The sequence below is a fragment of the Streptomyces sp. NPDC054872 genome (genome assembly GCF_053610705.1).
The window spans coordinates 1-55,101 of the sequence record NZ_JBSGYY010000027.1 but is presented as its reverse complement, the minus strand read 5'-3'; the positions used below and the strand labels follow the sequence as shown (position 1 = coordinate 55,101).

Annotated in this window: 58 protein-coding genes, 1 rRNA gene and 1 riboswitch (1 of these 60 only partly in view); of the genes, 23 read left to right on the top strand and 36 right to left on the bottom strand. The window is 70.3% G+C overall.

Annotated features, from left to right (window positions below; all coding sequences use genetic code 11):
• Positions 1–968, top strand: partial view of a hypothetical protein gene (locus ACWGIH_RS28660; protein ID WP_453450947.1) — the 3' portion only. It extends 73 nt beyond the left edge of the window; only the last 968 of its 1,041 coding nucleotides appear in the window; its start codon lies off the left edge, out of view; it ends in the stop codon at positions 966–968.
• A gap of 77 nt (positions 969–1,045) precedes the next feature.
• Positions 1,046–2,377 carry an MFS transporter gene (locus ACWGIH_RS28655; protein ID WP_453450997.1) on the top strand — a complete coding sequence of 444 codons (1,332 nt, stop codon included), beginning with the start codon at positions 1,046–1,048 and terminating at the stop codon, positions 2,375–2,377.
• Here ACWGIH_RS28655 and ACWGIH_RS28650 read toward each other — a convergent pair.
• The 3 genes from ACWGIH_RS28650 to ACWGIH_RS28640 form a co-directional block, all read right to left on the bottom strand.
• On the bottom strand, positions 2,339–3,130 hold the full coding sequence (locus ACWGIH_RS28650; protein WP_453450998.1) for a spermidine synthase: 792 nt from the start codon (positions 3,128–3,130) through the stop codon (positions 2,339–2,341). The two genes, ACWGIH_RS28655 and ACWGIH_RS28650, sit on opposite strands and share 39 nt — an antisense overlap.
• Before the next feature lie 134 nt (positions 3,131–3,264).
• Positions 3,265–4,434 carry an elongation factor Tu gene (gene tuf, locus ACWGIH_RS28645; protein WP_453450948.1) on the bottom strand — a complete coding sequence of 390 codons (1,170 nt, stop codon included), beginning with the start codon at positions 4,432–4,434 and terminating at the stop codon, positions 3,265–3,267.
• A 320-nt stretch (positions 4,435–4,754) separates the two neighbouring features.
• Positions 4,755–5,453: a DNA alkylation repair protein gene (locus ACWGIH_RS28640; RefSeq protein WP_453450949.1), complete on the bottom strand. Its 699-nt coding sequence runs from the start codon at positions 5,451–5,453 to the stop codon at positions 4,755–4,757.
• 77 nt (positions 5,454–5,530) lie between these two features.
• Between ACWGIH_RS28640 and ACWGIH_RS28635 the strand changes: the two genes are divergently transcribed.
• The 4 genes from ACWGIH_RS28635 to ACWGIH_RS28620 all read left to right on the top strand — a co-directional run bounded on the left by ACWGIH_RS28635 (position 5,531) and on the right by ACWGIH_RS28620 (position 8,314).
• On the top strand, positions 5,531–6,235 hold the full coding sequence (locus ACWGIH_RS28635; RefSeq protein WP_453450950.1) for a TVP38/TMEM64 family protein: 705 nt from the start codon (positions 5,531–5,533) through the stop codon (positions 6,233–6,235).
• Between the two features lie 210 nt (positions 6,236–6,445).
• Entirely contained in the window at positions 6,446–7,321 is an 876-nt protein-coding gene (locus tag ACWGIH_RS28630; protein WP_453450951.1) for an undecaprenyl-diphosphate phosphatase, read from the top strand.
• A gap of 45 nt (positions 7,322–7,366) precedes the next feature.
• Entirely contained in the window at positions 7,367–7,942 is a 576-nt protein-coding gene (locus tag ACWGIH_RS28625; protein WP_453450952.1) for a DoxX family protein, read from the top strand.
• Positions 7,943–7,999: 57 nt separating this feature from the next.
• On the top strand, positions 8,000–8,314 hold the full coding sequence (locus ACWGIH_RS28620; RefSeq protein ID WP_453450953.1) for a DUF6401 family natural product biosynthesis protein: 315 nt from the start codon (positions 8,000–8,002) through the stop codon (positions 8,312–8,314).
• Positions 8,315–8,331: 17 nt separating this feature from the next.
• Here the strand turns inward: ACWGIH_RS28620 and ACWGIH_RS28615 are convergent, their stop codons facing one another.
• On the bottom strand, positions 8,332–9,102 hold the full coding sequence (locus ACWGIH_RS28615; protein ID WP_453450954.1) for a membrane protein: 771 nt from the start codon (positions 9,100–9,102) through the stop codon (positions 8,332–8,334).
• 247 nt (positions 9,103–9,349) lie between these two features.
• Here ACWGIH_RS28615 and ACWGIH_RS28610 point away from each other — a divergent pair, with 247 nt between their 5' ends.
• A complete protein-coding gene (locus tag ACWGIH_RS28610; protein ID WP_453450955.1) occupies positions 9,350–9,529 on the top strand; it encodes a hypothetical protein in 180 nt (59 codons plus the stop codon).
• A gap of 43 nt (positions 9,530–9,572) precedes the next feature.
• On the opposite strand, the gene ACWGIH_RS28605 is transcribed toward ACWGIH_RS28610, so the two are convergent.
• A complete protein-coding gene (locus tag ACWGIH_RS28605; protein WP_453450956.1) occupies positions 9,573–10,184 on the bottom strand; it encodes an HAD-IA family hydrolase in 612 nt (203 codons plus the stop codon).
• A gap of 355 nt (positions 10,185–10,539) precedes the next feature.
• Between ACWGIH_RS28605 and ACWGIH_RS28600 the strand changes: the two genes are divergently transcribed.
• Together ACWGIH_RS28600 and lnt are read left to right on the top strand one after the other, a co-directional pair.
• Complete coding sequence (locus tag ACWGIH_RS28600; protein WP_453450957.1) at positions 10,540–11,067, top strand: nuclear transport factor 2 family protein; 528 nt, start codon at positions 10,540–10,542, stop codon at positions 11,065–11,067.
• Between the two features lie 143 nt (positions 11,068–11,210).
• Positions 11,211–12,923, top strand: coding sequence for an apolipoprotein N-acyltransferase (gene lnt / locus ACWGIH_RS28595; RefSeq protein ID WP_453450958.1), 1,713 nt, complete (start codon positions 11,211–11,213; stop codon positions 12,921–12,923).
• Here lnt and ACWGIH_RS28590 read toward each other — a convergent pair.
• Positions 12,847–13,752, bottom strand: a complete 906-nt coding sequence (locus ACWGIH_RS28590; protein ID WP_453450959.1) for a Gfo/Idh/MocA family protein — start codon at positions 13,750–13,752, stop codon at positions 12,847–12,849. The genes lnt and ACWGIH_RS28590 overlap by 77 nt on opposite strands.
• A gap of 291 nt (positions 13,753–14,043) precedes the next feature.
• On the opposite strand from ACWGIH_RS28590, the gene ACWGIH_RS28585 reads away from it, so the two are divergent.
• Positions 14,044–14,499 carry a hypothetical protein gene (locus ACWGIH_RS28585; protein ID WP_453450960.1) on the top strand — a complete coding sequence of 152 codons (456 nt, stop codon included), beginning with the start codon at positions 14,044–14,046 and terminating at the stop codon, positions 14,497–14,499.
• Between the two features lie 45 nt (positions 14,500–14,544).
• Here ACWGIH_RS28585 and ACWGIH_RS28580 read toward each other — a convergent pair whose 3' ends face one another.
• The 7 genes from ACWGIH_RS28580 to ACWGIH_RS28550 all read right to left on the bottom strand — a co-directional run bounded on the left by ACWGIH_RS28580 (position 14,545) and on the right by ACWGIH_RS28550 (position 20,677).
• A complete protein-coding gene (locus ACWGIH_RS28580) occupies positions 14,545–15,033 on the bottom strand; it encodes a hypothetical protein (protein WP_453450961.1) in 489 nt (162 codons plus the stop codon).
• Positions 15,034–15,227: 194 nt separating this feature from the next.
• Entirely contained in the window at positions 15,228–15,911 is a 684-nt protein-coding gene (gene ung, locus ACWGIH_RS28575) for a uracil-DNA glycosylase (RefSeq protein WP_453450962.1), read from the bottom strand.
• Between the two features lie 108 nt (positions 15,912–16,019).
• Positions 16,020–17,630 (bottom strand): ABC transporter substrate-binding protein, encoded by a 1,611-nt coding sequence (locus ACWGIH_RS28570; RefSeq protein WP_453450999.1) that lies wholly within the window; start codon positions 17,628–17,630, stop codon positions 16,020–16,022.
• 164 nt (positions 17,631–17,794) lie between these two features.
• Positions 17,795–18,550 (bottom strand): SDR family oxidoreductase, encoded by a 756-nt coding sequence (locus ACWGIH_RS28565; protein WP_453450963.1) that lies wholly within the window; start codon positions 18,548–18,550, stop codon positions 17,795–17,797.
• Positions 18,551–18,572: 22 nt separating this feature from the next.
• Positions 18,573–19,334 carry a 3-oxoacyl-ACP reductase FabG gene (gene fabG, locus ACWGIH_RS28560; protein ID WP_363213489.1) on the bottom strand — a complete coding sequence of 254 codons (762 nt, stop codon included), beginning with the start codon at positions 19,332–19,334 and terminating at the stop codon, positions 18,573–18,575.
• Positions 19,335–19,469: 135 nt separating this feature from the next.
• Positions 19,470–19,889 (bottom strand): DUF3037 domain-containing protein, encoded by a 420-nt coding sequence (locus ACWGIH_RS28555; RefSeq protein ID WP_453450964.1) that lies wholly within the window; start codon positions 19,887–19,889, stop codon positions 19,470–19,472.
• Positions 19,886–20,677, bottom strand: coding sequence for a HipA family kinase (locus tag ACWGIH_RS28550; protein WP_453450965.1), 792 nt, complete (start codon positions 20,675–20,677; stop codon positions 19,886–19,888). The genes ACWGIH_RS28555 and ACWGIH_RS28550 overlap by 4 nt, the downstream gene beginning before the upstream one ends.
• Positions 20,678–20,768: 91 nt before the next feature.
• Between ACWGIH_RS28550 and ACWGIH_RS28545 the strand changes: the two genes are divergently transcribed.
• A complete protein-coding gene (locus tag ACWGIH_RS28545) occupies positions 20,769–21,236 on the top strand; it encodes a Rieske (2Fe-2S) protein (RefSeq protein WP_453450966.1) in 468 nt (155 codons plus the stop codon).
• Positions 21,237–21,246: 10 nt separating this feature from the next.
• On the opposite strand, the gene ACWGIH_RS28540 is transcribed toward ACWGIH_RS28545, so the two are convergent.
• Positions 21,247–21,888, bottom strand: a complete 642-nt coding sequence (locus ACWGIH_RS28540) for a cysteine hydrolase (RefSeq protein WP_453450967.1) — start codon at positions 21,886–21,888, stop codon at positions 21,247–21,249.
• Positions 21,889–22,063: 175 nt separating this feature from the next.
• Here ACWGIH_RS28540 and ACWGIH_RS28535 point away from each other — a divergent pair, with 175 nt between their 5' ends.
• Positions 22,064–22,543 (top strand): pyridoxamine 5'-phosphate oxidase family protein, encoded by a 480-nt coding sequence (locus ACWGIH_RS28535; protein WP_453450968.1) that lies wholly within the window; start codon positions 22,064–22,066, stop codon positions 22,541–22,543.
• Positions 22,544–22,567: 24 nt separating this feature from the next.
• On the opposite strand, the gene ACWGIH_RS28530 is transcribed toward ACWGIH_RS28535, so the two are convergent.
• Positions 22,568–23,470 (bottom strand): LysR family transcriptional regulator, encoded by a 903-nt coding sequence (locus tag ACWGIH_RS28530; protein WP_453450969.1) that lies wholly within the window; start codon positions 23,468–23,470, stop codon positions 22,568–22,570.
• 38 nt (positions 23,471–23,508) lie between these two features.
• On the opposite strand from ACWGIH_RS28530, the gene ACWGIH_RS28525 reads away from it, so the two are divergent.
• Positions 23,509–24,579: a DMT family transporter gene (locus tag ACWGIH_RS28525; RefSeq protein WP_453450970.1), complete on the top strand. Its 1,071-nt coding sequence runs from the start codon at positions 23,509–23,511 to the stop codon at positions 24,577–24,579.
• Here ACWGIH_RS28525 and ACWGIH_RS28520 read toward each other — a convergent pair.
• On the bottom strand, positions 24,570–25,901 hold the full coding sequence (locus ACWGIH_RS28520; RefSeq protein ID WP_453691712.1) for an aminotransferase class I/II-fold pyridoxal phosphate-dependent enzyme: 1,332 nt from the start codon (positions 25,899–25,901) through the stop codon (positions 24,570–24,572). The genes ACWGIH_RS28525 and ACWGIH_RS28520 overlap by 10 nt on opposite strands.
• A gap of 35 nt (positions 25,902–25,936) precedes the next feature.
• Between ACWGIH_RS28520 and ACWGIH_RS28515 the strand changes: the two genes are divergently transcribed.
• Positions 25,937–26,641 (top strand): pyridoxamine 5'-phosphate oxidase family protein, encoded by a 705-nt coding sequence (locus ACWGIH_RS28515; protein ID WP_453450972.1) that lies wholly within the window; start codon positions 25,937–25,939, stop codon positions 26,639–26,641.
• A complete protein-coding gene (locus tag ACWGIH_RS28510; protein ID WP_453450973.1) occupies positions 26,641–27,282 on the top strand; it encodes an FMN-binding negative transcriptional regulator in 642 nt (213 codons plus the stop codon). The genes ACWGIH_RS28515 and ACWGIH_RS28510 overlap by 1 nt, the downstream gene beginning before the upstream one ends.
• Before the next feature lie 75 nt (positions 27,283–27,357).
• Here ACWGIH_RS28510 and ACWGIH_RS28505 read toward each other — a convergent pair whose 3' ends face one another.
• The 3 genes from ACWGIH_RS28505 to ACWGIH_RS28495 all read right to left on the bottom strand — a co-directional run bounded on the left by ACWGIH_RS28505 (position 27,358) and on the right by ACWGIH_RS28495 (position 30,224).
• Positions 27,358–28,368 carry a DMT family transporter gene (locus ACWGIH_RS28505; protein ID WP_453450974.1) on the bottom strand — a complete coding sequence of 337 codons (1,011 nt, stop codon included), beginning with the start codon at positions 28,366–28,368 and terminating at the stop codon, positions 27,358–27,360.
• A 172-nt stretch (positions 28,369–28,540) separates the two neighbouring features.
• Positions 28,541–29,563: an EamA family transporter gene (locus tag ACWGIH_RS28500; protein WP_453450975.1), complete on the bottom strand. Its 1,023-nt coding sequence runs from the start codon at positions 29,561–29,563 to the stop codon at positions 28,541–28,543.
• A 46-nt stretch (positions 29,564–29,609) separates the two neighbouring features.
• The gene (locus ACWGIH_RS28495) at positions 29,610–30,224 is read right to left on the bottom strand and encodes a Clp protease N-terminal domain-containing protein (protein ID WP_453450977.1); all 615 of its coding nucleotides are present in this window, start codon (positions 30,222–30,224) and stop codon (positions 29,610–29,612) included.
• Between the two features lie 198 nt (positions 30,225–30,422).
• Between ACWGIH_RS28495 and ACWGIH_RS28490 the strand changes: the two genes are divergently transcribed.
• Positions 30,423–30,611, top strand: a complete 189-nt coding sequence (locus ACWGIH_RS28490) for a hypothetical protein (protein WP_453451000.1) — start codon at positions 30,423–30,425, stop codon at positions 30,609–30,611.
• Positions 30,612–30,692: 81 nt separating this feature from the next.
• Here ACWGIH_RS28490 and ACWGIH_RS28485 read toward each other — a convergent pair whose 3' ends face one another.
• Complete coding sequence (locus ACWGIH_RS28485; protein ID WP_453450978.1) at positions 30,693–31,472, bottom strand: putative protein N(5)-glutamine methyltransferase; 780 nt, start codon at positions 31,470–31,472, stop codon at positions 30,693–30,695.
• A gap of 384 nt (positions 31,473–31,856) precedes the next feature.
• Between ACWGIH_RS28485 and ACWGIH_RS28480 the strand changes: the two genes are divergently transcribed.
• Positions 31,857–32,285 carry a type II toxin-antitoxin system Rv0910 family toxin gene (locus tag ACWGIH_RS28480; RefSeq protein ID WP_453450979.1) on the top strand — a complete coding sequence of 143 codons (429 nt, stop codon included), beginning with the start codon at positions 31,857–31,859 and terminating at the stop codon, positions 32,283–32,285.
• A gap of 93 nt (positions 32,286–32,378) precedes the next feature.
• Here ACWGIH_RS28480 and ACWGIH_RS28475 read toward each other — a convergent pair whose 3' ends face one another.
• Complete coding sequence (locus tag ACWGIH_RS28475; protein WP_453450980.1) at positions 32,379–32,999, bottom strand: PadR family transcriptional regulator; 621 nt, start codon at positions 32,997–32,999, stop codon at positions 32,379–32,381.
• Between the two features lie 188 nt (positions 33,000–33,187).
• Here ACWGIH_RS28475 and ACWGIH_RS28470 point away from each other — a divergent pair, with 188 nt between their 5' ends.
• On the top strand, positions 33,188–33,592 hold the full coding sequence (locus tag ACWGIH_RS28470; protein WP_453450981.1) for a hypothetical protein: 405 nt from the start codon (positions 33,188–33,190) through the stop codon (positions 33,590–33,592).
• Between the two features lie 29 nt (positions 33,593–33,621).
• On the opposite strand, the gene ACWGIH_RS28465 is transcribed toward ACWGIH_RS28470, so the two are convergent.
• Complete coding sequence (locus ACWGIH_RS28465; RefSeq protein WP_453450982.1) at positions 33,622–33,987, bottom strand: hypothetical protein; 366 nt, start codon at positions 33,985–33,987, stop codon at positions 33,622–33,624.
• Between the two features lie 189 nt (positions 33,988–34,176).
• Here ACWGIH_RS28465 and ACWGIH_RS28460 point away from each other — a divergent pair, with 189 nt between their 5' ends.
• Positions 34,177–35,007, top strand: a complete 831-nt coding sequence (locus ACWGIH_RS28460; RefSeq protein ID WP_453450983.1) for a PhzF family phenazine biosynthesis protein — start codon at positions 34,177–34,179, stop codon at positions 35,005–35,007.
• Between the two features lie 93 nt (positions 35,008–35,100).
• Here the strand turns inward: ACWGIH_RS28460 and ACWGIH_RS28455 are convergent, their stop codons facing one another.
• The gene (locus ACWGIH_RS28455; RefSeq protein WP_453450984.1) at positions 35,101–35,901 is read right to left on the bottom strand and encodes a CPBP family intramembrane glutamic endopeptidase; all 801 of its coding nucleotides are present in this window, start codon (positions 35,899–35,901) and stop codon (positions 35,101–35,103) included.
• A 166-nt stretch (positions 35,902–36,067) separates the two neighbouring features.
• On the opposite strand from ACWGIH_RS28455, the gene ACWGIH_RS28450 reads away from it, so the two are divergent.
• On the top strand, positions 36,068–37,840 hold the full coding sequence (locus ACWGIH_RS28450; protein ID WP_453450985.1) for a substrate-binding and VWA domain-containing protein: 1,773 nt from the start codon (positions 36,068–36,070) through the stop codon (positions 37,838–37,840).
• Between the two features lie 17 nt (positions 37,841–37,857).
• Here ACWGIH_RS28450 and ACWGIH_RS28445 read toward each other — a convergent pair whose 3' ends face one another.
• The gene (locus ACWGIH_RS28445) at positions 37,858–39,375 is read right to left on the bottom strand and encodes a glutamate--cysteine ligase (protein WP_453450986.1); all 1,518 of its coding nucleotides are present in this window, start codon (positions 39,373–39,375) and stop codon (positions 37,858–37,860) included.
• A 483-nt stretch (positions 39,376–39,858) separates the two neighbouring features.
• Between ACWGIH_RS28445 and ACWGIH_RS28440 the strand changes: the two genes are divergently transcribed.
• Both ACWGIH_RS28440 and ACWGIH_RS28435 read left to right on the top strand, forming a co-directional pair.
• On the top strand, positions 39,859–40,443 hold the full coding sequence (locus tag ACWGIH_RS28440) for a hypothetical protein (protein ID WP_453450987.1): 585 nt from the start codon (positions 39,859–39,861) through the stop codon (positions 40,441–40,443).
• A 304-nt stretch (positions 40,444–40,747) separates the two neighbouring features.
• On the top strand, positions 40,748–40,954 hold the full coding sequence (locus tag ACWGIH_RS28435; RefSeq protein WP_361843540.1) for a DUF5999 family protein: 207 nt from the start codon (positions 40,748–40,750) through the stop codon (positions 40,952–40,954).
• Between the two features lie 88 nt (positions 40,955–41,042).
• Here the strand turns inward: ACWGIH_RS28435 and gcvP are convergent, their stop codons facing one another.
• Positions 41,043–43,928 carry an aminomethyl-transferring glycine dehydrogenase gene (gene gcvP, locus ACWGIH_RS28430; RefSeq protein WP_453450988.1) on the bottom strand — a complete coding sequence of 962 codons (2,886 nt, stop codon included), beginning with the start codon at positions 43,926–43,928 and terminating at the stop codon, positions 41,043–41,045.
• Positions 43,929–44,125: 197 nt separating this feature from the next.
• Positions 44,126–44,225: riboswitch (glycine riboswitch) on the bottom strand.
• Positions 44,226–44,369: 144 nt separating this feature from the next.
• On the opposite strand from gcvP, the gene ACWGIH_RS28425 reads away from it, so the two are divergent.
• The gene (locus tag ACWGIH_RS28425) at positions 44,370–44,750 is read left to right on the top strand and encodes a PRC-barrel domain-containing protein (RefSeq protein ID WP_453450989.1); all 381 of its coding nucleotides are present in this window, start codon (positions 44,370–44,372) and stop codon (positions 44,748–44,750) included.
• Positions 44,751–44,798: 48 nt separating this feature from the next.
• Here the strand turns inward: ACWGIH_RS28425 and ACWGIH_RS28420 are convergent, their stop codons facing one another.
• The 11 genes from ACWGIH_RS28420 to rrf form a co-directional block, all read right to left on the bottom strand.
• Positions 44,799–46,220 carry a DNA polymerase IV gene (locus ACWGIH_RS28420; RefSeq protein WP_453450990.1) on the bottom strand — a complete coding sequence of 474 codons (1,422 nt, stop codon included), beginning with the start codon at positions 46,218–46,220 and terminating at the stop codon, positions 44,799–44,801.
• A 37-nt stretch (positions 46,221–46,257) separates the two neighbouring features.
• Complete coding sequence (locus ACWGIH_RS28415) at positions 46,258–46,893, bottom strand: MerR family transcriptional regulator (protein WP_453450991.1); 636 nt, start codon at positions 46,891–46,893, stop codon at positions 46,258–46,260.
• A gap of 169 nt (positions 46,894–47,062) precedes the next feature.
• Positions 47,063–47,536 carry a bifunctional nuclease family protein gene (locus ACWGIH_RS28410; protein ID WP_006123076.1) on the bottom strand — a complete coding sequence of 158 codons (474 nt, stop codon included), beginning with the start codon at positions 47,534–47,536 and terminating at the stop codon, positions 47,063–47,065.
• Positions 47,537–47,589: 53 nt separating this feature from the next.
• Complete coding sequence (gene ftsR, locus ACWGIH_RS28405; RefSeq protein ID WP_453450992.1) at positions 47,590–48,333, bottom strand: transcriptional regulator FtsR; 744 nt, start codon at positions 48,331–48,333, stop codon at positions 47,590–47,592.
• Between the two features lie 42 nt (positions 48,334–48,375).
• Positions 48,376–49,344, bottom strand: a complete 969-nt coding sequence (locus ACWGIH_RS28400) for an FHA domain-containing protein (RefSeq protein WP_451219193.1) — start codon at positions 49,342–49,344, stop codon at positions 48,376–48,378.
• An 82-nt stretch (positions 49,345–49,426) separates the two neighbouring features.
• The gene (locus ACWGIH_RS28395) at positions 49,427–50,305 is read right to left on the bottom strand and encodes a DUF881 domain-containing protein (RefSeq protein WP_453450993.1); all 879 of its coding nucleotides are present in this window, start codon (positions 50,303–50,305) and stop codon (positions 49,427–49,429) included.
• A gap of 5 nt (positions 50,306–50,310) precedes the next feature.
• Positions 50,311–50,643: a small basic family protein gene (locus ACWGIH_RS28390; protein WP_003988855.1), complete on the bottom strand. Its 333-nt coding sequence runs from the start codon at positions 50,641–50,643 to the stop codon at positions 50,311–50,313.
• A complete protein-coding gene (locus ACWGIH_RS28385) occupies positions 50,640–51,539 on the bottom strand; it encodes a DUF881 domain-containing protein (RefSeq protein ID WP_453450994.1) in 900 nt (299 codons plus the stop codon). Before ACWGIH_RS28385 ends, ACWGIH_RS28390 begins: the two co-directional genes overlap by 4 nt.
• An 89-nt stretch (positions 51,540–51,628) precedes the next feature.
• Complete coding sequence (locus tag ACWGIH_RS28380) at positions 51,629–54,124, bottom strand: sugar phosphate nucleotidyltransferase (protein ID WP_453450995.1); 2,496 nt, start codon at positions 54,122–54,124, stop codon at positions 51,629–51,631.
• A 113-nt stretch (positions 54,125–54,237) separates the two neighbouring features.
• Positions 54,238–54,846 carry a CDP-alcohol phosphatidyltransferase family protein gene (locus ACWGIH_RS28375; protein WP_453450996.1) on the bottom strand — a complete coding sequence of 203 codons (609 nt, stop codon included), beginning with the start codon at positions 54,844–54,846 and terminating at the stop codon, positions 54,238–54,240.
• 161 nt (positions 54,847–55,007) lie between these two features.
• Positions 55,008–55,101, bottom strand: a 5S ribosomal RNA gene (rrf, locus tag ACWGIH_RS28370); the annotation flags it as partial.

Sequence of the window (55,101 nt, the reverse complement as noted above, 5' to 3'; positions counted from 1 at the left end):
CGGGGTACCAGCAGCCGAATCCGTATCAGCAGCCGGGATACCAGCAGCAGCCGCAGGCGGGCGCCTACTCGCAGCCGGAGCAGCCGCAGTGGGCGGCGCCCACGCCACCGCCGATGCCGCACCAGCCGGGCGGCGGTCAGGGCGGGGACGGAAACAAGACGAAGATCACCGCGATCGTCGCGGCGCTCGCCGTCCTGGTCGCCGCCGGTGTCACGGGCTTCCTGGTTCTTGGCGGCGACAAGGACGACGAGGCGGACGGCAAGCCGGACAAGAAGTCGCCGGCGAAGTCGGCCGCACCGAAGCCGAGCCCCAGCGACACGGAGGGCGGCTCCGAGCGGGGCACGGACAACGGCCCGAAGCCCACGATCAAGGGCTGGCAGGTCGTCGTGAACCCGAAGTGGGGCACGGCCTTCGACGTGCCCGCGGACTGGCAGGTCGACACCCCCGGCACCTTCATCGGCTTCGAGGACCAGGAGAAGGGCGACGGCAGCGCGCTCATCGGCATGTCCGCGCCCGCCCACTACAAGCCCAAGTGGTGCTCCTCCGACGACGACAAGGACGGCACCAAGGACGACGTCGCTCTGGGCGCTGTCGGCACCAAGGGCCAGAACGGTGCCAAGAACACCAAGGACGTCGCGCGCAACGACTCCGCGTGGTGGGTCTTCGGCGGCTACACGGGCCAGAAGAAGGCCGACAAGAAGAGGATCAAGGTCGGCAAGGTGGAGTCGTACACCACCACGTCCGGCATCAAGGGCAGTGTCGCCACCTCCACGACGTCGGGTGTCGTCAAGAAGGACAAGTGCGACTCGGACGGCAAGGCCACGACGTTCTCCTTCAAGAACGGCGACGGTGAGTACGTCGCCTGGTCGCTGTACGGCGCCAAGGGTGTGAAGGACGAGATTCCCGACGCCACGGTGAAGAAGATCCTGAGCACGGTACGGCTGCACGGCGACCCCGAGGGATCCTGAGCCGCTGAGCCGACCGCGGGGTCCTGACCCCGAGCGGAAACGGTTTGGCAAGTCGGTCTCCCTGCGGGGATAGTCCCCTGGTGACCAAACCCGCCGCCGCGCGCCGCCCCGCCTGGGCAGGCCGCAACTACAGCCTGCTGACCGCCGCCGCGATCGTGACCAATCTGGGCAGCCACGGCGCCCTGATCGCGGCGGCGTTCGCCGTGCTCGACTCCGGCGGTGACGGCGGGGACGTGGGACTTGTGGCGGCGGCCCGCACGCTGCCGCTCGTGTTGTTCCTGCTCATCGGCGGCGCCGTCGCCGACCGGCTGCCGCGCCACCACGTGATGGTCGCGGCCAACGCGCTCAACTGCGTCTCGCAGGCGGTCTTCGCGGTGCTCGTCATCTCGGGCACACCGCCGCTCTGGTCGATGATGCTGCTGACCGCGCTCGGCGGCACCGGCCAGGCCTTCTTCGGCCCGGCAGCCGAAGGCATGCTGATGTCGACCGTCAGCGGCGAACAGGCCAGCCGCGCCTTCGCGCTGTACCGCATGGCGATGCAGGGCGCGGGCCTCGGCGGCGCGGCGCTCGGCGGTCTGATGGTCGCCGCGATCGGGCCCGGCTGGGTGCTCGCGGTGGACGCGGCGGCGTTCGCGGTGGCCGCGGCCCTGCGCTCGCTCCTCGACGTCAGTCACATCCCGGTGCGCGCGCCCGGCGGCGGGCTGCTCTCCGATCTGCGGGAGGGCTGGCAGGAGTTCATCGGCCGGCCGTGGCTGTGGGCGATCGTCGCGCAGTTCTCCGTGGTGGTGGCGGTGGTCGGCGCGGCCGAGGCGGTCTTCGGACCACTGGTCGCCCGGGACGAACTGGGCGGCGCGGGGCCCTGGGGTCTCGCGCTCGGCGCGTTCGGCGCGGGCACGGTCGGCGGCGCGTTCCTGATGATGCGGTGGAAGCCGCGGCGACTGCTGCTCGCGGGCACCCTCTGCGTCTTCCCGCTCGCGTTGCCGTCGGCGGCGCTCGCGGTGCCGCTGCCGGTGTGGGGGCTCGCGGCGGTGATGTTCGTCAGCGGCGTCGCGATCGAGGTGTTCGGCGTGTCCTGGATGACGGCGATGCACCAGGAGATCCCCGAGGAGAAGCTGTCGCGGGTCGCCGCGTACGACTGGTTCGGCTCGATCGCGATGGTCCCGCTCGCCACGGCCCTCGCGGGACCCGCGGAGCTCGCCTTCGGGCGTTCGGCCTCGCTGTGGGGCTGCGCGGTGCTGGTGGTCGTGGTGACGGCGCTGGTGCTCTTCGTCCCGGACGTACGCAATCTGACGCGGCGCACGGCGTCGAAGGAGGTCGCCAAGGCGGCCGCCCTCCCGGTCGAGCCCCCGCCCGGGCCTCCGCTCGGAACGTCAGCCGATGCTGAAGGCCCCGCCGGGCGGCTCGGGTGACGCGACCGCGTCCTCGTCCCGCACGGGCTTCGCGACACCGATGAACAGGCGCAGCGCCACCCCGTGCTCGACGCGCGCGGGGAAGACGTCGGCCGCCGCCCGGCGGGCCAGCGCCTCGACGTCGATCTCTTCGTGCGAGGCGACGAGCACCGCGTTGCCGAAGCGCCGGCCGCGCAGCACGGTCGGCTCGGCGATCAGCGCGACCTGCCCGAACACCTCGGCGAAGGTGGCGAGCTGGGAGCGCAGGAAGCCGAACGGTGACCCGTCGGCGAGGTTCGCCGCGTAGACGCCGCCCGCCCGCAGGACCCGCTCCGCGGCGCGCGCGTAGGCCACCGACGTCAGATGGGCGGGCACCCGCGAGCCGCCGAACACATCGGCGACCAGTACATCGGCGCTGTCGGGAGCCGCCGTCCCGAGCCACTGCCGGGCGTCCGCGCCGTGCACGGTGATCCCGGAGCCCTCGGGCAACGGCAGCCGCTCGGTGACCAGTTCGAGCAGCCCCCGGTCCGCCTCCACCACGTCCTGCCGTGAACCGGGCCGGGTCGCGGCGACATAGCGGGGCAGGGTGAGCGCGCCGCCGCCGAGGTGGATCACGTCCAGGGGGCGGTCGTGGTCGTCGGCGGTGTCCAGGACGTGCGCGAGCCGCTGCGCGTACTCGAACTCCAGATGCGTGGGCGCGTCCAGATCGACGTACGACTGAGGCGCCCCGTCGACCGTGAGCAGCCAGGCGCGGGGCCGGTCCACGTCCGGCATCAGCTTGGCGGTTCCGTGATCCACGTCCTTGATGACGGCTATCGCCTCGTCCGCGTGTTCGTCCTCGGTCACCGCTCCATTGTGCCCGTCCGGCCCGGGGGTGGATCCCCCGAGCCGGGCGGGCGTCGCGGCCGTCAGCCGACCTCGGTCACCGTGCCCGCGCCGACGGTGCGGCCGCCCTCGCGGATCGCGAAGCCGAGGCCCGTCTCCAGGGGCATGTCGCGGCCGAGCTCGACCGTCATGGTGACGGTGTCGCCGGGCCGGGCGACGGCGGCTTCGCCGAGGTCCACGTCGCCGACCACGTCCGCGGTGCGGACGTAGAACTGCGGCCGGTAGCCGGTCGTGATCGGCGTCGACCGGCCGCCCTCCTTGGTCGAAAGGACGTACACCTGCGCGGTGAAGCGGCGCCTCGGACTGACGCTGCCCGGCTCCGCGACGACATGCCCGCGTCGTACGGCGTCGCGTGGCACACCGCGCAGGAGCAGCGCCACGTTGTCGCCCGCCTGCGCGGACTCCATGGGCTTGCCGAAGGTCTCGAGGCCGGTGACGACGGTCTCCGTCTCCGCGCCGAGCACCTCCACCCGGTCACCGATCCGCACGGTGCCGCGCTCCACGGCTCCGGTGACGACGGTTCCGCGCCCGGTGATGGTGAGGACGTTCTCCACCGAGAGCAGAAAGGGCGCGTCGACGTACCGCTCGGGCATGGGCACATAGGTGTCCACCGCGTCGAGCAGTGCCTCGATGGCCGCCACCCACCGCGCGTCGCCCTCCAGCGCCTTCAGCCCCGAGACCCGTACGACGGGGACGGAGTCGCCCCCGTACCCGTGCGCGGAGAGCAGGTCGCGCACCTCCAGCTCGACGAGGTCCGTGAGCTCCTCGTCACCGGCGTCCGCCTTGTTGAGGGCGACGACGAGGTGGTCGACGCCGACCTGGCGGGCGAGCAGGACGTGTTCGGCGGTCTGCGGCATGATCCCGTCGAGCGCGGAGACGACGAGGATGGCCCCGTCGAGCTGCGCGGCGCCGGTGACCATGTTCTTGATGTAGTCGGCGTGGCCCGGCATGTCCACGTGCGCGTAGTGCCGGGTGTCGGTCTCGTACTCGACGTGCGCGATGTTGATGGTGATGCCGCGCTGCGCCTCCTCGGGGGCGCGGTCGATGCGGTCGAAGGGCACGTACGTGCCGGTGCCGCGCTCGCTGAGGACCTTGGTGATGGCGGCGGTCAGGGTGGTCTTGCCGTGGTCGACGTGGCCCATCGTGCCGATGTTGAGGTGCGGTTTCGTGCGGACGTAAGCCGTCTTGGACATGGCGGTTCCTTCTCCGGAACTCGAAAGCTGAAGTCCTGGGCGCACGTCATCGCGTGCGCGCTCGGGACGGGGACCCCGGGGCCTGACCGACCCTCCCCCTAGGGGGTCCGCCGGAGTGTCCGGGGAGGGTCAGCGTCGGGCGCCGTCGACGGGGAATGCCGCGCAGAGGAGAACGGCAGCCTTCGCGACGTCCGCGACTGCGGACGTGTCTGCGTGAAAGGCGTACCGGAACATGTCGCAGATCATTGCCGACGGGCAGGGCTTCGTCGAATGGTTTTCGCCGGGGTCGCGGCGGGAGTGGCCCGTGAAGTCCGGTGCGCTCAGAGGTTCTTCAGGGCCTCGCGCACCGAGAGCGGCGCGAGGCGCCCGCGCTCCCGCTCGACGAAGGCGCGTACGGCGTCCGGATCGGTCTTGGCGTACTCCCGCAGGCACCAGCCGATGGCCTTGCGGATGAAGAAGTCGGGGTGCCCCGACTGGCGTACGCAGTAACCGAAGAGGCGTTCGGTGTCGGTGGCCTCCTTGTGACGGAGCTGGTGGAGGAGGGCGGTGCGGGCCACCCACAGGTCCTCGTCCTCGATCCAGGCGTCCATCTCGGTCCTGAGCCCCGGGTCGGCGGCGACCAGACCGCCCACGACATGCGCGGCGAGCGCGTCGACCGTGTCCCACCAGGGGACCGTCGTCACGAGGTGGCGCACGACGGGCAGGAAGTCCGACGGCAGGCGTGTCACGTGGCGGCGCAGATAGTCCACGGCGAAGTACGCGTACTCGCGCTCCGGAAGTTCCCAGCAGCGCAACGCGATCGCGGCGCAGTCGGTCTCGTCGGGGCGCGGGAGCCCGGCGAGCACCGTGCGGGACAGTTGGCGGCGCAACGGCGTGGGCAGGCCCAGGAAGGGCGCGACATTCCTCATGTACGCCTGTGCCCGCGCTGCCCACTCGGGATCAACCGGCGTCGTGTAGGCGGCGGTGAGCCGTGCCATGACGGTGTCGGCCAAGTCGCTGTGCGGGACGGTGGCGCTCATGGACGCACCCTAGAACTGTGACGCCCGTGAGACGTCCCATACGGCGATCACACACATTTGTCGGTTAGTCTCCCCGGATGTTCGACTCAGCCGCCGTCCGTCCGCAAGGCTTCGCCGAGCGCTGCACCAGGGTGCTGTTCTCACCGTGGTCGCGGCTGTCGCTCCTCGTGGCGCTCCTCGCGGCCGCCGGAACGTGCGTCCTGCTCTTCGAGCCACAGCGGATCCTGTCCGACGGCTGGCCCGCGCAGCTCGGCGGCGCCGCCGCTGTCATGGTCTTCGCCGTCGCGTACGGCCTGTGCACCACCGCGTTCGTGCCGCGTCCGTTGCTCAATCTGGCGGCAGGCGCCCTGTTCGGGTCACAGGCGGGCCTCGTCGCGGCGATCGCGGGCACGGTCCTCGGCTCCGGGATCGCCTTCGGCCTCGGCAGGATGCTGGGGCAGGACGCGCTGCGCCCGCTGCTCCGCGGGCGCTGGCTGAAGGCGGCCGACGGGCAGTTGAGCCGGCACGGCTTCCGGTCGATGCTGGCGGCGCGGCTGTTCCCCGGGGTGCCGTTCGCGGCGGCCAACTACTGCGCGGCGGTGTCCCGCATGGGATGGCTGCCGTTTCTCCTCGCCACCGGCCTGGGATCGATCCCGAACACCGCCGCGTACGTCATCGCGGGTGCCCGCGCGTCGACGCCGACGTCCCCCGTGTTCCTCGTCGCGATGGGCTTCATCGCGGTGACGGGGCTCGCGGGCGCGGTGGTGGCGTGGTGCAAGCGCCACCACCTGCGCAACCGGTAGGTCTCCGGGACGTACGAGGTTGCGAGCGGCCACGTCCGGCACGCGAAGGGCCGCAGCCGCTGGACGGCGGCCCTCCGGCGGTCTCGTAACCAAGTGACGCTACGCTGCCCCACGGCAGGGGAGTGATCACCCCTCGCTCGCACACCTCCCGTGTCCCATCACATGACCGCACCCGCAGCCCATGATCCGTACTTGGACGGCGCAGTTTCCATGTCTTGGCTTGAATCCTTCATCCTCGGGCTCGTCCAGGGACTGACCGAGTTCCTCCCGATCTCGTCCAGCGCGCATCTGCGGCTGACCGCGGCGTTCGCGGGCTGGCACGATCCGGGGGCCGCGTTCACCGCGATCACCCAGATCGGCACCGAGGCCGCCGTGCTGATCTACTTCCGCAAGGACATCGCGCGGATCATCTCCGCGTGGTCCGGCTCCCTCTTCGGCAAGGTGCCACGCTCGGACCACGACGCGCAGATGGGCTGGCTCGTCATCGTCGGCTCGATCCCGATCGGTGTCCTCGGCGTCACCTTCAAGGACGAGATCGAGGGCCCGTTCCGTGACCTGCGGCTCATCGCCACGACGCTGATCGTGATGGGCATCGTCCTCGGCATCGCCGACCGCCTGGCGGCCCGCGACGAGGCCGGCGGGAAGCACCGCGCCGTCAAGGAGCGCAAGAGCCTGAGGGAACTGGGCGTCCGCGACGGCCTGATCTTCGGCATGTGCCAGGCGATGGCCCTGATCCCGGGCGTCTCCCGCTCCGGCGCCACCATCAGCGGCGGCCTGCTCATGGGCTACACCCGCGAGGCGGCGGCCCGCTACTCGTTCCTGCTCGCCATCCCGGCGGTCCTCGCCTCCGGCGTCTTCGAGCTCAAGGACGCGAGCGAGGGCGGCCATGTGTCCTGGGGCCCGACGATCTTCGCGACGATCGTCGCGTTCGTTGTCGGATATGCCGTCATTGCGTGGTTCATGAAGTTCATCACGACCAAGAGCTTCATGCCGTTCGTGTACTACCGGGTCCTGCTCGGCATCGTGCTGTTCGTGCTGGTCGGGATGGGTGTGCTGAGTCCGCACGCGGGAGAGTCGGCGGGGTAGCGGCGCGCTCTGACTGAGGCCCCGTATCGGGGGAAGCCGGATGGCATGGCTGTTCTCAGGAAATGCGCACGCCCCTTGCTCGCCTCGGTCTTCCTGTCGGGAGGATTCAGTACCCTGCGGAAGCCCAAGCGCGTGGCCCCCGCGGCGGAGCCCGTCGCGGTTCCGGTGGCTTCCCGGATCCCACGGCTGCCGGAGGACCCCGAACGCCTGGTCCGCATCAACGGTGCGGTGCAGCTCGGTGCCGGCGCGATGCTGGCCACCGGGCGGGTTCCGCGGGTCGCCGCCCTCGCGCTGGCCGGCACGCTCGTGCCCACCACGCTGGCCGGGCACGCCTGGTGGAAGGAAGAGGACCCGGAGCGCCGCGCCGCTCAGCGCACCCAGTTCATCAAGAACCTCTCGCTGCTCGGCGGCCTGCTGATCGCGGCGGCCGACACACACGGCAAGCCCTCCATGGCCTACCGCGGTCGCAGCGCCGCCAAGTCCGGCGCCACCCGCGGCCGCTCCGCCGTGAAGGCCGGAGCCCATCGCGGCCGTGGCGCGGCGGAGTCCGGACGGCGGGTCGCCCGCGACGCCGGGCGCGATGCCAGGGGCGCACTGAACAAGGTGGCCGGCACGTTGTGACCAATGGCATGCCGAAAGACCCTCTTCAGGAGGGTTTGGCCGTCCTACGGTGAAGGGATGTCGCCCCTCGCCCGCATCAGCGCCTCGTACGCCCCGCGCTTCGCCGAGTTCGCCTTCGAGCCCGGGTTCACGGCCGCCGTGGACCAGCACGTCGCTGAGCTGCGGGACCGGCTCGAGATGGGCGGTGCCGGGCTCGTGCCGCCGGCGCCGGACCCGGAGATCCTCGCGGACTACGCCCTGGGGTTCCTCGACGCGCTGGCCGAGAACGGGTGGCAGGAGCCGGTGGGCCACGACTACGCGGTGTGCCGCCTCACCGCCATCTCCTGGCTGGTGAGGCGGCACGACCTGGTGCCGGAGGCCTCCGGGGCCTGAGTGAGGCCCCGGGCCGGTCACATGTCGTAGCGCTCGCGCTCCTCGACGGGCTGGTTGGTCATCGCGTCCTGACGCCCGGCCTGGTAGGCGCTGACGCTGCCGCGCGCCTTGGCCGTCTCCTGCTCCGCCGTGTTCAGCCAGCGCTCCCAGCGCTGCCGCATCGGGCCGATGAGCCCACCGCCCACGCCGACGATCAGGATTCCGGCGCCTGCCGCGAGCGCCGCGTACAGGACCGGCTGGGTGACGGTGGTGGCGATGCCCGCCTGGCCGAGGGCCGCGAAGACACCGAGGGCGACGATGCAGGCCCACGCGATCGTGCCGACGGTCTTCCCGTACGACATCGAGGACAGGGCACTGGTGACGATGTCGCGCACGATGTTGGCGACCGCCATGGCGACGACCATCAGCACGATCGCGACGACGCCGCGCGGGATCCAGGAGACGATGCCGTCGAGCATCGTGGAGACCGGGTTGCTGCCGAAGACACCGAAGCCCAGCTGCAGGGTGATCAGGAGCAGGGCGAAATAGATGACCTTGCAGACGATCCCCGTCATGTCGTACTTGGAGTTGGCCAGCATGCGGGACGCGCCCGCCCGTTCGGCGAGCCTCTCCGAGCCGACCTTGCGCAGGACCCGGTCGAGGACCCGCGCGATCATCTTCGACACGAACCAGCCGATGACCAGGACGACCAGGAAGCCGATCAGCTTCGGCACGAACTGAGCGACCTTCGACCAGGCGTCGTTGAGGCCTTGGGTGAAGTCCACGGAGAGACTTATGTACTCGGACATGAGTGGTCCTCCACTCGATGGGCCCCGGCCGCCTGGCGGCGTCAGGGCGATGAATGACCCACGGCGCGCGGCTTCCGGCGCGTCCCTTCTCCCCTGGATATCAGGGGCCACGACCGGGGGCGGTGCGGTGTTGCGCCGTCCGGGTGACGGCGTGCGACGTGCCGCTGCGCTGTGCATCCGCTCACTTGGAGGATGTGCCCGGTAGCTGAGAGTTCCGATTGTCGTAGGTATCCCCTAGGCTTGACTCATGCCCTTAACCCCTCAGCCCCTTGGTTCCGCACGGTCTGCCGCGGAACTGAACGAGCGGATCCGCGGCCTGTGGATGCGCGCAGGCGGACGTCTCTCGGTGGAACAGCGCCGTGAGTACGAACAGTTGGTGACCGCGTGGGCTGCCGCCGTACGCGAAGAGGTCGTCGAGGCGGCCTAGGGGTCGAGGCGGCCCCGTGGTCGAGGCGACCCAGTGCAGGTCCTCACGCCTGAGACGTGAACTCCCGTATGCGAGCGAGGGTTTCCGCTGTCTCGGTGTGCACGTGACCTGCCGTCCCCAGCGCCCGCGCCGCAGCGACATTGCCGGAGGTGTCGTCGATGAACAGCGCAAGGGCGGGCTCGACGGCGAGCAGCCCCAGCGCGATCTCGTAAATCCGGCGGTCCGGTTTGGCGCATCCGACCTCGCAGGACAGGACGAGGTGGTCGGCGATGTCCGTCAGACCGCCGTCCGACATCCGCTCGCGCAGGCCGGGCCAGGTATTGCTGACCACGGCCGTGCGAACGCCCCGCTTCCGCAGGCCGCGCAGGCACGCCACGAGCTCCTCGTCCCAGCTCTCCCTGGCCGCCAGGTCCCGGCGCAGCTCGGCGATCTCGTCCGGTCCGGTGCGCAGCCGCCCCCGGACGGTCTCCCACCAGGCGTTCTCGCTGACGCGGCCGATGAGGACCCCGGAATCGTTCCCCTCATACAGGGCGGCCATGAAGGCGGTGGCCGTGAGGCCGAGCCGCTTGCCCCAGGCCGCCGCGACGGCGGGCAGGTACTCGCGGACGAGCACACCGCCGGCGTCGATCAGTACGCCGCGGGCGTGCGGGCTCATGTGCCGTACTGTCGCCGCGGCACGCCCCCGCGTCAACGGTTGCCGCGTCAGCCCTTGCCCTGGCGCGCCTTCCTCGCCACACGACGCTTCTGCCGCCCCGTCAGTTCCTTGCGGTTGCCCTGCCGTTTGTACGCCGCGATGCGCTGCTCGTTCTTCACCGGGCCTCCCAGCTCGGAGTGTTCCCGCTTGCCTCACCGGTCGCAGAACTGCCGTGCATCATAAGGCAGTTGCTCAGTCGCCGGCCCTCTCCCGACCGCAACTCGCACGCCGCGTTCCGGCCCGCTTTCCGTCCCGCGTTCCGGCACGTTCCTGCACGCCTCTTGGCTGCGCATCCCCCGTGCCCAACACTGACCCGATGACGCAGCGCGTGGAACTCGCCGCCGTGATGGACCGGTTGGCCATCGACTCCCTCATCACCGAGTACGCAGTGACCGTCGACGACGGCGACTGGGACGCCTACCAGCGGCTCTTCACCCCGGACGGCCGCGCCGACTACAGCTCGGCGGGTGGTGTAGACGCGACCGCCGCGGAGGTGGCCGTATGGCTGGCCGGGACGATGCGGCTCTTCCCGATGCGGCAGCATCTGATCGTCAACCGGAGGCTGCGGTTCGGGACGCTCGACCAGGACGTCGATGACGTGGCGCAGGTCCAGGCCGACTACGTGAACCCCATGCGCTTCACCTCGGGCGAGATCGGCGGCGTCGGCGAGGCCGGGGACAAGGGCGAGGGCGGCGCGGAATCCTCGGCGCCGGACTTCATATGCGGCGGTCGCTACGCCTTCACGGCCCTGCGTACGCAGCAGGGCTGGCGGCTGCGGCAGGTGACCGTGCAGGAGAAGTGGCGCCAGGTGACGGAGCGGCCCGTGTCCCGCCCGCCCGGTTAGGAGGACGGGCCGGGAAACGACCGGGCGAACGGTCGGGGGCCGGTCGGGAAAACGCGTGGCGGGCGCACTGTCCTAGATCGTCAGGGGCGCGCACACTGGGGGGACGACCGGGCGTCGGCGTCGGGGACCGAGGGAGGCGCTGCATGGATCCACTCCGCGACGACCGGGGCTTGCGGCGGCCACGCCTCACGGCCGCTTCGACGGCGGGGCTGCTCGGGTCGGCCCGTTGGCGTGGCGTCGCCGCGGTCGCTGCCGGGGCGCTGCCGGCCCTCGCGTTCCCCGCACCGTCGTTGTGGTGGTTCGCCTACGTCGCGCTGGTGCCGTGGATCCTCCTTGCCCGGTCGGCGGGGACCGGGCGCAGGGCGGCGATCGACGGATGGCTCGGCGGCCTCGGGTTCATGGTGGCGGTGCATCACTGGCTGCTGCCGAGCCTCCATGTGTTCACCCTCGTCATCGCCGCGCTGCTCGGCCTGTTGTGGGCGCCGTGGGGCTGGCTCGTACGGCGCCTGCTGGGTGGAGTGCTCACACCGGGGCGGACCGCGGCCGCGCTGGTCGTCCTGCCGTCCGGCTGGCTGATGGTGGAACTGGTCAGGTCGTGGGAAGGCCTCGGCGGGCCGTGGGGGCTGCTCGGCTCCAGTCAGTGGCAGGTCGAACCCGCCCTGCGCCTGATGTCGGTGGGCGGGGTGTGGCTGGTCAGCGCCCTGCTCGTGACCGTGAACACCGCCGTCGCGGCGCTCCTCGCGGGACACGCCTTCCGTCCGCCGGGTACGGCCCGCACCTCCGGGACCTCCCGCACGCCCCTGACCTCGCGCACCTCCGTCGCCAGGGCCGTCCCCGCCACCGCCGCTCTCGTGGCCGTGGCCGCCGTGACCACGTCCGCCTGGGCGTGGGCGCCGCGCCCCGAGGCCTCGGGCCGGATGCGCGTGGCCGTCGTCCAGCCGGGCGTCATCGACGGGGTGGGCAGCGCCGGGAGGCGGCTCGCACGCGAGGAGGCCCTGACCCGCGGCCTTGCGGGGCAGGACCTGGACCTCGTCGTCTGGGGCGAGAGCAGCGTCGGGTACGACCTCACGGGGCGCCCCGACGTCGCCCGGCGGATAGCCGCACTGTCCCGGGAGGTCGGCGCCGACATCCTGGTGAACGTGGACGCGCGCCGCTCCGACCGGCCCGGCATCTTCAAGAGCTCCGTCCTCGTGGGCCCCGAGGGCCCGACCGGCGACCGCTACGACAAGATGCGGCTGGTCCCCTTCGGGGAGTACGTGCCCGCCCGCTCACTCCTCGGCTGGGCGACCTCCGTGGGCAAGGCGGCGGGCGAGGACCGCAGGCGCGGCGAGCGTCCGGTGGTGATGGACGTGGGCGGCGGCCTGAAGGTCGGCCCGCTGGTGTGCTTCGAATCGGCGTTCCCCGACATGAGCCGTCATCTGACGCGTGAGGGCGCCCAGTTGCTGCTCGCGCAGTCGTCCACCTCGACGTTCCAGTCCAGTTGGGCACCCGAGCAGCACGCGTCGCTCGCGGCGGTGCGCGCCGCCGAGACCGGCCGCCCCATGGTGCACGCCACGCTCACCGGCGTCTCCGCGGTGTACGCGGCGGGCGGCGAGCGGGTCGGGGCGCCGCTCGGCACCTCGGCGAGCGCCACGTCGACGTACGACATTCCGCTGGCCGAGGGCGTCACGCCGTACGTCAGGCTGGGCGACTGGCCCGTGCACGCGGCCCTGGCCGTGCTCGCCGCGCTGTGCGCGGTGGAGGGCGTGCGGTCCTTGCGAAGGCCCGCGAAGGGTCGCCTCAGGCGGCCTGCTCCTGAGCCGCACGGACCACACGCTCGCACAGCTCATGGGTCGCCAGCGCGTCCCGGGCGCTGAGCACCTTGCCCGCGCGCACCGCGTCGAGGAAGGCGAGGACCACCTGCTCGATGCCGCGCTGCCGCGCCACCGGCACCCAGTCGCCGCGCCGCCGCACGCTGGGCTGGCCCTTGTGGTCGATGACCTCGGCGAGGTTGACCACCTGGCGCTTGGTGTCCTGACCGGAGACCTCGAGAATCTCCTCGGTGGAACCGCTCAGCCGGTTCATCACGCCGAGCGCGGTGAACCCGTCGCCCGCGAGCTGCAGCACGACGTGCTCCATGAGCCCGTCCTGGACGCGGGCACGCACACCGACGTGGTCGATCGGCCCCGGTGCCAGGAAGCGCAGGGTGTCCACGACGTGGATGAAGTCGTCAAGGACGAGCGTGCGCACGTCCTCGGGCAGACCGACACGGTTCTTCTGCATCAGGATCAGCTCGCGCGGGTGCTCGACGCACTGCGCGTAGCCGGGCGCGAAGCGGCGGTTGAAGCCGACGGCGAGGCTGACCCCGCGCTCCTCGGCCAGGCGCACGAGCCGCTGGGAGTCGGCGAGTTCGTACGCCAGGGGCTTGTCGACGTAGGTGGCCACGCCCGCTTCGAGCAGCCGGGTCACGATCTCCGGGTGGGCGGCGGTCGAGGCGTGCACGAAGGCGGCTTCGATGCCCTGGGCGAGCAGGGCGTCCAGGTCGGTGTGGCAGCGCTCCGCGGGGATGTGGTGGGTGCCCGCGACGCGGGCCAGGGTCGCGGGCGTGCGCGTCTGCAGGTGCAGCTCGACCCCGGGCAGGGTGGTGAGCACCGGAAGGTACGCCTTCTGCGCGATGTCACCAAGTCCGATACAGCCGACCTTCACCACTGTCCCCTGTCTGTTCTGCCGCTCATGCCGTCCTACCGCTCTGCCTCTGTGCGCGTTCCGCTCCCGCAGCATACGGCTGCCGCCGCGGCCGCCGGTCGGCGGCTGAGGCGAAGCTCCGAAGGAGCAGATCGCCGCGGTGCGCGGCACCCGCACCGCGCCGTAGTGAGCGGGACCAGTGGTCAGGTCGTCTTTTGGGTCCCCCGCCGACCAGAGGCGCACTCACCCATGCGGGCCAACTTCCACCGGTTTCCTCGCCGATGGCACCCTCCACCCCTCAGAGTTGCGCGAATGCAGCGAACCACGACCACCGCCACACTCCTGGCCTCCGTGGCGGTCACCGCCCTCTCCGGCTGTGTGAGCGTCGAGCGGCAACCCGCGCCCGGTCCGTCCGCCGCGAGCGCCCCGCCCCCGGCACCCCGCGCCGACGGCAATTCCCGCCCGCTCGTCGTGGAAGCCCCCGCCCGCGAGGCCCTGGAGCTCATCGCGACGCCGCGCGCCCCGGCGCCCCGCGCCACCGGCACCGCCCCGGCCATCCCCGCCGCACAGCCCCGTACGCCTGGCCCCGCACGCCCCTCGGACCCGCCCCCGCAGCGCCGCGCCCCCCGGCCCGAGGCCGCCGAACCGGCGGCTCTGCCCACCGCCGCGCCCACGATCGCGGACCTCTGCGCCCTCGGCGAGCAGTACGGCGGCTGGCAGGCGGACAGCCCCGAGGCAGTCATCTGCCAGAACAGCTACGGGCGTTGACCCTCACCCGCTGGAAGCCCCGGCCCCAGCTCACAGCCCCCCGCCTCACTCGACCTCACTGCCCTCCCCCAACTGCAGCTCGAGCCTCCCGATGGCCGCCCTGACCCCGTCCCCGTACCCGTCGTCCCCCAGCGCCCCGACCGCCCCACGCGCCCGCCGGATGTGGTTGCGCGCCGCCTCGGGGCGCCCCAGCTTCGCGTAGTCCGCCGCCAGGTTCAGGTGCAGCGAGGGGTAGAAACCGCGGACCGCGATGGAGTCGTGGTGCTCGTGCAGGCGCTCGTCCGTGAGCTCGTCCGCCGCCGACAACGCCCGCAGGTCCCAGGCCAGTTCGTCCGAGGGGTCCTCCTGCGTGTCCGCCATGTAGTGCGCGAGGGTGCAGCGGTGCAACGGGTCGCCCTCCTCGCCGATCTCCGACCACAGACCGAGGAAGCGGTCCTGCGCCTCCTCACGGTCACCCCCGTGGTGCAACATGACCGCCTGCCCGATCCGGGTCATCATGGCGTCTTCCGCCGCCTGCTCCTGCTGCTCCGTCACCGGGTCCTCCTCGTACGCCCATCGTGCCAACCGCTCTCGACGCTATCCGCCCCCACCGACAATCACGGTCAGGCGCGATCGGCCGCGAGGCGCTCGCGCGTACCGCTGGGCCAGCCCGGTGACGGTCCCCGCCACGGCCCCCGTGCCCTAGGGCCTCACGAACACGATCGGCCGAGCTCGGCCCGGAGGAGCACTCAGCCCAGGTCCGGGATCCGCCAGTCGATCGGCTCGTGTCCCTGCGCCGCGACCGCCTCGTCGATCTGGGTGAAGGGGCGGGAGCCGAAGAACTTCTTCGCGGAGAGCGGCGAGGGGTGCGCGCCCTTCACGACCACGTGCCGCTCCTCGTCGATGAGGGGCAGCTTCTTCTGGGCGTAATTGCCCCACAGGACGAAGACGGCGGGGTCCGGGCGCTCGGCGACCGCGCGGATCACCGCGTCGGTGAACTTCTCCCAGCCCTTGCCCTTGTGGGAGTTGGCCTCTCCGGCACGGACCGTGAGCACCGCGTTCAGGAGCAGGACGCCCTGCTGGGCCCACGGCATCAGATAGCCGTTGTCCGGCACGGGGTGGCCGAGCTCCTCCTTCATCTCCTTGTAGATGTTCCGCAGCGAGGGCGGGGTCTTCACACCCGGCCGCACGGAGAAGCAGAGGCCGTGCCCCTGCCCCTCGCCGTGGTACGGGTCCTGGCCGAGGACGAGGACCTTGACCTGGTCGTACGGCGTCGCGTCGAGCGCGGCGAACACTTCGTCACGCGGAGGGTAGACGGGACCCTTCTCCCGCTCTTCCTCGACGAACTCGGTGAGCTCCTTGAAGTAGGGCTTCTGCAGCTCCTCGCCGAGGACTCCGCGCCAGGACGCGGGCAGCATGGCGATGTCGGTCACGTCAACAACCTCCGGTGTGCGGTCACTTCTCACCACAGAACCTACCGGCGACCACTGACAATCACCCCGCTGCCCGCGACTCACGGCCCTTCGCTGACCGCGACCCCGCTACCAGCTGGTCTTGCGCTCCAGCTCCCACATCATCATGATCGCCGAGGGGTCCAGGGCGCGCTCGCCGCCCGCGATCTCCTCGCTCGCCATGATGTATTGCTTGCCCTGCCACAGCGGCAGCAGCCGCGCGTCGTCGACGAGGACCTTCTGGGCCCGCTCGAAGTCGTCGGCCACCGCGCCCCGGTCGGCCTCGCGGCGCGAACGCGGCAGTACCTCGTCGGTGATCTCCGGTGCCGGGTAGGGCGTGTTGAGCACGTTCTTCTCGCCGATGAACGGCGCGATGAAGTTCTCCGCGTCAGGGAAGTCGGGGAACCAGCCGCGGCCGAAGACCGGGTACTCGCGCTTCTTGGTGCCCGCGTCGAACTCGGTCCACGGACGGCTCTTGAGCGTGATCTTGAAGAGCCCCGAATCCTCCAGCTGCCGCTTGATCTCCTCGAACTCCCCGGCGGTCGCCGAACCGTAGCGGTCGGTCGTGTACCAGAGCGTGAGCGGGACGGGTTCGTTGATGCCCGCGCCCTTGAGGATGCTCGCGGCCTTGCTGTTGCTGGGGTCCCCGTAGTCGTCGAAGAAGCCCGTGCCGTGCCCGGTGAGCCCCTGGGGGACCATCGAGTACAGCGGCTCGACGGTGTCCTGGTAGATCTTGTGGGCGATGGCCGGGCGGTCGATGACCTGGGCGAAGGCCTGCCGGACCGGCTTCTTCCTGGCCCAGGGGTCGTCGGGGTTGAACACCAGGTAGCGGATCTCGGTGCCCGAGCCCTCCACCAGCTGGATTCCCTCGCGCGCGTGCTTGTTGGCCTGCATGTCGACGATGTCCGTGGCCGCGAGTCCACGGAAGGTGACGTCGATCTGCTTGTTCTTCAGGGCCTCGACCATGGTGGCCGACTTCTTGAAGTAGCGGATCGTGACGGCGTCGTTCTTGCGGTCGGCCGCGCCCTTGTAGTTCGTGTTCTTGACCAGCTCCGCCCGCTCACCGGCCTGGTACGAATCCAGGGCGTACGGCCCCGAGCCCGCGATCGACGAGCCCTTGCGGAGCTTGTCCGCCGGGTACTCGCGGGGGTCGACGATCGACATGGCGGGTGTGGAGAGCACGAACGGGAAGGTGGCGTCCGACTTCTTGAGGCGGAACGTGACGGTACGGTCACCCTTCGTCTCGACCGTGTCGAGCGACCCGAGCAGACCCGCGGGCCCGCCCTTCACGTCGATGCGCCGCATCCGGTCGAAGGTGTACTTGACCGCCTTGGCGTCGAGCGCGTGGCCGTCGGAGAACTTGAGGCCCTCGCGCAGCTCGCAGGTGAAGACGGTGTTCGTCGCGTCGGCGAACTTGCAGGACTCGGCCGCGTCCGGCTCGGGCTCGGCCGCCCCGCTGGGGAAGCTGAGAAGCGTCTGGAAGACGTTGCGGTACAGCTCCCAGGAGCTGTCCCAGGCAGCGGCAGGATCGAGGGTGCTGGGAGCACTCATGGTGCCGACGGTGATCTTCTGTTCCTCGTCGGACTCGTCGGACGAGAAGATTCCGCATCCCGAGAGCAGGGATATGGACACCAGCGCCGCGGCCGGCCGCAGGCCCCGGCGGGGCAGCCCTGCCAGGCCACGGAGACCCGCTGCCGCCACCAGGCGAACTTCACTGAACACGCGCACGCTCCTCGATCGGCCATGCCATGGGTCGGGAGACAATATCGCAATGCCCCGCCGGGCCAACTTGCGGCGCCGACGGGGCACTTGATGCGGGTGTACGTCCCTTTTGGATGGCGTACCTGGTGATTGCCGAGCCTTCGTCAGCTGACGCCCGCATTGAGGAAGATGCCGCCATCGACCACGAGTGTCTGTCCCGTGATCCAGTCGGACTGGCCGGACGTGAGGAACGCGGCCGCGCCCCCGATGTCCTCCGGCACACCGAGCCGCCCCAGGGGGTAGGCGGCTGCGGCCTCCGCCTCGCGGCCCTCGTAGAGCGCCTGGGCGAACTTGGTCTTGACCACGGCGGGCGCGATCGAGTTGACCCGCACCTTCGGCGCGAACTCGTGCGCGAGCTGCAAAGTGAGGTTGACCATGGCGGCCTTGCTCATGCCGTACGCGCCGATGAACGGCGAGGGGGCGACGCCCGCGACGGAGGCGATGTTCACGATCGCGCCGCCGTTCTCGCTCTGCCAGGCCTTCCAGGTCTGCTGGGCGAAGCCGAGCGCCGAGATCACGTTGGTCTCGTAGACCTTGCGCGCCACATTGAGGTCGAGCTCCGCGATCGGACCGAACACCGGGTTGGTGCCGGCGTTGTTGATCAAGAAGTCGACCCGGCCGAAGGCCTCCATAACGCGCTCGACGGCGACCGCCTGGTGGGCCTCGTCGTGGGCCTTGCCCGCGACGCCGATGACGCGGTCGGCGCCGAGCTTCTCGACCGCCTCCTTCAGCGCGTCCTCGTTGCGCCCGGTGATGCACACGCGGTCACCGCGGGCGACGAGCGCCTCCGCGATGCCGTAGCCGATGCCCCGGCTGGCGCCCGTGACGAGCGCGGCCTTTCCGCTGTCCTGCACAGTCATCTCCGCATCCCTCCGGGAAGAACTAGTTGAGCGGTCCGCCGGCCACGTACATGACCTGACCCGAGACGAAGCCCGCCGCGTCGCCCGTGAAGAAGGCGATGGCGTTGGCGATGTCGTCGGGGCGGCCGACGCGCTGCACCGGGATCTGGGTCGCGGCCGCGGCCTGGAAGTCCTCGAAGCCCATGCCGACGCGGTCGGCGGTGGCCTTGGTCATCTCGGTGACGATGAAACCGGGGGCCACGGAGTTGGCGGTGACGCCGAACTTGCCGAGCTCCTTGGCGAGGGTCTTGGTGAAGCCCTGCAGGCCCGCCTTGGCCGCGGCGTAGTTGACCTGGCCGCGGTTGCCGAGCGCGGAGGACGAGGAGAGGTTCACGATCCGGCCGAACTTGGCGTCCACCATGTGCTTCTGGCAGGCCTTCGACATCAGGAAGGCGCCGCGCAGGTGCACGTTCATGACCGTGTCCCAGTCGCTCGCGCTCATCTTGAAGAGGAGGTTGTCGCGGAGCACACCGGCGTTGTTCACGAGGATCGTGGGCGCGCCGAGCTCGTCGGCGATCCGGGCGATGGCCGCCTCGACCTGAGCCTCGTCGGACACGTCGCAGCCGACGGCGATCGCCTTGCCACCGGCAGCGGTGATCTGCGTGACGGTGTCCTTGCAGGCGGCCTCGTCGAGGTCGATCACCGCGACGGCGCGGCCTTCGGCGGCCAGGCGCACGGCGGTCGCCGCGCCGATGCCTCGCGCTGCTCCGGTCACGACCGCGACGCGCTGCTCAGTGGTGGACATGCTGGTTCTCCTCGCCCTTGGGATGCGGCTCTACGGTACGCCCCGATGGTGAGCGACCGCTTAGTACCTTCAGCTGAACGAGACGCTAGAAGCCCTGGCACCCGGTGTCAACGGCGCACAGGGGCCTGTGATTCTTTACCTCACCAGGAGGTCGAGGAGTCGGTCCACCTCTGCGGCAGGATCCGCGGTGAGGCCCGTGTGCACCGGCCCCGGCTGTACGACGGTCGAGCGCGGCGCGATCAGCCACCGAAAGCGCCGTCCGGCGTCGTCCCGCTCGGCCTGCCCCGCCGCCTCGCCCCCGGCGCAGATCCGCTCGACGGCGCCGAGCGCCGCCCTGATGCCGCCGAGGTCGGCCTCGGGGTCGAGGGCCCGCAGCTTGCCCTCGTCGAGATGCGTACGGGCGGCCACGTAGGACTTCGCCCGGCAGTAGACGACCACGCCGGCGTTGAACTGCTCGCCGCGCTCGACGCGCGGCACCACCCGCACCAGGGCGTACTCGAAGACGTCCCACTCGGTCGGCGGCGGCTGCTCGGTCACTGGCGCTGTCGCTGTCACTGGGTGGCACCCTTCCGCTGCGCCCGGGGCAGCTGGATCCGCTCGTGGATGGTCTTGGCGCGCGGCAGCAGTGCCGTCACATAGGCGCGGCGCACGGCGTCGGGGTCCTCGAAGCCGGGCTCGTCCACCAGCCACGCGTCGGGCACGTCGGCCGCGGCGGCGGCGAGCAGCTCCTCGGTGACGAGCGGGGCGAGCTCGGCCGCGGCGGACGCGACGTCGGGCCCGAAGGGGGCGAAGGCGTGGTCGGACGCGTCGTACGGCTTGGCGGCCGCGGTTTCGGCGGTACGCCAGTTGTGGTGCCAGATCATGCTCGCGCCGTGGTCGATGAGCCACAGCTCGCCGCCGGTCATGAGCATGTTCGGATTGCGCCAGGAGCGGTCGACGTTGTTGATGAGCGCGTCGAACCACACGACGCGACCGGCCTCGGCCGGGTCGACGTCGAACGCGAGCGAGTCGAAGCCGAGCGCGCCCGAGAGGAACTCCATCCCGAGGTTCAGCCCGCCGCTCGACTTGAGCAGCTCCTGTACCTGCTGGTCGGGCTCGCCGAGGCCGAGCACGGGGTCGAGCCGGATCTGCGCGAGGCCCGGCACCCGAAAGCCGAGGCCGCGCGCCAGCCGGCCGCAGATCACTTCGGCGACGAGTGTCTTGCGGCCCTGTCCGGCCCCGGTGAACTTCATGACGTACTCCGCGTACGTCCCCCGGCCGTCGACGGCCTCGACGAGGCCGGGGAGCGATCCGCCTTCCCGCAGAGGCGTCGCGTAGCGGACCGCGGTTACTTCGGTGAGCATTGCCCCAGGTTAATGCCGGTCCGAACTCGGTTCGCGCAAGAAGTGCTTGGAGCCTTTGAACACGGCGACGCGTGGCCTCGTACCACCGGGCATGACCATTTCGAAGGAACCCATCGGCCCGCTCTCCCGCCGGTCGGTCGTCGCCGCGGCGGGTGTCGTCAGCCTGGCCGCCGCCCTCGCGGCCTGCGGCGAGAGCGACGACGGCTACGGCTCCGGCTCCGGCCAGGCCGACGAGCAAACGCCCGCCGAGGCCGAGACCACAGGGGCCGCCGGGGCCGCGCTCGCCAAGACGTCGGAGATCCCGGTGGGCGGCGGAAAGATCTTCAAGGAGGAGGGGGTGGTGGTGACCCAGCCGACGGAGGGTGACTTCAAGGCCTTCTCGAACCGCTGCACCCACAAGCAGTGTCCGGTGACGAGCGTCGAGGGCGGCACCATCAACTGCCCCTGTCACGGCAGCAAGTTCTCCATCGCCGACGGGAGCGTGAAGGCCGCCCCGGCGCCGAAACCGCTGCCCGCCGCCGAGATCAAGGTGGACGGGGACACGATCACCCTGGCCTAGGGCGTCACGGTCACACCGGCCTGGGACGCTTCCAGGTGCCGAGGACCTCCTCGGTGGTGGCGATGGTGGCCACCAGGGAGAGCGTGTTGCGGAGCATCGCGGGGGCATAGTCGGAGGGGACTCCCGCGATGGCGTCCGACGGCACGACGGCGGTGTAGCCGAGGTTCACGGCGTCGAAGACGGCGTTCGGTATCGCCACGTTCGCCGACACGCCGGTCACCAGGAGGGTGCGGCAGCCCAGGTTGCGGAGCAGTGGGTCGACGTCCGTGCCGGCGAGGGGCGAGAGGCCGTGCAGCCGCCGTACGACGAGGTCCTCGTCGGCCACTTCGATGGGCGGCGCGATCCGCACGGCCCGGGTCCCGGAGAGCTGCTGCACGGGCAGCCGTCCGGCGGCGCGGAAGAGGCGGGCGTTGCGGTTGGCGCCGCGCCCGTCGGGCCTGCGTTCGGCGACGGCGTGCAGGACCTGCACCCCGGCCAGGTGGGCGGCGGAGACGAGCCGCGCGACATTGACGAGGCAGCCCGACGAGCGGGCCTCGTCGGCGAGTTCGGGCAGCGCGCTCTCCGTCCCCACCACGCCCTGCTGGCACTCGACGGTCATCAGTACGGTGGTGACGGGATCGAGGAGTTCCCTGAGCTGTTCGTACGACGGCATCGCTCCCCCTGTCCGGGTCGCCCGGGCCGGTCGAGGCGGGCTGCGCCCGGGATGCGCGGAGGTTAGCCGCCATTGCGTCACGGCGGAAGAGACCGCATGCTTTCCTGGCGCACGTAACTGACGCTCAGTCAGTTCGCTTGGTGCGTCCACTTTTTCCACACGCGCGGGAGGACCGATGGCCGTCACACAGCGCCGGGGCCGCAGGATCATGATGTCGCCGGACGAGCTCGACGCCTACCTCGGCGCGGAACGCACCTGCCGGGTCGCGACCGTGTCCGGGGACGGCGCCCCGCACGTCAGCGCGCTCTGGTTCGTCTGGGACGGCACGTCCTTGTGGCTCTTCTCGATCACCCGCAGCAAGCGCTGGGCCGACTTGCGGGGCGATCAGCGGATCGCGGTGGTGATCGACTCCGGCGTGGAGTACGGGGAGCTGCGGGGCGTGGAGCTCTCCGGGTCGGCTGTCTTCGTCGCCGAGTCACCCCGGATGGGCGATCCCTGCCCCGAACTCGCAGTTCCTGAGCGGCTGTTCGCCCAGAAGTACTTCGGGATGGACTCGATGCCGTACGACGGGAAGCACGCCTGGATCCGGCTCACACCCGAAGCGATCACGTCCTGGGACTTCCGGAAGCTGGCGGACTTGCCGGCCCGCCCCTGACCCCGTCGGCCAGGCCCCGCGACGTCAGCACAGCCCGGCCCCCACCACCTGGAGCGCCTCCACCGCCGCCCTGATCGAGGGGCGGCGGTCGGCATCCGCGCGCCACACGACGTACACATGACGGCGCACCCGGTGGCGCACCGGAACGGTCCTGACCCCGGCCGGCATCGGATCGCGCCCCAACTGGGGTGCCACGCACACACCGAGCCCCGCGGCCACCATCGCGAGCTGGGTGTGGTGTTCCTCCGCGCGGTGTGCGATCCGCGGTTCGATGCCCTTGGCGCGCAGCGTGAACATCAGCCACTCATGGCAGAACTCCCCCTCCGCCCAGGCGATCCACTCGTCGTCCGCGAACTCCTCCAGGTCCACTTCGGTGCGGTCGGCGAGGGGGTGCGCCGCGGGCATGGCGACATCGGCGGGGTCGTCCAGGAGGGACGCCTTGATGAGGCCTCCGGGCATCGGCAGCGGCTTGTTGTACCAGTCCAGGACGACCGCGAGGTCGATGTCGCCGCGCACCACGGCGGCCACTCCGTGCTGCGGCTCCATCTCCTGGGAGCGGACGCGCAGGCCGGGGTGTCCGGCACGCAGCGCGGTGAGCGTGGCGGGCAGCAGCCCTCGCATCGCTGTGGGGAACGCGGAGATCCGCAGCTCGCCGACGGCCTTGCCGCGCTGCTCCTCCAGGTCGGCCTTGGCGAGTTCCACCTGGGAGAGGATGCGTGCGGCGTGCTCGGCGAGCAGCCGTCCGGCATCGGTGAGGCGCACTCCGCGGCCGTTCTTGGCCAGGAGCTGCTGGCCCACCTCGCGCTCCAGTTTGGTCATCTGCTGGGAGACGGCCGACGTCGTGACGTGCAGTCCGGCCGCCGCGCCGCTGACCGATCCGTGCCGGGCCAGTGCGTCGAGCGTGCGCAGGCGCTCAAGGTTCAACATGTAAGCGATGCTACGCGGTACTGGGCAGCTAATTTCGCTTGTTCTACGAGGTCGCAGGCTTCAAGGTGACGTACATGTGCGTCACCACCCCTCCTGGCTCCCCCGTCTCCACCTCCCCCTCCCCCTCCCCCTCCGGCACCGGCACCGGCGCTGAGTCAGCCGCCGGCTCCGGTGCCGACTCCGCCCGGCCGAAGCGCCGCCGCGCCGGCCGTGCTCTCGACTGGCGTCTCCGCTTCGGCATCCTCTCGCTGATCTGGGGCTTCAGCTTCCTGCTGATCAAGGTCGGCACCGAGGGGTACGCCCCCTTCCAAGTCACCCTGGGTCGCCTCCTGTTCGGCACCGCGGTCGTCGCGGCCGTCCTCGTCACGAAGCGCGAGCGGCTGCCGCGCGGGGCACGGACCTGGGCGCACCTCACCGTCTCCGCGCTGCTGCTCAACGCCCTGCCGTTCTCGCTCTTCGCGTACGCCGAGCTGACGATCCCCTCCACGCTGGCCGGGATCTGCAACGCGACCTCGCCCCTGTGGGGCATGGCGCTCTCGATGGTGGCGCTCTCCGAGGACCGGCCGACGCGGCGCAGGGTCGCGGGGCTCGGCATCGGGTTCCTCGGCGTGCTCACGGTGCTCGGCGCCTGGCAGGGCTTCAGCGGCCTCGACCTGCGAGGGACGTCGCTGGCGCTCCTTGCCTCGCTGAGCTACCCGATCGGCTGGATCTACGTGCGCCGCACCCTGGCCGGATCCAGCCACTCGAACCTGTCGCTGACCGGCGCGCAACTCCTGGTCGCGACCGTCGAACTGGCCGTGGTCACACCGCTGTTCACGTCGCTGCCGACGGAGTTCCCCGTCGTGCCGCTGCTCGCGATCGTGGCACTGGGTGCCGTCGGCACCGGTCTCGCCTTCCTGATCCAGTACGGCCTTGTCTCCGAGGTCGGTCCGACGACAGCCCAGATGGTCACGTACTTCGTCCCGGTGATCGCCACCGCGGCGGGCGTCACCGTCCTCGGCGAGTCCCTGAGCTGGTCGACGCCGGTCGGCGCGGTGATCGTCCTGGCGGGCGCCGCACTCACCCAGTCAAGGCCGCGTGATCGCTCGCGGAAGCCCGCTCACTCGTAGCGCCGCGCGGGAGCGGGCCCGGTGGCGGACGCGACGGCGTCCGCCACCGCTTCGATGTCCTCGTCCCCGAGCGTCGACACCGTGATCCGCACCCCGGGCCGCGCGCCCATCCGGAAGCGGGCTCCCGGAGCGACGGCCCACCCCGCGTGCAGCAGCCTGGCGACCGCCCCGGTCTCGTCCGGCACGGGCACCCACGCGTTCATGCCGCTGCGGCCGTGCGCCATGACGCCCCGCCGGGCCAGCGCGGCGATCAGGGCGTCACGCCGCCTTCCGTACGAGCCGGCCACCTCACCCGTGTCCACCGCCCCCTCCGTCCACAGCCGCACGACGGCGCGCTGCGCGATGTGACTGACCCAGCCGGGGCCCAGCCGCTGGCGCCCCTGGACACGATCGACGGTGACGGCGTCCCCGGTGAGCAGGGCCAGGCGCAGGTCGGGGCCGTAAGCCTTGGCCGTGGAGCGGATGAACGCCCAGCTGCGGGTCACGCCCGCCAGCGGGTGCAGCGGCAGGTCGACGATGGCGTGGCCGTGGTCGTCCTCGACGAGCAGCACGTCCTTGTGTGCGGAGAGCACCTTCCGCAGGGCACGCGCGCGTGGGGCGCTGATCGCAGCGCCCGTGGGGTTCTGGGCGCGGTCGGTGACGATGAGCGCCCGGGCGCCCCCGCGCAGAGCCTTCTCCGCGTCGGCGGGCAGCGGCCCCTCGTCGTCGACGCCCACCGGAACCGTCCGCAGACCGAGCACCGGCATCAGATCGAGCAGACTGCCCCAGCCGGGATCCTCGACCGCCACCGCGTCACCGGGCTTGAGATGGGCGGCCAGGACACGCTCGATGGCGTCGAGGGAACCCGACGTGACGGCCACGGGGCCGTCCGGGACGCCGTCCTCGTCGAGGGCCGCGCGCGCGTGGCGGGCCAGTGCGGGGTCCACGGCCTCCTCCCCGTACAGCACGGGACGCCTGTCGCCCTCCGCGGCTGCCGCCGCGAACACCTCGGCGAGCGACGGCAGCAGAGCCGTGTCCGGATTGCCGTTCGACACGTCGCGCACACCGGCCGGCACGTCCACGCGGATCAGCTCGCGCGCCGTTGTCGCGGGCTTGGGACGTACGCGGCTGCCGCGCCGCCCCGCCGTCTCGATGACACCGCGTTCGCGCAGCGTGCGGTAGGCGGCGGCCACCGTATTGGGGTTCACCCCGAGCCGCTCCGCCAACTCGCGCATCGGCGGCAGGAGTTGCCCCGGCTCCAGGTCACCGTCGCCCACCGCACGCTCCACGCTGGCAGCGATCTCGGCTGCGCGCCGGCCTTCGATCCGATACTCTCCTAGCACAAACGAGATTATGCACTAGTGCAATGGAGAATGCAATGAGCGTCGCATCCGAGTCCGGCATCGACACCGCCACCGCCTCGTACGCGCCGACCGACCTCACCGTTCCCACCCGCGGCCGTGACCGTGCCGCGTACGACCAGGAACTGGTGCACGCGATACTCGACGAGGCCTACGTCTGCCACCTCGGTTTCGTGCGTGACGGCGCCCCCGTCGTCCTGCCTACGCTGTACGGCAGGGTGGGCGAGCGCCTGTACGTGCACGGCTCGACGGGTTCCCGGCCGCTGCGGATGGCGGCCGACGGCCGGCGCCAGGAGGAGGACCCGGGTCTCGCGGTCTGCCTGACCGTCACCCACGTCGACGGCCTTGTCCTTGCCAGGTCGGCCTTCCACCACTCGATCAACTACCGCTCCGTGGTGATTCACGGCACCGCCCACCAGGTCACGGACCCCGAGGAGAAGCGCACCGCCCTCGACGCGCTCGTCGACCACGTCGTGCCGGGCCGCTCCGCCGACTCCCGGCCCGCGAACGCGAAGGAGCTCGCGGCGACCGCCGTACTCAGCCTCGACCTCGCCGCGGTCTCCGCCAAGGTGCGCACCGGCGGCCCGAACGACGACCCCGAGGACCTCGGCCTCCCGCACTGGGCCGGAGTCGTCCCCCTGCGCAAGGGCCACGACCCGCTCGTCCCGTCGGCCGACCTGGCGCCCGGCATCGAGGCCCCCGACTACCTGATCGAACTGTGATGCTGATCCACCCCTGGGACGCGCCGCACTCCGACGCCGAGTGGCAGCAATGGCTCGCGGGCCACGACTTCGGGCAGCTCGCCGTGAACGGCCTGCCCGGAGAGCCCCCGCACGTCCAGCCGGCGCACTTCGTCTACGAAGCCGACCGTGGTCCTGGCCCTCTCGGCAGGGTGATCACCCACCTGGCACGCCCCAACCCGCTGTGGCCCGCGCTCGAAGCCGACTCCGAGGTGCTGCTCAGCGTGGTGGACGACTACGTATACGTGCCGGGTCCCTGGCAGGCACCCCCGGACACCCGGCCCGAGCACGGCGTGCCGACCAGTTTCTACGCCGCCGTCCAGCTCCGCTGCACCGCCCGCGTCGTGGACGGCCCGGAGGAGAAGGCCGAGCTCCTCAACCGCCAGGTCGCCCACTTCCAGCCGGAAGGCGGTTCGGCCCCGGCCGCGGTGGGCGAGGCACCCTTCGGCCGCATGCTCTCCGGCATCCGCGGCCTGTGCCTCGAAGTGACCGACGTACGGGCGAAGTTCAAGTACGCCAACCACAAGCCACTGGAGGTCCAGGACCAGATCGCGGCGGGCCTGACCGATCGCGCAGGCCCCCGCGACGGAGCAGCACAAGCGAACCAACTACGCCGCCGCTGAGCCCCGTAAGGGGCGCGGGTACCTGCGCGACCGGGCTCGGGGAACTCCGCGATCAGCCCCCGCCGACGCGCAGACTCAAGACGGCACGCGCACTCCACCGCGCCCCTCGAGATCACGCCCTTCGAGATCACGCCCCGCGAGATCACGCCTCGCGAGAACCGTCTCCGCGGCCGCGAGGCCCGTCACCGCGGCCAGCATCAGCAGGGTGCCGAGCACCGTCGACACGGTCAGTTCCTCACCGAGCAGCACCACCGCGATGACCGCCGCGCTCAGCGGTTCGAGGAGCGTGATCACGGAGACGGTCGCGGACCGGATGACCGCGGCGCCCGCGAAGTACAGGGCATAGGCGACCGCCGTCGGGATCACCACGATGTACAGCAGGTACAGGCCCATGCGCGCCGGTTCCGCGGTGTGCGGAACGAGACCTTCCACCGCGGCGAGCGGCAGCAGGCACACGGACACCACGGCGAACGACCAGATCGTCGTGTCGGACGAGTCGGCGCCGCCGTCCCGCCCCCACCACCGCGTGAGCAGCGTCATCGTGGCGTACGCGGCCGCCGAGAGCAGCCCCCACCCGACGCCCGCCGGACGGACGCTCGCGCCGCCGCCACCGAGGACGAGCACCATGAGCCCGGCAAGCGCACCGGCCACCGCGACGACACCGCCGAGCCCGAGCCGCTCCCCCATGGTGAATCGCGCCCCGAGCGCGATGAGTACGGGTCCCGCCCCCATGGTGACCACCGTGCCGACCGCGAGTCCGGTCGACTCGACGGCCGCGAAGTAGGCGGTCTGGAACACGGCGAGGGTCACGCCGGTCGCCACGATCCGCGCCGGCCTCCGCCGCCGCGGCGCACCCGCGCCCGAAGCGGCACCGGCGGCGGGCCGTCGGCGCGAGCGCATCAGTCGGACGGCGAAGAGCAGCACGAAGCCGCCCGCGCAGCGCCAGAAGGACAGGCTGACCGGTCCCATGTCGCTGGCGCCGAAGACCAGTGCGGCGGCGGCACCGGCGGTGCCCCAGGCCGTACCGGCGACGATCAGATAGAAGAGGCCTCGTCCGACGGACAGGCCGGAGACAGCAGTCGACACACTCGACACATTCGACACGTGAAGTTCTCCGCAGAAAGGAAAAGAAGGTCCCTGGCTCCGTCTGCGGGCAGCGTCGTTCCACCCGGCAACCGCCGGGTGTGATCCGGGAAGTGCCCGCGCCTAAGCGGCCGGGGGCGGAAGAACGAGTGCGCGTGAATGCATGATCAACACCCTAGACGGCGGTACCGGTGGACGACAACCGCTCTTCCGCCCCCGGCCGACCGCCCGCGGTCGGCCCCGCCGGGGGCTTGGTGGGCGTGGACGACTGGGCGATGAACGCCCCCGCGAGCACCACGGCACCCCCGATGATCTGCGGCGCCGAGAGGTGTTCGCCCAGCATGACCCAGGCGAGCACGGTGGCGATGACCGCTTCCAGACAGGCCACGACGCCCGCCACCTGCGGCGAGAGCCGACGCACCGAGAGCACCCCGGTGACGTACGCCACGACGGTCGCGACGAGCACGATCCAGGCGATGAGCGCCCACGCGGGCACGGCCGTGCCGTCCATCTCCGCGTTCCCGGCGATCACCGCCCAGTCCATGCCCCAGGGGCGCGCCACGACGGTCAGCACCACGGCGCCGATCAGCAGTCCGTACGCGATGACGCCGAGCGGGTCAGGGGCGTCGTCGCCCGCGTCGCTGCCCTGGTCGGACAGGACGAAGTAGCCGACCTGGCAGCACGCGGCGCCCAGCGCGAGGAGCAGCCCCACGGCGTCGAAGCTCAGCCCCGCCCACACCTCGACGACGCAGGCGAGTCCGCCGACCGCGAGCACCACGCCCACCGCGGCCGCGCGCGTCACGGGCCGCCGCTGCACGAAGCGCACCCAGCCGAGGACAAGCGCGGGCGCGAGGTATTCGACGAGCAGCGCGACGCCGACGGGAATGCGGGAGATCGCCGCGAAGTAGCAGGCCTGGACGCCGGCTACGGCGAGCAGCCCGAAGCCGAGGAGAAGGGCGGGCCTGCGCAGCAGCAGCCCTCGGTGGCGCCAGGCGACCGGCAGCATGACGAGGGCCGCGCCCGCCACCCGCAGCCACACCACGTGGAGCGGGTCGAGGCCCGCCTCGATCAGCGGTTTGGCCGCTACGCCCGAGCCGCCGAAGGCGACCGCCGACCCCAGGGCGAGCCCCAGGCCGACACCTCTCCCCCGGCTCAGCCCCGAGCCGGTCTGATTCCCCTGAGACGCTTGCACCGGCACATCATGACAGGAGGCGTCATGAGCGTCACCCCCGATAGCCCCTGTCTCAATCGGCGGACGTCTCCGCGTACGGATCAGCGGACGTGTCCGCGTACGGATCGGCGAACGCCTCGGCGGAAGGACCGGTGCGCGGATCACCCTCGATCCGCCGGAGGATCCCCTGCGCGTCGGCGCCGGCCCGTCCGAGGACCTCGACGGCGCGGCAGTCCGGATCGGCGACGAGCGCAGCCAGGAGGTCCACTCCGAGTGCCTGCGGTTCACCGCGGCGGTCGGCCCGCTCGATGGCCGCCTCCATGGCGGCGCTCGCGGACGGCGACCAGCCCGTCTCCTTCACGGGGGCGGAGTTGCTCTCCCGCACCATCGGCACCGCTCCGGAGTCCTCGACCGTCCCCTGCCACTGCAGGCCGTACCCGATGCTGCGCTGGACGAGATAGCCGAGCAGCCGCACCACCTGCGCCCCCTGATCGAAGGCCGCCCGCACCTCCGGGTCGGTCTCCAGGAGGGAGTGCAGGAGATGCGCGGTGTCGATCTGGCGGTCCCCGTCACGCACCGCACGCCGGCGCGCGCCGGCCACCACGGACGTCAGTGCGGCGCTCAGTCGGGAGTCGGTCTCTGCTCGGGTCGGGCCGGGCTCGGCGCCCTGCGGGGTACGGCTTTGCACATCTCCCACCCCATCAGTCCCCGCGTCGGCCGTCATCGGCGGCGGGAAGCATCTTTGCGTCCGACACAGGTTGGGTACGCATGAGCGGCTTCTCCTCCTTACGGATGAGATCTGGCTGTTGTTCCCCGAGGGGCGCGCGCCGCCTTGATTCGCGCCGGGCACGCAACCACGGCGCACCGGTCACTCGTCATTTCGGGCATGGAGCGCAGGTGCTGGCTGGTCGCGCTGCCGGCAATCGACGGCAGGCAATACGTGTACCGGGTGTACGCACCCGAAAACGCACTGCCCGCCGACCTTTTCTGGGACGCGTGGCACTGCCACGACGAGGGGCCGTTCCCCAGGGCGTGCGATCTCTTCGACGCGGCGGTGATAAGCAGGGTGGGCTGACGCATGGCAGCCTGACCCCTCGACCGCCTCGCCACCTGGCCCCTCAAGTGCCCGGCCGCCTGGTCCGTCGCCGCCCGCGCTCTACGCCGGGCGCGTTCCGATGACGACCGTCGCGTACATCTCCTCGTCGTTCACCGACCGCGGCTCGAGGCCTCCGTCGGCGACCGCTTCCAGCGCGTACGGCACCTGTCGCTCGCTCGTCTCGAACAACAGCGTGCCGCCGGGAGCCAGCCAGCGTGCCGCGTCGGCGGTCACCCGCCGCAGCACGTCGAGACCGTCCGCCCCGCCGTCGAGCGCCACACGCGCCTCGTGGACACGGGCTTCGGGCGGCAGCAGACCGACCTCCTCGGTGGGTACGTAGGGGACGTTCGCCAGCAGTACGCCGACCCGGCCGCGGAGGGCGTCCGGCAACGGCTCATAGAGATCACCCTCGTACACCCGCCCCCGCACGTCGGCGACGTTCCGCCGTGCGCAGCGCACGGCGGCGGGGTCGATGTCGGCGGCGTGCAGCTCGATCCCGTCGACCGCGGCGCCGAGCGCGGCCCCTAGCGCCCCCGTGCCGCAGCACAGGTCGACGACGACGGCGCCGGGCCCGGCAAGGGCGGCGGCCTGCCGCACGAGGAATTCGGTGCGCCTGCGGGGCACGAAGACCCCCGCGTCCACGGCGATCCGCAGACCGTGGAACTCCGCCCAGCCAAGGACGTGTTCGAGCGGATGACCGATGACGCGCCGCTCGACCATGGCAGCGAGTTCGGCGGGGTCGCGCGCGGTGTCGACGAGCAACTCCGCCTCGTCCTCGGCGAAGACGCATCCGGCGGCGCGCAGCCTGGTGACGATGGCGGAAGGGGCGAGGGACGTCATGGGCGATGCCGCGGATGACGAAACTGACTCGGGTGACGCGAGTGAGGAAGGTGACGCGGGTGAGGAAGGTGAAGCCGGCATGCGAGGAGAAACCTTTCGGGACGCCTTGGGGGCTCCCTCGGTCACCTATGCCGGGTGAACCGCGCGGGCGCGAAGGGGGAGCACCCGACCTGCTGCTGCGGTAATGGGGCTCACCTCCTAAGTCCGTCTTCCCGCGTCCGTCGCGGGGATGGCCACAGTACCTGACCTGGTCGCGGGCCGCGTCGCCGGAGCGTCCACAACATCTGACGGTTCATCAGTATTGAATGTTCCGCACCCTGCGGCTACGTTCCGCGACACCGCAGCTGCGCCCCGCCGCAGCGCCCGAAGAGATGGGGTCGTCGCATGGCCGAAGTCAGCGCGGAAGCACGGATCGAGGCACCCGTCGAGAAGGTCTGGGCCCAACTCACCGACTTCTCCTCGTACGGCGAGTGGAACGCCACGCACACGAGTTTCCCGAAGGGCGCCCCCACCACCCTGGAGCAGGGCGGCACGTTCGAGGAGAACATGAAGCTGATGGGCTTCCCCGCCGAGGTCAACTGGACGATCGAGGAGCTCACGAGCGAGCGCACGCTGGCCATCAAGGGCAAGGGCCCGATGGGCGTCACGGTCGGCACCCGCTACTCCCTCTCCCCCGAGGGGGACGCGACGAACGTACGCATAGACGGCGAGTTCACGGGCGCGGCCGTCTCCCTGATGGCGGGCAAACTCAAGGATTCGGCGACGGCGGCCCTGAACGAGTCGCTGCGCAAGCTGGCGGGCCTGGTGACCTGACCCTGACGCGAGCGCACTTGCACGCAAAGAGGCGCCCCACACGTGAAGTGCGGGGCGCCTCAACGGCAATGGGGGTCACCGACCCCCACCACCTCAGTCCTCATCGGCGAGGATCAGGTACAGCTTCTTGCGGGCGTCGTTGATGACAGTGACAGCCTTCTCGCGCTGCTCCTTGCTGCCGGCCTTCCAGACCTGGCCGAACGCCTCCATCAGACCGAAACCGGCCTGCCGGATCTCGCTCAGCGCCTCCCAGTCGACCCCGCGCCCGGCCTCTTCCCAGGGCGCGTCCGGACCTTCGTCGGCCGCGGTGCCACCGGCGTCGGTGAGCGAGAAGAGCTTCTTGCCGCCCTCGCTCGCACTGCTGATCAGCCCCTCGTCCTCCAGGAGCTGGAGGGTCGGGTAGACCGAACCGGGGCTGGGCTTCCACGCCCCGCCGCTGCGCTCAGCGATCTCCTGGATCATCTCGTAGCCGTGCATCGGCCGGTCCTTCAGGAGAGCCAGGATCGACGCGCGTACGTCACCGCGCCTCGCCCTGCCTCGCGGGCCGCCCCTGCCGCCTCGGCCACCCCAGGGACCGCCGGGTCCGCCGGGTCCGCCGAAGCCGGGCCCGAAGGGACCGAACGCCGCGCGCCGCCCCTCGAAACCGCCGTGGCCCTCGTGACCGGGGCCGCGCTTTCCACGTCCGTGCTCGTGTTCATAACCGTGGGAACGCATCGCCATCACTCCTCGTGTGTCAGTGATCAACTGCGTAGTCGTTGATCAGTCGCGATGCGTCAACGATATATCGGGACCGCTCGCCTGGCAAGCCCCTCCCTCTCATCGAGGTTCGATCAGGTTCGATCACCGCCAGAATTGGCATCACCGTCAGAGGGCGTGGATCAGGGCCGCGTACTCTCGGCTCCGTGCCCCGCGATCCGAGGAAGCCCCGCCGGTTGGTCGCCGACGGGCGCGCGTACCTGTGGACGCTCCGCCACAGCCACCGCGTGCTGGACAGCGGCCGATCCGCGGATTGCCGCCAGACCCTCACCCTGTATCCGCAGCCGGCCGGGAGCGGCGCCCCGCTGCGCATCGTCTTCACCGAAGGCCCGGGCCATTACGTGCCGGGCGGGTTCCCCATGGGCTCCGGGGACGTCGGCCATACCGGGGGCGACTCGCTGAACCTGCACGAACCGGGCGCAGTCCGGGCCCTGCTCGACGCCGCGTCGGCCCGCGGATGGCAGCCGGGAGGGCAGTGGGCGATGGAGGTCGACGGATGGACCCTGCTGGCGGCCGCGGCCGCCGCGCGAGCCCGCGACACCGGCCCGTAGCCGCCATCTCGCCGGGCCGTCCGGACCGCTCAGCCCATGTGCGCCTTGACGTGGTCGACCACCTCGCCCAACTCCTTCGCCGGCGAGAAGTCGACGTACTCGCAGTCCTCAAGCGCCTCCGGCGCATGCCCCGGCGCCCAGTAGAAGGCCTCACCGGCCTCGTAGGTCTCGGCGCCGGACGCTGTCCGCATCTTCAGCCGCCCCTTGAGCAGGTACCCCCAGTGCGGGCACTGGCACAACCCGTCAGGCATCCCCGTGAGAGCCGGCGCCATGTCCGCACCCTCCGGAAGCTGTACGAACGCCACGGCCATGCCTCCCCCGACATCCCGCATGCGCAGCTCCACGCCGCCTCCTTCGATCGCGACAGGAGTGTCGTTCCGCGTCGTCGCCGTCATGGCTCCTCCTCATCGGACTCACCGGGCTCACCGGACTCATCGGGCCGGTGGCAGGGCCCGGAAATCCCCTCCCTTCCAGCCTGTGCCCGCCCCGGACCGAACGCGAGGCGAGATCGACGAGGCCAATCGGGCCACTCACCCCCGATTGGCCTTGTCCCGCCCCCGCATTGGCCCGCTAGCGTCGTCGACATGCCGACTTCTCAGCCTTCCCACCGCATCCGCGTCGTCGACGCCTTCACCGACCGTCCCTTCTCGGGCAACCCCGCGGGCGTACTCCTCCTCGACGCCTTTCCCGACGACACCTGGCTGCAGAACGTGGCCACCGAGGTCAATCACGCCGAGACCGCCTTCGCCCACCGCCTGCCCCCGGGCGGCGAAGCCGACTGGGCCCTGCGGTGGTTCACGCCCGCCACCGAGGTCGACCTCTGCGGCCACGCCACGCTCGCCACCGCCCACGTCCTGCAGGTCACCGGCTCCGCCGAAGGCCCCGTACGGTTCGCCACCCGCAGCGGCGTCCTGACCACCACCGCGCACCCCGACGGCACCGTCACCATGGACTTCCCCACCGCCCCGCTCACCCCGGTCGAGATCCCCGACGGCGTGGCGGAGGCACTCGGCGCCGAGCCGGTCGCGGTGTTCGACGCCGGGGCGAGCCTCGGTGACCTCCTGGTCGAGCTCGCCGACGAGAAGACGGTGCGCGCCCTCACACCGGACCACAAGGCCCTCATCCGGCACTCCGAGCGCGGCATCATCGCCACCGCACAGGCCGAAGACCCCACCCGCGGCTACGACTTCGTCTCCCGCGGCTTCTTCCCGCGCGTCGGCATCGACGAGGATCCGGTGACCGGCAGCGCCCACACCGCCCTGGCCCCGTTCTGGTCGCAGCGTCTGGGCCGCGACCGGCTCACCGGCCTGCAGGCCTCGGCCCGCAGCGGTCTCGTCCGCACGGAACTGCGGGGCGATCGCACCCTGCTGACGGGCCGCGCGGTCACCGTCATCGAGGGCGACCTCTACGCCTGACACACCTGTGGGGACGTACGACCCAGTCGTACGTCCCCACAGATCTGCCCGCCGGACCTCACGGCCGGAACTGCCCCCCGGAAGCGCCCGCCCCTAAGGCGTCGGCAGCCACCCCACCTTCCCCGCAAGCAATGCGTATCCCACGAACGCACCGATATCCAGCAGCGAATGTGCCACCACCAGTGGCCCGACCCTCCCCCATCGCCGGTACAGGAGCACGAAGACCACCCCCATCACCATGTTCCCGATGAACCCGCCGATGCCCTGATAGAGGTGGTAGGAACCGCGCAGCACCGAGCTGCCGACCAGTGCGGCCATCGGTGTCCACCCCAACTGCCCGAACCTGCGCAGCAGATAGCCGACGACGATCACTTCCTCGAGCACCGCGTTCTGCACCGCGGAGAGCACGAGCACCGGGTACTTCCACCACACGTCGGGCAAGTCCTCCGGCACGACCGTCAGGTTGAACCCGAGCCCCCGCGCGGCCAGGTAGAACGCGATGCCGGTACTGCCGATCACCGCGGCGATCGCCGCCCCGCGCCCCAGGTCCGGCCATGGCCGGCTCCGGTCGAAGCCGATCGTGCGCAGCCCCGCACCCTCCCGGATCAGGAAGTGCGCGACCAGCGCCACCGGCACCAGAGCGGTCGTAATTCCGAACAATTGCCACGCGAGATCAAGCCATGGCCGCCCCGGAGCGGCCGACGCGTTCATGGTCGCCGCCTGATCCTTCAGACCACCTGGTCTGGTGACCGAGCCGACGAAGCTGATCAGCGCGGAAACACCGCTCGCGCCCAGCGAGAGCGCCAGGACGAGCAGCGTCTCGTCCCGGAGGATCCGTCGCGATGGCCCCTCACCCCGAAAAGAACCGGCCAACGGCCCGGACTCCGCTTGCACTCCGCCTCCAGTTGAGTAATCCCGCCTCATCCCCATCCCCGCCCCGCTAGGGTCTCGAAAGAAGTTACGAAGATCGTGCGCGACAGGCCGAGGGGGACGGACGCCGACTGCGGTCATGCCGCCCCCTCTTTCCTTGCTTCATCACTCAAGGAGGGGCACCACCGCCATGGGACGTCACAGCTTGCCCGATGAGTACGAGGCGGACGCACCCGACCCTCGGCCACGCACCCGCGGCCGCACCGTGGCCATCGCCACGGCGCTCGTCCTGACCGTCGCGGCGGGCACGGCGGTCGCGGCCCGCAGCGACCTGCTGAGCTTCGGCGGTTCATGCCGTGAGGACACGGTGGAACTGGACGTCGTGGCCGCCCCCGGCATCGCCCCCGCCCTGCGCGCGGCCGCCGACGACGCGCGCGAGAAGGAGGTCACGTCGGACGGGGCCTGTATCGACGTCCGCGTGAGCGCCCGCGATTCGTACAAGGTCGCCGACGAACTGCGCACGGGCAAAGGCGCTCCGGCCTACGACGTGTGGGTGCCGGACTCCGAACTGTGGCTGCAGCGCGTGGGCCTGGGCGGCAAGCAGGACAGGGTCTCGCCCGCCGGGAACATAGCTTCCTCTCCGGTTGGCATGGCCATGGTCCCCGCCGCCGCCGAGACCCTGGGCTGGCCCGAGAAGACGTACAGCTGGACCGAGTTGACCGGCGCGGCGATGAAAGGCGACAAGCTGCGGCTCGGCGCCGCCGATCCCGCGCGCAGCGCGACCGGCCTGCTCGCGCTCACGAAGCTGAGCGCGTCGGCGAAGAAGTCGGGCGGCGAGGACGGCGACACCCAGGCGGCCGGGATGGCCAAGGCGCTGTCCGCGCGCACGTCGGACAGCGACAGCCAGCTCCTCGACACCCTGGCCCGCGCCTCCTCCGGCACCGAACAGGGCAATCCGCGCCGCAACCACGCACTGATCCTCTCCGAGCAGGCCGCGTTCGAGCACAACGCGACGGCGGGCGAGGAGAACAGCCTGGACATGTTCTATCCGAAGGACGGCTCACCCCGCCTCGACTACCCGTACACCCTGGTCCAGGAGGACGAGCTGTCCACGGACCAGAGCCGCGCGGCCCTGCGCTTCATGACCCTCTTCGGCGATGAGGCGGGCCGCGCGATCCTGGAGAAGCACGGCTTCAGGAGCGGCACCGAGGACCCCTCGGAGAAACTCGTCACGGCGGCCGGCGGCCGCACTCCTCAGCCGTACGGCGACGAGGCGAGCGAACCGCCCTCCGAGAAGGATCTCCAGGAGACGCTCGGCATGTGGACGATCACCGTCCAGAGCGCCCGGATCAGCACGGTCGTCGACGTCTCGGACTCCATGGGCGAGTTCGTGCCGGGCCGGGGGCAGACCCGGATGGAGGTCACCAAGTCCTCGCTGCTCCAGGCGCTCGCGGGGTTCACCGACGAGGACGAGATCGGCCTCTGGGAGTTCGCCACCCTCCTGGACGGCGAACGCGACTACCGCAAGCTCGTGCCCACGGAACGCTTGGGCGACCGCAAGGGCGGGGGCACCCAGCGGGACAAGGTCTCCGAGGCCTTCAGCGATCTGGCCCCCATCCCGGGCGGCGCGACCGGCCTGTACGACACCACGCTCGCCGCGTACAAGGAAGCCACGTCCACGTACGCGCGCGGCAAGTTCAACGCGCTCGTGGTCCTCACGGACGGCGCGAACCAGGACCCGGGCTCCATCGCGCGCAGCAACCTCATCGCGCAGCTGGAGAACCTCTCCGACCCCAAGCGCCCGGTGCCGCTCATCGCCATCGCGGTCGGTCCGAACGCGGACAAGGAAGAGGTCGTGCAGATCGCGGAGGCGACCGGCGGATCGGGCCACCAGGTCGACGACCCCGCGCAGATCCACGCGGTCATCCTCAAGGCCATCATGGAGGCGGGCAGCCACGGCTGAGCCCGCCCCCGTACGCCTCAGCTCAGGACGGCCGGTTCCGGCAGCCCCACCGGCCAGGTGTGCACCGGGTCGCCCGCGTGCATCAGCTCGGCGTAGCGCCGGGTGGTCGCCGCGAGGGCGGCCTCGCGTTCGAGCCCGGTCTCCAGGGCCTGGTGGTAGGTCGCCGCCTGCCAGGAAGCCCCGTTGACCCGGCGCCTGCACCGCTCCTCGATGACCCCGAGGTAGAAGTCCCGGTCGGCGGGCTCCACGCCCCACGCGTCGAGCCCGGCCGCGGCCAGCGGCAACAGCTCATCGCGTACGAGGGCGACCGCGGGCACCTCCACGATCCCGCCCGACCTGCCCCGCCGCGGCCACTGCAGCCGGGCCTCGATGCCGTCACGGCACGCGATGTCGAAGTTGCGGGCCGCGGCGTCGAAGGGCAGCCGGGACCACACGGGCCGGGGTTCCTCGGCGAGGGCGCGTACGACGCCGTAGTAGAAGGCGGCGTTGGCGATGACGTCGGTGACGGTGGGCCCTGCGGGCAGGACGCGGTTCTCCACGCGCAGGTGCGGGACGCCGCCCGCGATGCCGTACACGGGGCGGTTCCAGCGGTACACGGTGCCGTTGTGCAGGACGAGTTCGGCGAGCTGCGGCACCCGGCCGTCGTCGAGTACCGCCAGCGGGTCCTCGTCGTCCACGAGGGGAAGCAGCGCGGGAAAGTAGCGCAGGTTCTCCTCGAAGAGCTCGTACGCGTCGCTGATCCAGCGCTCGCCGAACCAGGTTCGCGGCCGTACGCCCTGGGCCTGCAGTTCGGGCGGCCGCGTGTCGGTGGACTGCAGGAACAGCGGGGGCCGCGACTCGCGCCACAGCTCGCGGCCGAACAGGAACGGCGCGTTGGCGCCGACGGCGACCTGCGCCGCGGCGACGGCCTGGGCCGCGTTCCACACGTCGGCGAACCTGCCCGGGGTGACCTGGAGGTGCAACTGCACCGAGGTGCACGCCGCTTCGGGCGCGATCGACGCGGATGTGCAGGTGAGCCGCTCCACGCCCTGGATGTCCAGGACGAACTCCTCGCCGCGCGCGGCGACGATCTGGTCGTTGAGCAGCGCGTAGCGGTCGACGTCGGAGAGGTTTCCCGAGACCAGGTCGTGGTGCGCGAGTGTCGGCAGAATGCCGATCATCACGATGCCGGCGTTCACCTCGTTCGCTTTTCGGTGCGCATAGGCGAGGCCGGTGCGCAGCTCTTCGGCAAGACGGTCGAGAACACGTCCGCCCAATCGGTGCGGCGCGATATTGACTTCAAGATTGAACATTCCGAGTTCGGTCTGGAAGTCCCGGCTTGCGATCCGTCTCAGAACTTCGGCATTCAGCATTCTCGGCATGCCGTCGGGCCCCGCGAGATTCAGCTCGATCTCCACGCCCATCAGATTCTTGGGCCGGTCGAACCGCTCCTCGTCCAACAGCCTCCGCAGCCCCGTCAGGCACTCCTTGAGCTTGTTTCTGTACCGGCGCCGCTCGGCCAGGTCAAACGTTCCTGCTACGACCTTCTCCCCCATCGAAGCGTCCCCTCCTCGGATGGGCAGCCAATGATCCGGCCGCTGTGTCTCGGTGGATGATGCCCTGCAATGTGATCGATAACGCCCCGCACATGCCCCTGGCCCAGTACGCTCGACGCCAAATCCGAGCGGCACATTCACCGGGCATGGGGTGTGCCGGGGAATCCTCGCACCGACGCCTGGTGAAAAACACCGACGAGAATCGGCCGACCCCTGCCGGGAAGGCGACCGAGGTCAAACGCACGGGCTCTTCCAGAATCGGGTTAAATCCCGCAAAATGGCGACCGGATAACGCCTTGCAGACAATATCGGGTGCGGTTAGACGAAACACTGCCTGAACACGTGTCGTATAAACTCCGCGAACGAGGCAGAGAGTTGGCGCTCGCGGTCCCCAGCCCCCGCCCCTCTGTCCCCGGAGCAGACAGCGACGTCCGCACCTGTCCTCGTTCCACCGTGCCTGTCGAATGAGAGAGGCGACCCATCATGCCGCTGCAAGTCCCCCCGGCTCCCGCGCCCGCCCTGCGCAGCGTCCTCGCGGCACTCGGTTCACCCACCGCCGTACGCGAAGCCCGCACCCCGTCCCTGCGTGCCGCGCAGGGGCCCATCAGTCCCGAACTCCCGTTGCCCGTCCACGTACTTGACCGGATCACCACGTCGGGCACCGCGCCCACCCGGCTCGCGGGGTGGCGCTTCTTGATCCGCGCGGGCGAGCGAGCCGTCGCCGCGGCGGACACGATGCTGACGCCTGACGGGTGGACCTTCTCGCACTTCTTCGAAGGTCCGTACATAGCGTCCACGGAACGCGCCCTCCGTCATGCCGAAGCGATGCCAATGCCGTACCAACCACGACTGTTGTCCGTACCCGAGCTTTACATGCTGACACTCTGGTTGCACGGCGACTGCACCGCGGACGGCGCAGCCGGCCATCTCTCGCCCTCGGATGTCCTCGTGCCCCTCGCGCCCGCGCCTCCGGGTATCGCGGCGCACCACCCGCACCGCGCCATGGAGCTCCTGAAGGTCCTCACGCACCGCATGACCCCGGCACCGCTGCTCGGCTCGCCCGCCTGACCTCGCCGTACCTCTCCGTGCCCCGCCGCCGCCCAGGCCGCGGGGCTCGGCGCGCGGTGCGCCCATACGGACTAGCCCGGTATGACCACCCCGAACCACCCGAAGAGACAGTGCAGTTGAGCTGAACCGTCCGGGCGGGTGATACGTCTTTAAGCAGTAAGGAGCGCTGCCGCTAAATCCCTGCGGATTGACGCCCGTAGGGCAACACTGGGAACGGACCGACTAACGGGGGGCGGCCATGAACACCGCATCGAGCCGCAAGGCAGACGTCACAGCCATCACACCGCAGCGAAAGAACCCATCCATGTGCCAGCACCAACCACCGTGCCCGACAGCCGACTCCGCAGACCGGGAAGCCGCGCTCCTCATGGCGAGCCACCCGGAACAGGGCTGGAGCCTGCTGTGCAACGGCGTCCTCCTCTTCGAGGACACCGGTGAGCTGCTGCCGGACGGCCAGATCATCGCCCCGCATCGACCGCTGGGCACGGACAAGATCATGACCGCCGCCTGACGCGACGGCCGCACGGCACAGACAACAAAGGGGCCGACCCGGAGACACCACTCCGGACCGGCCCCCTCGCATGTTCGGGGTCCCGATATCAGTCCTCGTACGCATCCAGCGGCGGGCAGGAGCAGACCAGGTTCCGGTCGCCGTACGCCTGGTCGATGCGGCGCACCGGCGGCCAGTACTTGTCGGCGGCCACCACACCGGCCGGGAACACGGCCTCCTCGCGGCTGTACGCGTGCTCCCACTCACCGCCGAGCGCCGCCGCGGTGTGCGGGGCGTTGCGCAGCGGGTTGTCCTCGGCGGGCCAGTCGCCGCCGACCTTCTCGATCTCCGCGCGAATGCTGATCATCGCCTCGCAGAACCGGTCGATCTCGACCAGGTCCTCGCTCTCGGTCGGCTCGATCATCAGCGTCCCCGCGACCGGGAACGACATGGTCGGCGCGTGGAAGCCGTAGTCGATGAGCCGCTTGGCGATGTCGTCGACGCTGACACCGGTCGCCTTGCTCAGCGGGCGCAGATCGATGATGCACTCGTGCGCGACGAGCCCGCCGGGGCCGGTGTAGAGCACCGGGTAGTGCGGCTCGAGACGCTTGGCGATGTAGTTCGCGGAGAGCACGGCGACCTGCGTGGCGCGCTTGAGGCCCTCGCCGCCCATGAGGCGTACGTACGCCCAGGAGATCGGCAGGATCCCGGCCGAACCCCACGGCGCGGCGGAGATCGGACCGACACCCGTCTCGGGTCCCGCGGCGGGCTGCAGCGGGTGGTTGGGCAGGTACGGCGCGAGGTGCTCGCGCACGCCGACCGGGCCGACGCCGGGGCCACCGCCGCCGTGCGGGATGCAGAAGGTCTTGTGCAGGTTCAGGTGCGAGACGTCGCCGCCGAACATGCCGGGCTGGGCGAGGCCCACCAGGGCGTTGAGGTTCGCCCCGTCGACGTAGACCTGGCCGCCCGCCTCGTGCACCTGGGCGCAGATGTCGGCGACGTGCTCCTCGAACACACCGTGCGTGGACGGGTAGGTGATCATCAGCACGGACAGCTCGTCGCGGTGCTTCTCGATCTTGGCGCGCAGGTCGTCGACGTCGATCTCGCCGTCGTCGCTGGTCTTCACGACGACGACCTTCATGCCGGCCATCACGGCGCTCGCGGCGTTGGTGCCGTGCGCGGAGGACGGGATGAGGCAGACGGTGCGCTGGTCGTCGCCGTTGGCGCGGTGGTAGCCGCGCACGGCGAGCAGTCCGGCCAGCTCGCCCTGCGAACCGGCGTTGGGCTGGAGCGAGACCTTGTCGTACCCGGTGACCTCGGCGAGCCGCTCCTCCAGCTCACGGATGAGCGTCAGATAGCCCTGCGCCTGCTGGGCGGGCGCGAAGGGGTGCAGCTGCCCGAACTCGGGCCAGGTGACCGGCTCCATCTCGGTGGTCGCGTTGAGCTTCATGGTGCAGGAGCCCAGCGGGATCATGCCGCGGTCGAGCGCGTAGTCGCGGTCGGCCAGCTTGCGCAGGTAGCGCAGCATGGCGGTCTCGGAGCGGTACTGGTGGAAGACGGGATGCGTGAGGTACTCGTCGCCGCGCAGCAGCCCCGCGGGGAGCGAGTCCGCGGTCTCCGCGTCGAGCGCCTCGACGTCGCCCTCGACCCCGAACGCACCCCAGATCGCGGTCAGTTGCTTGCGCGTGGTGGTCTCGTCGCAGGCCAGCGAGACATGGTCGGCGTCGACCTGGTGGATGTTGACGCCACCCTCACGGGCCGCGGCGACGAGCGCCTCGGCCCTGCCGGGCACCCGCACGGTCAGCGTGTCGAAGTACGCGCCGTGCACGACCTCGACCCCGCCGGCGGTGAGCCCCGCGGCGAGCACGGTCGCGTAGCGGTGGGTACGCCGCGCGATCGCCTTGAGGCCCTCGGGCCCGTGGTAGACCGCGTACATTCCGGCCATCACGGCGAGCAGCACCTGAGCGGTACAGATGTTGCTGGTGGCCTTCTCGCGGCGGATGTGCTGCTCACGGGTCTGCAGCGCGAGCCGGTAGGCCTTGTTGCCGTCCGCGTCCACGGAGACACCGACGAGCCGCCCCGGCAGGCTGCGCGCGAACTTCTCGCGCACCGCCATGTAACCGGCGTGCGGGCCGCCGAAGCCCATCGGGACGCCGAAGCGCTGCGTCGTTCCGACGGCGATGTCGGCACCGAGCTCACCGGGCGAGGTGAGCAGCGTCAGGGCAAGGAGGTCGGCGGCGACGGAGACGATGGCACCGAGCTCGTGCGCCTGCTCGATGAGCGGCTTTATGTCACGTACGGCACCGGAGGCGCCGGGGTACTGGATCAGGACGCCGACGACACCGCGCTCGGCGACCTCGGCCGGGATGCCCTCGCTCAGATCGGCGACGACGACCTCGACCCCGGTCGGCTCGGCGCGGGTCTGGATCACGGCGATGGTCTGCGGCAGCGCGTCGGCGTCCACGAGGAAGACACCGTCCTTGACCTTGCCCATGCGCCGCGAGAGCGCCATGGCCTCGGCGGCGGCGGTTCCCTCGTCGAGCAGCGACGCACCGGAGGTGGGCAGCCCCGTCAGCTCGGCGACGACGGTCTGGAAGTTGAGCAGCGCCTCCAGGCGACCCTGGGAGATCTCGGGCTGGTACGGCGTGTAAGCGGTGTACCACGCCGGGTTCTCCATCACGTTCCGCAGGATCACCGGCGGCGTGAAGGTCCCGTAGTAACCGAGTCCGATCATGGAATCGAGGACCTGGTTACGGTCGGCGAGGGAGCGCAGCTCGGCGAGCACCTCGGCCTCGGTGCGCGCCCCGGGCAGGTTCAGCGCCTCGGCGTTCTTGATCACATCCGGCACGGCGGCCGCGGTCAGCTCGTCGAGCGAGCCGTACCCGACCTGCGCGAGCATCTTGGCCCGTGCTTCCACATCGGGACCGATGTGCCGCTGCTCGAAGGGGATGCCCTGTTCGAGCTGGGAGAGCGGGATACGAGGTGTGGCGGTCATTGCGGAGGCCTCCTGGTCTGACGCGACCTGCGAGGGGCACCACGGCGCGGGTACCCGGACGGCCTCCCCCTCTGTCATCTCAACCTGAGAGTTTCACCGGTCCGTGCCCCGCGAGAGGCGTCGTACCGGCTTTCACCGTCGGTGAGGAAGGGGACCGGACGTGCCCGCCCGACGCCCGCCCTACTTTCCAGAGTGACCTCGTCCGTGCGGTACAGGGGCCTGAGAGATTCCGGGGAGGAGTTGCTCCTTCGGCGCCTCCGGTGTGTCTCGACCGGAGAGCTCTCCCGCACGGGGTCAGCAGCCAAGCGCCAGCCTACCAGCGAGGACCATGGCCGTTCCCTCGAGTGGCCGCCTGCCCCGAAGTGCTCTTTCGTAGTGATTGCGAACGAACGAGGATGAGTTACGCCCCACTTCGACATGCCTCGACCAGTTGGAGGGCCCGTGCAGACCGACATCGATCCGCGCAATTTGATCGGCCGGAAGGCGTTCGACCGGAACGGGGCCAAGATCGGCACGATCGACGAGGTCTATCTCGACGACGCCACCGGAGCCCCGGAGTGGGCGGCCATACGCACGGGCCTGTTCAGCCGGGACACCTTCGTCCCCCTGGAACCGAGCGAGCTCAGGAGCGACGGCACCCTGCACATCCCCTTCGAGCGCTCACTGATCAAGGACGCCCCCGATTTCGGTGTGGGCCGCCACCTCTCCCCCGAACAGGAACTGCAGCTCTACCACCACTACGGCCTGGACATCACGCCCCCGCCGTCCACGCCACCGCCGGACAAGGACTTCGGCAACATCGCAGGCCGGGAGAAGCCCTGACGCCCGCGCGGCAGCGCAGGTGACCCCGGTGGGCAGGCACCACCGGCGTCACGACGGCTCCACCGCCTCGGGAGTCGCCACCAGGGGCAACGGCTCCGCGGGCTCGAGCGCCGGATCATCCGTACGGAACGTCCGCACCCGGCCCGGCGCCGACGACTCGGGCGTCTCGAAGCGCACCGTGACCCGCCCCAGGCCGCTGCCCTGCACCCACCCGTGCCCGTACTCGGCATGCCGCACATCGTGGCCGGCCGCCCACCGCCGCTCGGCCGGAACGGCCGGCTCCGCCACCGTCTCGGCCACGGACTGCGCCGCGGGCTCCCCGGCCCGCTCCTCCTCCGCCTCCTGCTGCGTCTCCAGGGCCTCCGCGGCCTCGGCCCGGGCCTCGGCCTGCGCCTGGGCCTGCGCTTGCGCGAAGAGATCCTCCTGCGTGTAGTCCGCGAGCCCCGTGACGCCCACCCCGAGGAGCCGCACGCCTCCGGTGGTGTCCACGGACTCCAGGAGCCGCGCGGCGGCCTCACGCACCACCCCGGGGTCGTCCGTGGGCCCGCGCAGCGTCTCGGAGCGCGTCAGCGTCGAGAAGTCGAACCGCCGCACCTTCAGGACGATGGTCCGCCCCGAGTGCCCGGCGGCCCGCAGCCGCTCCACACACCGCTCGGCGAGCCGCGCGACCTCGCCCCTGACCCGAACCCGGTCATGAATGTCCACGTCGTACGTGTCCTCGACGCTGACCGACTTGGATTCCCGCTCCGCCACCACGGGCCGCTCGTCCCGCGCAAGGGCCATCGCGTACAGCGCGCTGCCGTGCGACTTCCCGAGGAGCCGTACGAGCTCGTCCTCGCCCGCCTCCGCGATCTCCCCCACGGTCGTGATCCCGCCCCGCCGCAGATGATCCCCGGTGGCAGGACCGACGCCGGGCAGGGTCCGCACCGGCATCGGCGCGAGCAGGTCCCGCTCGGTGCCCGGCACTATCAGCCGCAGCCCGTCGGGCTTGGCCTCCTCCGAGGCGATCTTCGCCAGCATCTTGGACGCGGCGAGCCCCACCGAACCCGCGAGCCCCGTCACCGCCTTGATGTCCGCGCGCAGCCGCTCGCCCACCTCCAGCGCGGACGCCCGGTCGTCGGCCACCCCGCCCGCCTCCAGGTCGACGAAGGCCTCATCCAGGCTGAGCGGCTCCACCAGCGGCGACAGCTCCCGCAACAGCGCCATCACCTGGTCGCTGATCTCGCGGTAGAGCCCGAAGCGCGGCACCAGATAGGCGGCATTGGGCGCCAGGCGCCGCGCCTGCCCCATCGGCATCGCCGAGTGCACGCCGAACTTCCGCGCCTCGTACGAGGCAGTGGCCACGACGCCCCGCGGTCCGAGCCCGCCCACCACCACGGCCTTCCCGCGCAGACTCGGCTTCGCGGCCTGCTCGGCGGACGCGTAGAAGGCATCCATGTCGAGATGCAGGATCGTGGGCGCGGTTCTCACACCTCTGATGCTGCCCTACGCCACTGACAACGCCGCCTCACACGGCCCTGTTGCGCCGCCTCGCGAGCTCATCGGCGGGGTTCTGGCGCACCAGCGTCTCCCCGGTGTCGATCCGCTCCCCGTGCAGCTGCGAGAGCGCCGCCTCGACGTCCCGCCACACGACGCCCACAGCGATCCCGAAGATGCCCTGGCCGCCCTGCAGCAGGTCGTGGACCTCGTCGGGCGACGTGCACTCGTAGACCGTCGCACCGTCACTCATGAGCGTCATCCGCTCCAGGTCCTGGAAACCGCGGTCACGCAGATGCTGGACCGTGGTCCGGATGTTCTGCAGGGACACACCCGTGTCGAGGAAACGTCTCACGATCTTCAGGACGACGACATCCCGGAAGCTGTAGAGCCGCTGGGTCCCCGAACCGCCCGCGGCCCGCACACTGGGCTCGACGAGGCCCGTACGGGCCCAGTAGTCGAGCTGTCGGTACGTGATTCCGGCGGCCGCACACGCGGTCGGCCCCCGGTAACCGATCTGTTCCTGGTCGGACTGTCCGGACGTGGCGTCCCCGCTCCCCTGAACGCTCCCCTGAACCACCATCGGCCTCTGCGGGGAGTGACCGGCCGTGCTGCTGTGAAGCGGATACGGCCCACCCATCGCCGCACCGTCGCCGCTGCTTCTCACGCCGACCTCCGTCCTTGACCTGCCTTCACGACGGTAGGCAGTCACCAGGGGCTCGTCAACGATCGCCACACTCGGCACGCCGAGTGATAATCACCCTAAGAGTGGTTTGCTGTCCCGCACCGCCGGGAAAGGCTAGCCGAATGGCCGACCGGGCCCCGGAAACGGCGGCCTATTGGCTGTTGGTGCCGAAGTCCTCGGGAGAGATCTGGTCGAGGAACTCGCGGAACTTCTCCACCTCGTCCTCCTGCTCGTCCGGGATGGCGATGCCCGCGTCGTCGAGGACACCGTCGCTGCCGTAGATCGGCGTTCCCGTGCGGAGCGCGAGCGCTATGGCATCGGACGGCCGGGCGCTCACCTCGACTCCACTGGCGAAGACCAGCTCCGCGTAGAAGACACCTTCCCGGAGGTCCGTGATGCGCACCTCGGTGAGCTCCTGACCCACCGCCTCCAGCACGTCCTTGAACAGGTCGTGGGTCAGCGGCCGTGCGGGCGCCATCCCCTGCTGTGCGAAGGCGATCGCGGTCGCCTCCCCTGGTCCGATCCAGATGGGGAGGTATCGATCGCCTCCCACTTCACGCAGGAGCACGATCGGTTGGTTGGAGGGCATTTCCACCCGGACACCTACGACGTCGAGCTCGTTCACACAGCAACCCTAGGACGTGCCCGGCCGGTTTGGGTAGTCGGGCACCCCCTGAGTCAGGGCAACCGGACCCCGAGCGCCGTCTGTACCAGTGCAGAATGCAGCTTTCCGGTCAGCCCGGCGAGTTCCTTCGTACGGGCTTCCGCATGGGCTCTGGTCTGCGGATTGCGGTGCCTGCGCAGCGGCGCGACGACCTGGTCGACGAGGCCGGCCTCACGTTCGGCCGCCGATTTCATGGCGCGCAGATGCCTGGGTTCGATGCCGAATCGCCCAAGTTCGACGACGAGCGCGGCGACCGTCACGGCCTCCGCGTCGTAACCACCCTCCGGCAGGGGCACGATGAGCCCGTACGCCTCCCAGTCCGCGAGCTGCTCCGCGTCGATCTCGGCAGCGGCAAGGAGCTCCGCACGGCCCACACGGGCGGCAGTGGGCTCCACGGTGTCACTCACGCCCCAGGCGTCACCGGGCTCGCGAGGCTGCCCCAGGGAGGGCAGAGAGACCCGCTCCCCGCGCTCCAGGGCGTCCAGGTGCTCCCGGATCACCTTGAGCGGCAGATAGTGGTCCCGCTGCATCCTCAGGACGTGACCGAGCCGCTCGACGTCCTGAGGGCTGAACTTGCGGTAGCCCGACGGCGTGCGCTCCGGCTCGACGAGCCCCTCCGACTCCAGGAACCGGATCTTGGAGATCGTGACCTCGGGAAACTCGTCACGCAGCGCGTTCAGCACGGCGCCGATGCTCATCATCCGACGGTCCTCAGCGGCGGTGCCGTTCCCGGCACCGCCCCTCGGTGTTTGAAGCATGGACCTTCCTGGGGGTCCCCCCGGACGACGTCCGGGGGAGGATCAGATGCCGATGCCCCGCTGGCTCGCGTAGAAGACCAGCCGGTACTTGCCGATCTGCACCTCGTCACCGTTCGACAGCGCGACCGAGTCGATGCGCTCCCGGTTGACGTACGTGCCGTTGAGGCTGCCCACGTCGGCGACGGTGAAGGACCCGTCCCCGAGGCGACGGAACTCCACGTGACGGCGCGAGACGGTCACGTCGTCCAGGAAGATGTCGCTCTGCGGGTGGCGCCCCGCCGTGGTCAGCTCGCCGTCCAGAAGGAAGCGGCTGCCCGAGTTCGGTCCACGGCGCACCACGAGGAGCGCCGAACCGAGCGGCAGTGCGTCAACGGCGGCCTGGGCCTCCGGCGAGAGGGCGGGCGAGGCGGTCTGCCCCGTCACCTCCGCGTCGTAGGCCTCAAGGCCCGAGATGGAGATCGTCGAGGTCGTCTCGGACGGACGCTCCGGCGCGGCCCCGGCCCGCAGCGGCGCGCCGCAGTTGGAGCAGAACCGGCTCGCCTCGGCGTTGCGGTTCCCGCACCTCGTACACACCAGGGCCATGGACGGATCCTCCTGCCGCGGCTGCCCCGCGGGGGCATTCGATGCGTACGGATCGGGGGTAAACCCTCCACCCGTACTTGAGGTTGACGGTTCTCCGAAACCTATGCGGCCCGGACCGGCAGGGTCAACAGACGACGCGCCTTGCGCGCCCGAAATGTCACCGCCTGGCCCACCGACCTGGTCACGGAACATCGGGCGCTCGCCGCCCTGCTCCTCGGCATCTCCATGGCGCGGGGCACGGTGCCGGGCGGTGGCGGGATTGCCACTGTCCTCACGTGCGCTCTTGCCGAACAACTTCGCAAACAACTTCACGGGCGATTCCCCTTGACCGAAACAGACCCGCCCGTGGGGCAGGACGAACCCTGATTGCACACACCGGCGTACATCGGCAGCACAGACATCCTCACAACGTCCGTATCCACCAAACAGTTTCCACCACGCACCACGCTTACGGTGCGCCGACCCCCCGCAACCTCATGCCCTTGACCGGCGGGCCCCATGCGCCCCCGCCTCACTGGGACGACGACCGAGCGTATTCAGGCCGCTTCGCCGCTCGCAAGGCGTCCACCACGATCTTCTCCGCTCGCGTCACGGTGGCGGTGGCCTGCTCCTTCTCCAGAGTCTGCACCACTCCACCTGGGATGTTCAGCGCCGGCTCGAGGTCCTGCGGCTTGCCGATCACCTTGAACCGGTAGGGCTTGCCGACCTTGCGGCCGTCCACCCGGACACCACCACTGTCCGTATCCGAAAGATAGGTGTTGGCCACTACGCGTACATCATTGATCTGGATGGCCTCGGCACCCGCGGCGCGCAGCTCCTGGATGGCGTCGAGCAGCATGTCTGCCTCGACCGACCCCTTCTTGTCATCGATGGTCAGCGTGATACCAGGACCCTGCGCCGCCACGGTGCCCGCCAGAATGCCGAGTTGACGCTCCTTCTCGACAGTCTGCTTGCGGGCCTCCTCGGCCTGGTCCGAGCTGTTCTCAAGCCCGGTGCGCTGGTCCTCGAGACGCTGCTTCTCACCTTCCAGACGCTGTGTACGGTCATCGAGTTCATCGAGGATGCGTACGAGATCTTCCTGACGTGCCCCGCGCAGCGCACTGCTGTCGTTGTTGGAGCGCACCTGGATGGCGAGACCGAGCCCCAGCACGAACAGCAGCAGGGCCACGATGAGTTGCGGACGGGTGACGCGAGGCGGCCACAGCCCTTGGGCCAGCCGCTGCCGCCCGCTGAGCGGGGCCTTCCCGTCCTGCGGCTCGTCGTGCCGCGTGTCCTGCTGCTCGTCCCGCTCGGGCGCCGCGCCGTCCGCGGGCTCCACGGGCACGCTGCGCACCTCCGCGGGCAGCTCCCTGCTCCGGTTGTCGCCTCCGGGCGTCTCCTGCGTACCCATCCGCGTCACGCCCTGAAGACGTGTCGGCGGATGGCGGCGGCGTTGGAGAAGATCCTGATGCCGAGTACCACCACGACACCGGTGGAGAGCTGGGCGCCCACGCCCAACTTGTCGCCGAGGAACACGATCAGGGCTGCCACGACCACGTTCGAGAGGAACGACACCACGAAGACCTTGTCGTCGAAGATGCCGTCGAGCATCGCGCGCAGACCTCCGAACACCGCGTCGAGTGCCGCCACCACGGCGATCGGAAGGTACGGCTCGACCACGGCCGGAACCTCGGGCCGGACCAACAATCCGGCCACGACTCCCACGACGAGGCCCAGTACGGCGATCACGATGTGCCCTTTCCTGCCTTCGGCTCTGCTGTACGTACGGTCACACTCGGTGCTGCCGGCAGTCGGACATCATCCTGGACGGAAATGCTGGTCCGGACGCCGAAGTTCTCCTGCAGAGCATGCAGGTACTGACCGTCGCGACTGTTCTGGAATCTCGTGCTCAACCGCTGTCCGTCGCCCACGGCAAGCACCGTATACGGCGGCACCAGCGGCTTGTTGTCGACCAGTATCGCGTCCCCCGCGGCCCTGATCGCCGACAGCGCCGTCAACCGCTGGTCGTTGATGGCGATCGCCTCCGCGCCGGACTGCCACAGGCCGTTGACGACCCGTTGCATGTCCCGGTCGCGCACCCGTCCGGTGTCGGAGAACCCCGCGCTCTCGCGCGGCCCGCCCCCGCCCTGATCGGCTTCCTTGGCATCGTCCACCACGAGCTTCACGCCGGCCCCATGGACCTTGGTGGCACCGGAGAGCAGGGACACCAACTCGCCCTGGCTGCCCCCGTGTTTCTTCAGCGCCTCACGCTGCCGCTCGCCCACGTCGTCGCGCAGCGTCTCGACGTCCCCTTCGAGCTCGTCGGCGTCCGAGGTGGCCGACTCGATCCGGTCGATGAGCTCCGCGCGCTCCTTGGCGACGACCGGAGCCGCTATCCGCGCCTGCGCGGCACCCACCGTCACCACCAGGGCCGCGAGCACCAGACCGAGGGCCAGACCGAGCTTCGCCCGCAGCGGACGCGGCACGCCACCGGCACCGGCGGCCTTCTTGCGGGCCGCCGCCTCGGCGTACCCCTCGTCCAGACTGTGGTCCATGACCGTGTTCAGCAGCGACATGGAGGCGTCCGGGCGCCGGGGGCGCGAGGGAGTGCTCCGAACGGGGGGCTGCTGCGGCATGCCGCACATCGTCGCACGTCGCGGGCGCTACCTCCGAATGGCCCCACCGGTGCGCCGGACGGCACCTCCCAGGGGTGTCGTCCGGCGCGTGCCGGCGGTCAACGACCGGCGCTGTCCACCACGGCGGACCACTCGTCGAGCAAGGCCTGGGCCGACGCGTCGTCGGGCCCCTCGGCCCACAGATGGGTGACGGCCTCCGCCGGGTCGGGCAGCACCAGCACCCACCGCCCGTCGGACTCCACGACCCGCACGCCATCGGTGGTGTCCACCGAACGCTCCCCCGCGGCCTCCACCACGGTCCGCATCACGAGCCCCTTGACCGCCCAAGGCGTCGCGAGGTCACGCCGCAGCACATGGGCGCGCGGAATACGCGCGTCGATCTGGCTCAGCGTGAGCTGCGTACGCGCCACGAGGCCGATGAGCCGCACAAAAGCAGCCGTACCGTCGAAGACGCTGCTGAACTCGGGAATGATGAACCCCGCGCGGCCGTCACCACCGAAGATGGTCGACTCGTCACGCCCCACGCGCGTCAGATCGTCGGGCGACGTGGTCGTCCAGTCCACCTGAGTCCCGTGGTACGCGGCCACCTGCTCACCGATACGCGTCGTCGTGACCGGCAGCGCGACCCGACCACTGCGGCGTTCCGCGGCCACCAGGTCGAGCATGACGAGAAGCGCCCGGTCGTCCTCGATGATCCGCCCCTTCTCGTCGACGAGCGAAAGCCGCTCGCCGACCGGGTCGAAGCGCACACCGAAGTCGGCACGCGACGACGCCACGATCTCGCCCAGCCGCACCAGGCCCGACCTGCGGTCCTCGTGGGTCTCGGTCGGACGCGACTCGTCGAGCCCCGGGTTGATCGTCAGCGCGTCGACACCGAGGCGGCCCAGAAGGCTCGGCAGCACGAGGCCCGCACTTCCGTTTGAGGCGTCGACGACGACCTTCAGATTCGACTCGGCCACCCCTGTGGTGTCGACATTGCGCAGCAACGAACCCGTGTAGGAGTCGAAGACACTGGACGGGAAGTGCAGATCCCCGATCTCCCCGGGGAAGGCCCGCCGGTACTCCTGACGCGCGTACACCCGGTCGAGCTTCCGCTGGCTCCCCTGCGAAAGGTCGGCTCCTCGCCCGTCGAAGAACATGATGTCGACGGAGTCCGGAACCCCGGGCGTCGTCCGGATCATGATCCCGCCGGCACTGCCCCGCGCCGTCTGCTGCCGCGCCACGGGCAGCGGTACGTTCTCCAGGTCCCGTACGTCGATGGCGCTGGCCTGCAGCGCCGAGATCACCGCTCGCTTCAGCGCCCGCGCGCCTCGTGAATGGTCACGGGCCGTGGTGACGGTCGAGCCCTTCTTGAGGGTCGTGGCATACGCCCCCGCGAGCCGCACCGCGAGCTCCGGCGTGATCTCCACGTTCAGGATCCCGGAGACACCGCGCGCCCCGAAGAGATGCGCCTGGCCCCGGGACTCCCAGATGACGGAGGTGTTGACGAACGCGCCGGCCTCGATCGTCTTGAACGGATACACCCGGACATTGCCCTGGATAATCGATTCCTCACCGACGAGGCACTCGTCGCCGATAACGGCTCCGTCCTCGATGCGGGAGGCTCGCATGATGTCGGTGTTCCTGCCGACGACACAGCCCCGCAGGTTGCTGTGCTGCCCGATGTAGACGTTGTCGTGCACGACGGCCTTGTGCAGGAAGGCGCCGGCCTTCACCACGACGTTCGACCCCAGCACCGTGTGCTCACGGATCTCGGCGCCCGCCTCCACCTTGGCGTAGTCACCGATGTAGAGCGGTCCCCGCAGCGTGGCGTCGGGATGGACCTCGGCGCCTTCGGCGACCCACACCCCGGGCGAGATCTCGAAGCCGTCGAGTTCTACGTCGACCTTGCGCTCCAGCACGTCCGCCTGAGCCTTGACGTAGCTCTCATGCGTGCCGACGTCTTCCCAGTAGCCCTCGGCGATGTACCCATAGATGGGCTTGCCTTCCTTCATGAGCTGCGGGAAGACATCGCCGGACCAGTCCACCGACACGTCGGCGTCGACGTAGTCGAAGACCTCGGGCTCCATGACGTAGATGCCCGTGTTCACCGTGTCGGAGAAGACCTGCCCCCAGGTCGGCTTCTCCAGGAAGCGCTCGACCTTTCCTTCTTCGTCCACGATGGTGATGCCGAATTCCAGCGGATTGGGCACGCGCGTCAGACATACGGTGACAAGCGCGCCCTTCTCCTTGTGGAAGTTGATCAGCTCGGTGAGGTCGAAATCGGTCAGTGCATCACCGGAGATCACGAGGAAGGCATCATCCTTCAATGCTTCCTCGGCGTTCTTCACACTCCCGGCAGTGCCGAGTGGCTTCTCCTCATTGGCATAGGTGAGCTCCATCCCGAGCTCTTCACCATCGCCGAAGTAATTCTTGACCAGCGAGGCCAAGAACTGGACTGTCACTACGGTCTCGGTGAGCCCATGCCTCTTGAGCAGCCGCAGCACATGCTCCATGATGGGCCTGTTGGCCACAGGCAGGAGCGGCTTGGGCATGCTCGAGGTCATAGGGCGAAGGCGCGTGCCTTCGCCTCCGGCCATTACGACGGCCTTCATGTCGGAAGCGTCCTCCTCAATAGACGACGATCTAGCCGACTCAGCCAGCCGAAATAGGCCCGTGAATGTCGCTCACGGGACTGCAAGCCTCTACAGCTGCCACATCAGCGAGCTCAATCGGCCGTGGTGTCTGCACGGACAAGGCGGCGGACCTGGACCACGTAGAGGATCCCTGCCCACCAGTACAGACTTGTACCCCATCCTGCGAACGCCCATCCGAAAATAGCAGCGAGAGTGCTGATCCAGCCACTTCCATCACTGAGCAGCAGTAGTGGAAAGGCGTACATCAGGTTGAACGTGGCTGCCTTGCCGAGGAAGTTCACCTGGGGCGGCGGATAGCCGTGACGCCTGAGGATCCAGACCATCACCAGCAGCATCAGCTCACGCAGCAGCAGCGCCGCGGTCAGCCAGAGCGGAAGAATCTCCCGCCACGTGAGGCCGACCAATGTCGACAGGATGTAGAGCCGGTCAGCGGCCGGGTCCAGCAACCGCCCGAGGTTGCTGATCTGGTTCCAGCGGCGGGCCAGCTTGCCGTCGAGATAGTCGCTGATGCCGCTCAGCATCAGCACCAGCAGCGCCCAGTGGTCACTCTTGGGACCGCCGAACTCCGGCCTGAGGATCAACCACAGGAAGAGAGGTACGCCGACGAGGCGCGCCATGCTGAGGATGTTCGGGATGGTGAGGACCCGGTCCGTCTGGACGCGAGTTTCCTGGACCTCCACCCGGGGGCCTCCTGTGGGAAACGAGCCGATGATGCCCCCTGACCTTACCGTCAGTTGTCAGCCGGCGGTGCAGAGGGGTGACCCGAGGTCAAAAAGGCTCCGGAAACACAAAAAGCCGTGGTCCCTGGACAATAAGTCCAGGGACCACGGCTATAAATTGAGTTCGGCGGCGTCCTACTCTCCCACAGGGTCCCCCCTGCAGTACCATCGGCGCTGTGAGGCTTAGCTTCCGGGTTCGGAATGTAACCGGGCGTT

Bases quoted from the DNA above. Each gene is read 5' to 3' on its own strand.
- ACWGIH_RS28540 (WP_453450967.1), bottom strand. From the start codon at position 21,888: ATGCCGTCGTACGAACAGCTCAGGGAACTCCTCGATCCCGTCACCACC.
- ftsR (WP_453450992.1), bottom strand. From the start codon at position 48,333: ATGCTTCAAACACCGAGGGGCGGTGCCGGGAACGGCACCGCCGCTGAG.
- ACWGIH_RS28385 (WP_453450994.1), bottom strand. From the start codon at position 51,539: ATGTGCGGCATGCCGCAGCAGCCCCCCGTTCGGAGCACTCCCTCGCGC.
- ACWGIH_RS28545 (WP_453450966.1), top strand. From the start codon at position 20,769: ATGACCATTTCGAAGGAACCCATCGGCCCGCTCTCCCGCCGGTCGGTC.
- ACWGIH_RS28600 (WP_453450957.1), top strand. From the start codon at position 10,540: ATGACGCAGCGCGTGGAACTCGCCGCCGTGATGGACCGGTTGGCCATC.
- ACWGIH_RS28630 (WP_453450951.1), top strand. From the start codon at position 6,446: ATGTCTTGGCTTGAATCCTTCATCCTCGGGCTCGTCCAGGGACTGACC.
- ACWGIH_RS28480 (WP_453450979.1), top strand. From the start codon at position 31,857: ATGGCCGAAGTCAGCGCGGAAGCACGGATCGAGGCACCCGTCGAGAAG.
- ACWGIH_RS28610 (WP_453450955.1), top strand. From the start codon at position 9,350: ATGCCCTTAACCCCTCAGCCCCTTGGTTCCGCACGGTCTGCCGCGGAA.
- ACWGIH_RS28640 (WP_453450949.1), bottom strand. From the start codon at position 5,453: ATGAGCGCCACCGTCCCGCACAGCGACTTGGCCGACACCGTCATGGCA.
- ACWGIH_RS28475 (WP_453450980.1), bottom strand. From the start codon at position 32,999: ATGCGTTCCCACGGTTATGAACACGAGCACGGACGTGGAAAGCGCGGC.
- ACWGIH_RS28490 (WP_453451000.1), top strand. From the start codon at position 30,423: ATGGAGCGCAGGTGCTGGCTGGTCGCGCTGCCGGCAATCGACGGCAGG.
- ACWGIH_RS28450 (WP_453450985.1), top strand. From the start codon at position 36,068: ATGGGACGTCACAGCTTGCCCGATGAGTACGAGGCGGACGCACCCGAC.
- fabG (WP_363213489.1), bottom strand. From the start codon at position 19,334: ATGTCCACCACTGAGCAGCGCGTCGCGGTCGTGACCGGAGCAGCGCGA.
- ACWGIH_RS28585 (WP_453450960.1), top strand. From the start codon at position 14,044: ATGCAGCGAACCACGACCACCGCCACACTCCTGGCCTCCGTGGCGGTC.
- ACWGIH_RS28510 (WP_453450973.1), top strand. From the start codon at position 26,641: ATGCTGATCCACCCCTGGGACGCGCCGCACTCCGACGCCGAGTGGCAG.
- ACWGIH_RS28650 (WP_453450998.1), bottom strand. From the start codon at position 3,130: ATGCCGGACGTGGACCGGCCCCGCGCCTGGCTGCTCACGGTCGACGGG.
- ACWGIH_RS28535 (WP_453450968.1), top strand. From the start codon at position 22,064: ATGGCCGTCACACAGCGCCGGGGCCGCAGGATCATGATGTCGCCGGAC.
- ACWGIH_RS28380 (WP_453450995.1), bottom strand. From the start codon at position 54,124: ATGAAGGCCGTCGTAATGGCCGGAGGCGAAGGCACGCGCCTTCGCCCT.
- ACWGIH_RS28440 (WP_453450987.1), top strand. From the start codon at position 39,859: ATGCCGCTGCAAGTCCCCCCGGCTCCCGCGCCCGCCCTGCGCAGCGTC.
- ACWGIH_RS28565 (WP_453450963.1), bottom strand. From the start codon at position 18,550: ATGACTGTGCAGGACAGCGGAAAGGCCGCGCTCGTCACGGGCGCCAGC.
- ACWGIH_RS28460 (WP_453450983.1), top strand. From the start codon at position 34,177: ATGCCGACTTCTCAGCCTTCCCACCGCATCCGCGTCGTCGACGCCTTC.
- ACWGIH_RS28615 (WP_453450954.1), bottom strand. From the start codon at position 9,102: ATGTCCGAGTACATAAGTCTCTCCGTGGACTTCACCCAAGGCCTCAAC.
- lnt (WP_453450958.1), top strand. From the start codon at position 11,211: ATGGATCCACTCCGCGACGACCGGGGCTTGCGGCGGCCACGCCTCACG.
- tuf (WP_453450948.1), bottom strand. From the start codon at position 4,434: ATGTCCAAGACGGCTTACGTCCGCACGAAACCGCACCTCAACATCGGC.
- ACWGIH_RS28635 (WP_453450950.1), top strand. From the start codon at position 5,531: ATGTTCGACTCAGCCGCCGTCCGTCCGCAAGGCTTCGCCGAGCGCTGC.
- ACWGIH_RS28445 (WP_453450986.1), bottom strand. From the start codon at position 39,375: ATGGGGGAGAAGGTCGTAGCAGGAACGTTTGACCTGGCCGAGCGGCGC.
- ACWGIH_RS28530 (WP_453450969.1), bottom strand. From the start codon at position 23,470: ATGTTGAACCTTGAGCGCCTGCGCACGCTCGACGCACTGGCCCGGCAC.
- ACWGIH_RS28395 (WP_453450993.1), bottom strand. From the start codon at position 50,305: ATGGGTACGCAGGAGACGCCCGGAGGCGACAACCGGAGCAGGGAGCTG.
- ACWGIH_RS28605 (WP_453450956.1), bottom strand. From the start codon at position 10,184: ATGAGCCCGCACGCCCGCGGCGTACTGATCGACGCCGGCGGTGTGCTC.
- ACWGIH_RS28620 (WP_453450953.1), top strand. From the start codon at position 8,000: ATGTCGCCCCTCGCCCGCATCAGCGCCTCGTACGCCCCGCGCTTCGCC.
- ACWGIH_RS28435 (WP_361843540.1), top strand. From the start codon at position 40,748: ATGTGCCAGCACCAACCACCGTGCCCGACAGCCGACTCCGCAGACCGG.
- ACWGIH_RS28465 (WP_453450982.1), bottom strand. From the start codon at position 33,987: ATGACGGCGACGACGCGGAACGACACTCCTGTCGCGATCGAAGGAGGC.
- gcvP (WP_453450988.1), bottom strand. From the start codon at position 43,928: ATGACCGCCACACCTCGTATCCCGCTCTCCCAGCTCGAACAGGGCATC.
- ACWGIH_RS28485 (WP_453450978.1), bottom strand. From the start codon at position 31,472: ATGACGTCCCTCGCCCCTTCCGCCATCGTCACCAGGCTGCGCGCCGCC.
- ACWGIH_RS28550 (WP_453450965.1), bottom strand. From the start codon at position 20,677: ATGCTCACCGAAGTAACCGCGGTCCGCTACGCGACGCCTCTGCGGGAA.
- ACWGIH_RS28515 (WP_453450972.1), top strand. From the start codon at position 25,937: ATGAGCGTCGCATCCGAGTCCGGCATCGACACCGCCACCGCCTCGTAC.
- ACWGIH_RS28625 (WP_453450952.1), top strand. From the start codon at position 7,367: ATGGCTGTTCTCAGGAAATGCGCACGCCCCTTGCTCGCCTCGGTCTTC.